We start from the raw sequence: 55661 nt of genomic DNA on the forward strand, positions 1-55661 counted from the left end.
TGACCTCGTCTGGCACTTCGTACTGAGCACCACAATTCGGACAAGTAAGACGCATGCTGCCTCCCGGTCGGGGGCCCGACCTGATAATAGTTTTTTCAGGGATGTTATTCCGTTAAGACCTGACCGCAAAGGGTGTTTTCGGTTTCACACGGCAAGTGTCACCAATTCGACCCGGTGCAGGCATTGAAACCACAACCGCGCTCGGGCAAGAAGGGCGGCAACAATAATTGGGGGCCCTTGTGATCGAGCTGGAAAACGTCAGCTACACCTATGGTGATGGTGAGTTGCTAAGCGACGTGTCGCTTCAGTTGCAGCCGGGGTCGTTCCATTTTCTGACCGGTCCGTCGGGTGCGGGCAAGACGACCTTGCTCAAGCTATGTTATGGCGCGTTGCTGGCCACATCAGGACGGATGACCGCATTTGAGCAGGACATTGCACGCCTGGACCGAGATCAGATGGCGCTGCTGCGTCGCCGGATCGGGGTCGTGCATCAGGATTGCCGATTTCTGGACCATATGACCTTGGCTGAAAACGTCGCTTTACCTTTGATGGTGTCCGGCAAAGGCGAGAATGCGCAGAAAGAAGACCTGCTGGAATTGCTGAACTGGGTCGGGCTGGGCACACGGCTCGATGCGCTTCCGCCGGAGCTTTCCGGGGGTGAGCGTCAGCGCGCAGCTTTGGCGCGGGCGGTTATCTTGTCGCCGGACGTTGTGCTGGCCGATGAGCCGACCGGCAATGTGGATTGGGAAATGTCCCAGCGATTGCTGCGCCTGCTGGTCGAGTTGAACAAGATGGGCAAGACCGTGCTGATCGCGACCCATGACCTGAGCCTGATCCGCGCGGCCAAAAGCCAGGTTCAGGCCCGTGTCCTTCGGATATCGCAGCGCCAGATTCAATTGGCGGGGGCGGATCTATGAACAAGGGCACCATCCGCAGCATGCTGGTGCGCGACAAACGCGCAGATCGGGTTGTTCCACCATCCGGCTACACGGCGCAGCTGACACTGTTCGTTTCTGGCGCGATGGCCTTTCTGGCCGTTTTCGCGCTTGCCTTGTCGCTGGCATCAGGCCGGCTGGCCGACCGTTGGGCATCGGAACTAGCAGGGGCTGCCACTTTGCGTATAAACGCGCCCGCCGAACAGCTTTCCGCCCAGACCGAGGCCGCGCTGACCGTGCTGGCCCAAACCCCAGGCGTTGCGTCGGCACGCGCCCTGACCGCAGAGGAACAGGTCGCGCTTTTGTCCCCGTGGTTCGGTCCTGATTTGCCGCTGGATACGCTGCCTATTCCGCAACTGATAGAAATCATCGAGGGCGAACCGGGTCTAGATACCGCTGGCTTGCGCTTGCGACTTGGCGCCGAAGTGCCCGGCGCCGTGCTGGACGACCATTCACGCTGGCGCGAGCCGCTGGTCGAGGCGGCAAACTCGCTGCGGCGATTGGGCTGGGTGTCTATCCTGCTGATTGGCGGCGCAACGGCGGCGATGATCACGCTGGCGGCCAATGCCTCACTGGCGGCCAATGCCCAAATCATCGAAGTCCTGCGCCTTGTCGGTGCCCGTGATCGTTTTATCGCCAGCGCATTTGTACGGCGGTTCACATATCGCGCTTTCTTCGGTGCCCTCGTTGGCGTGCTGTTCGGCATGACCGGTGTTCTGCTGTTGCCCGAAGCCTCAGTTGAAGGCGGGTTTCTGACCGGATTGGGTTTTCAGGGGGTTGGCTGGCTGTTGCCTGCGCTGATACCTCTGCTGGGGGCTGCGGTGGCGTTCTTGGCCACCTGGACAGCGGCCGTGCGCAAATTGAAGGAGCTTTCGTGATGGTTACAGCGATCCAATGGGTGCGCTCTTTGATCTTCATGATCGTGATTTATGCGTGGATGCTGATCCTTGGTATCGTTTTCGCGCCCTACGCGCTGTTTACCAAACGCGGGGCATTGCAAGCCTGTAAAACCTACGCGCGATCGACGATCTGGTTGGCCAGCTGGATGGTTGGCATCCGTTGTGAGGTTCGCGGAAACGTTCCCGTGGACGAGGTCGTGATCGGAGCCAAACACCAGTCCTTTCTCGACATCATCATGATTTTCAGCGCCATTCCGCACGGCAAGTTCATTATGAAAAGGGAACTGCTGTATACCCCGGTTATCGGTCTCTATGCCCGCCGCCTTGGGTGTATACCGGTTGATCGCGGCAGAAAGGGTGCTGCCGTCGCCAAGATGGTCAAAGACGTGGCTAAAGAGTTCTCTGAGCCCGGGCAGCTTGTGATTTACCCGCAGGGCACGCGCGTCGCACCGGGGGCGAAGAAACCCTACAAGGTCGGGACAGCGGTTCTGTATGAAGGACTGGGCTTTCCTTGTGTGCCGGTTGCGACGAATGCCGGTGTCTTCTGGCCGCGTACCGGGGTTATGCGCAAACCTGGTCTTGCAATCGTCGACTTTCTTGACCCGATCGAACCGGGTGTGGGGCGGGATCAATTTCTTGAACGTCTGGAAGACGTGATCGAAACACGATCCAATGCATTGATGCGAGAAGTGGGGTTTGAACCGGATGGAGCTCATTAAGAACATCGAAACGCTTGAGGCGCTCTACGGCACACCGGGCGCGCCTTCACTGCGCAAAGTGGCCAGACAGCTCACTCCGCTTTATCGCAAATGGATCATGGCGTCGCGCCTGTGCATCCTCAGCACCGTCGGGCCCGAGGGTGTCGATGGCAGCCCGCGAGGTGACGACGGCCCGGTTGTACTGGAACTTGATCCGCACACACTGGCGATGCCTGACTGGCGCGGAAATAACCGGCTGGACAGTCTGCGCAATATCGTGCGCGACCCGCGAGTGTCGTTGATGTTCATGGTGCCGGGGTCCAACAGTGTCGTACGATTGAATGGCACGGCGCATGTGACGGCTGATGAAAATTTGCGCGCGCAGTTCGAAAAGCAGGGCAAAAAACCAGCAACAGTAATCGTTATAGAAATCACTGAGATTTACACCCAATGCGCCCGCGCTTTGATGCGCGCCCGTACTTGGGTCAGTGGCGACGAGACCGCGCATGTGCCGACCGTCGGTGAAATCCTCGCCGAGGCGTCGGACGGCGAGGAAGGCGGCACGCAATATGATCAGGAGTGGGGTGTGCGCGCCGCGAAGACGATGTGGTAGGCGCGGGATCAGGCTGCCGCGGCACCGATCCGGGCTACCTTTGATATCCAACGATCCACGCTGCCGGGTTTGGGATAGCTGGCGCCCGAAAAGTAAGTGAACCGGGTCGGTTTGAAGCCGACAAATCCCAGAATCTGATCGCGGATCTGGCGGATCAGTGCTTGCCTGTAGATGAAACGCATGAACCAACCCGGCGTGTCAGATGTAAGGATGACCCGCGCCGTGCGCCCTGTCAGCATAGGTGCTGGAAAGCCGATCCTTGTAGTATTCCGCGTGTCGAAGGTGCGTCCGGGGATGAATGCCCTGTCAATCAAACCTTTCAGCTTGGCCGGTAAGCCGCCCCACCACATCGGCGCCGTCAGGACAAGGTGTTCGCTCCATTCAAAATCCTGCAGCACTTGTTCCAATGCGGGTTCTAACGGTTTGAAGTCCTCATAGTTTCCCTGACCGAAATCTTGGTCAAATTGCAGGTCGCTTAGGTGAATCATGCGAACGTCGTGCCCCTGTTGTTTGGCCGCGTCGGCATAGGTTTCTGCAAATGTTCGGGACAGGCTGGTTTCGCCTGGGTGTCCGTCGAGGATCAGGATTTTCTTAGGGTGCATCGCGAATCTCCAAAAATGACCGTGGTCAGTTTATTATTGGAAAAAATGACCACGGTCAATTACAAATTTGACCACGGTCAAAAAACATGCGAATAGAGCATATGCAAAAGACAGTTCAAAAGAGAACCCTCAAAACGCGCGCCCGATTAATCGAGGCCGCAGAGGACGTTACCGAAAGAAATGGCTATCAGGCTTTGCGAGTGGAAGACGTGGTTCAGGCAGCCGGGGTCGCAAAGGGAACCTTTTTTTCGCATTTCCGGGACAAAGACGCGCTAATGGAAATGCTGATTGGTGAGAGGCTGGTTGCCTGTTTCGATCAGGTCGAACAAGGTCCTGTCCCTCGCACGGCTCCCGAAATCGCCGATGCCCTGCAACCGATCCACGCCTTCATGACGTCCGAGCGTTATGTGTTCGATCTGATCATCCGGTACTCAGGCGCTACCGCAATCACCGAGATCGGGCCCATAGCGCGCTGCTTCGAACGCTATGTCCGACTGGTCGCTGTTTGGTTGGAAACCGCGAAAGTGCGCAAGGACATTTCCCCCGATTTGTTGGCCGAGGGGGTTCAGGCCTTTGCTATTCAGTCCATGTCGCTGAAGTTTTGCGCGCTGCATGAGGCAGAGAGCTTTTCAGATAGGTTAGAAATCTATCTGGACGCGTGGTTAACCCCGGCAGCCTGACGGCGGCCGGGGTTTCATATTAACTGTGAATCGGTCCGTCGCCACAGGCCAACGCAGCCTCACGCACGGCTTCCGAATAAGTTGGGTGGGCGTGGCAGGTCAGGGCCAGATCCTCGGCCGAGGCGCCGAACTCCATCGCCACACAGACTTCATGAATCAGATCGCCGGCACCGGGGCCGATGATGTGGCAGCCCAGAATGCGGTCGGTTTCCTTGTCGGCCAGGATTTTGACAAACCCATCGGTCATTAAATTCGCCTTGGCGCGGCCGTTGCCCATGAACATAAACTTGCCGACCTTATAGGCGCGGCCCTGTTCTTTCAGGGTCTCTTCGGTTTCGCCAACATTGGCGACCTCGGGCCATGTGTAGATCACACCCGGGATGACGCCGTAGTTCACGTGCCCATGCTTGCCCGCAACCTGCTCGGCTGCGGCCATACCTTCATCTTCGGCTTTGTGCGCCAGCATGGGGCCTTCTGTTACGTCACCGATGGCGTAAATGCCCGGCACGTTTGTCTGCCAATCGGCCCCCACTTTGATCTGACCACGCGGTGTCATTTCAACACCCAACGCTTCCAGACCCAAACCATCCGAGTACGGTTTGCGTCCGGTGGCGACCAGTACTGTATCAGCCTCGATCACATGTTCGCTGTCATCCTTGCGCAGTTTGTAGGTCACCTTTGCCTTGGTCTTGGTGGCTTCGGTCTTTTGGACCGCCGCGCCCATGACAAATTTTAGGCCTTGTTTCTTGAGGATGCGCTGGAAGGTTTTCTGAACTTCGGGGTCCATGCCAGGGGTGATCGCGTCGAGGAATTCAACCACAGTCACCTCCGCGCCTAGACGCTGATAGACCGAGCCCAGTTCCAGCCCGATCACGCCCGCGCCGATCACCACCAACTTCTTTGGCACCTTGTTCAGCGACAGAGCGCCGGTCGAAGTCACCACAACCTTTTCGTCAACGTCGACACCGGGCAGTGAGGACGGTTCGGACCCAGATGCGATAATTATGTTCTTGGCGGTGTGAACCTCGTCGCCCACTTTGACCTGACCCGCGGCAGGGATCGAGCCCCAACCTTTCAACCAGTCGATCTTGTTTTTCTTGAACAGGAACTCGATACCCTTGGTATTGCCGTCGATCGTTTCCTGCTTGTAGCCCTGCATTTGTTTCCAATCGACCGAGGGGCTTTTGCCCTTCAGGCCCATCTTGGCAAAGTTATGCTCGGCCTCGTGAAGCTGATGGCTGGCATGCAGCAGCGCCTTCGAGGGGATACAGCCCACGTTCAGGCACGTGCCGCCCAGAGTTTCACGCCCTTCGACGCAGGCAGTCTTCAGACCCAGCTGAGCGCAACGGATGGCGCAAACATAGCCGCCGGGGCCTGATCCGATTACGATAACGTCATAATTTGCCATGTGTCAGGTCCTTATCGTTTACGGGGATGGCGGCAATTTTCTGCACGCCGGGGCGTTTCCCCATTACATTATCCATGCCAGCGACTGAATCAAAAGACAGCCGCCAGCAACATTACGGTGTTGGCCGCCAAGCCAACGATCCAGATCACGGTTCGCCAAGGCGTCCAACCCAATGCGTAGGCGGGGACGTAGAGGATGCGGACGATCAAATAGATCCAGCTACAGGCCGCAGTGAGCCCGTTCGACTGGCCCGAAACCGTCACGACAAGCGCCGCAATTGCGAACAGAACCAACCCTTCGGTGTGGTTGCTGAGGGCACGGTGCAGACGCCCCGAAACCCCCGGTTTGTCAAAAGGGATATCTCGCGGGCCAACCGCAAGACCAAGGTCAATCTTACCGTGCCCGGCAGCCAGGTAGACTACGAATTGTGCGACCCAAAGTAATGCGGCAAGGGTCAGGACGGTTAGTTCCGTGGTCATCCAGTGGTTCCCTTTGAGCAGTCGAAAGTCATCGCGTTACCCGTTCGTGCCGCGCCCCCAATGGGCAGGCGCAGCTTCATGCTTTCAGACAGGGTCCAGAACCTTGGTCTGGATATGTGCCACGCCACCACGTTCGTGGTGCATGGCCAGCTCTTCGGATTCGATGAAGCTCTGGGCCCGGTCGAGATCGGTGATCTCGAACAACGCGACCGCGTGGTCCTTGCGATCAGGGTCTTTCCAGATATGGAGGTCGCGGATGCCCGCGGCCTCTCTCATCGGTTTGTCTTCTTCAAACACCTTCAGCCAGACATCAAAGTCGGCCACGTCGGCTTGCCAGAGTACATGTGTCGCCATGATTACAGATCCATCAGCAGACGGCGCGGGTCTTCCAGCGCCTCTTTCACACGTACAAGGAACGTCACCGCGCCCTTGCCGTCAACAATCCGGTGGTCATAGGACAGTGCCAGATACATCATCGGGCGGATCTTGATCTCACCATTGATGACCATCGGACGGTCCTGGATCTTGTGCATGCCAAGGATACCCGACTGCGGTGGGTTCAGGATCGGCGAAGACATCAGCGAGCCATAGACACCACCATTCGAGATGGTGAAGGTGCCGCCCTGCATCTCTGCCATGGACAACTTGCCGTCGCGGGCGCGCTTGCCCTTTTCGGCGATAGCCTTTTCGATATCCGCGAAGGACATGCTGTCGGCGTCGCGGATGACAGGAACAACCAGACCTTGCGGCGTACCGGCGGCAACGCCCATGTGCACGAAATTCTTGTAGACGATGTCCGTGCCATCGATCTCGGCGTTGACTTCCGGAACCTCTTTCAGCGCGTGACAGCATGCCTTGGTGAAGAAGGACATAAAGCCCAGTTTCACGCCGTGCTTTTTCAGGAACAGGTCTTTGTATTCATTGCGCAGGCCCATCACCTCGGTCATGTCCACCTCGTTGAAGGTGGTCAGGATTGCCGCAGTGTTCTGCGCATCCTTCAAACGCTTGGCGATGGTTTGGCGCAGGCGGGTCATGCGCACACGCTCTTCGCGGGCGGCATCCTGTGCTGCGACCGGTGCCCGAGGCGCTTGCGCCGGTGCCGGTGCTGCCGCCGTAGGTGCCGGGGCCGCAGCCGTAGCCGCTGCGCGGGCAACATCCTCTTTCATGATCCGCCCATCACGACCGGTGCCTGTGACCTGATCCGCGGACAAACCGGCCTCTGCCATAGCTTTTTCGGCGGATGGCGCGTTGGCGATGTCCTTGCCGGTGCTTGCTGCTGCAGCCGGGGTTGCCGCCGCAGCTGCCGGAGCAGCGACGGACCCTGCCGCTGCGCCGGAAATCACCGCCAGTTTGGCCGACGCCTCAACTGTTGCGCCTTCGGGGGCAACGATTTCTGCCAGAACACCCGCAGCCGGGGCCGGAACCTCGACCGAGACCTTGTCGGTTTCCAGCTCACACAGCATCTCGTCCTGTGCGACGCTGTCGCCGACCTGTTTGAACCATGTCGAAACGGTCGCTTCAGTCACGGATTCACCCAAGGTCGGCACCATGACGTCAACACTGCCGCCAGACGCCGCCTGAGCAGCCGCAGCCGCCGGGGCCGGTACGGCTACCGGGGCAGGAGCTGCGCCTTCACCTGCAGCGATGGTGGCCAGCAGAGCGTCAACGCCAACGGTTTCACCTTCTGCGGCGACGATTTCGCCCATCACGCCAGCGGCAGGAGAAGGGACTTCGACGGTGACCTTGTCAGTCTCCAACTCACACAACATTTCATCAACCGCGACGGCGTCGCCGGGTTTCTTGAACCATGTCGCAACCGTGGCTTCGGTAACCGACTCGCCAAGCGTGGGAACTCGAACTTCAATGGACATCGATTATTTTCCTTCAATGCTCAGCGCTTCGTCGACCAGCGCTTCTTGTTGGGCTTTGTGTTGGCTGGCCAGACCCGTCGCGGGAGAAGCCGATGTGGAGCGGCCGACATAACGCGGCCGTGTGTGCTTGGCGCCGATGCGGGTCAGAACCCATTCGATATTCGGTTCGATAAAGGTCCATGCACCCTGGTTCTTGGGTTCTTCCTGACACCAGATCATTTCGGCACCCTTAAAGCGCTCCAACTCATTAATCAGCGAATGCGCCGGGAAGGGATAGAACTGCTCAATCCGCATCAGGTAGACATCATCGATGCCGCGCGCATCGCGTTCTTCCAGCAGATCGTAGTAGACCTTGCCGGAACACATCACCACGCGTTTGACCTTGTCGTCCTTGACCAATTTGGTTTCCGAGTTTCCGTGCTGTGCATCGTCCCACAACACGCGATGGAAGCTTGAACCAGTGGTGAACTCTTCTGCTGTGCTGACCGCCAGCTTGTGGCGCAGTAACGATTTGGGCGTCACCAGGATCAGCGGCTTGCGGAAGGTCCGGTGCAGCTGACGGCGCAGGATGTGAAAGTAATTCGCAGGGGTCGTGCAGTTGGCCACGATCCAGTTGTCCTGACCACACATCTGCAGGAACCGTTCCAGACGCGCTGACGAGTGTTCAGGCCCCTGACCTTCGAAGCCGTGTGGCAACAGGCAAACCAGACCGGACATGCGCAGCCATTTGCTTTCGCCCGAGCTGATGAACTGGTCGAACATAATTTGCGCGCCGTTGGCAAAATCGCCAAACTGCGCTTCCCACAGGGTCAGTGCATTTGGTTCCGCCAGTGAGAATCCATATTCAAAGCCCAGCACCGCATATTCGCTGAGCATCGAGTCGATTACATCGTATTTCGACTGGCCCTCACGAATGTTGTTCAGTGGGTAGTACCGTTCTTCAGTTTCCTGATGTATGAAACCCGAGTGACGCTGACTGAACGTCCCGCGCGTCGCATCTTGCCCTGACAGGCGCACCGGATAGCCTTCGGTCAGCAGAGAGCCAAAGGCCAGGGCCTCACCAGTCGCCCAGTCAAACCCTTTGCCGCTTTCGAACATCTGTTTCTTTTGATCCAAAAGACGTGAGACGGTACGGTGCACTGCGATATCTGCTGGTGTGTGGCTCAGCGCGTTGCCAATCTGCGCCAGCGTTTCCGGTTTAATTGCTGTGTCACCGCGGACATATTCATCTTTGTTCTTGTCCAGATGCGACCAGCGCCCGTCCAGCCAGTCAGCCTTGTTGGGCTTATAGTCTTTGCCCGCCTCGAACTCATCATTCAGATGCGCCTGGAAGGCGGCCTTCATATCCTCGATTTCGCCTTCGGGGATAAGGCCGTCTTTCACGAGACGCTCGGTGTACAGCGACAGCGTGGTCTTATGCGTCTTGATCTTCTTGTACATGATCGGGTTGGTGAACATGGGCTCATCGCCCTCGTTATGCCCGAACCGGCGATAGCAGAAGATGTCGATAACCACGTCCTTGTGGAACTTCTGCCGGAATTCGGTCGCAACCTTGGCGGCATGTGTTACAGCCTCGGGATCGTCGCCATTCACGTGGAAGATCGGTGCCTCAACCATCAGGGCGATATCGGTGGGGTAGGGGCTGGAGCGGCTGAAATGCGGCGCGGTGGTAAAGCCAATCTGGTTGTTCACCACGATATGCATCGTGCCGCCGGTCTTATGACCCTTAAGGCCGGACAGGCCAAAGCCTTCGGCGACAACACCTTGACCCGCAAAGGCCGCATCGCCGTGCAGCAGGATGCCCATCACCTTGGTCCGGTCTTCGTCACCCAACTGATCCTGTTTTGCGCGAACCTTGCCCAGAACAACCGGGTTCACAGCCTCAAGGTGGGAGGGGTTTGCAGTCAGCGACAGATGGACACTGTTGCCATTGAATTCACGGTCGCTGGACGCGCCGAGGTGGTATTTCACATCGCCGGAACCATCCACATCTTCGGGTTTGAAGCTGCCGCCCTGGAACTCGTTGAAGATCGCGCGATAAGGCTTGCGCATAACATTGGCCAGAATGTTCAGGCGGCCCCGGTGCGGCATGCCGATGACGATGTCGCTGACACCCAGCGCACCGCCGCGCTTGATGATCTGCTCCATCGCGGGGATCAAGGCTTCGCCGCCGTCCAGGCCGAAACGCTTGGTGCCCATGTATTTAACGTGCAGGAACTTCTCGAAGCCTTCGGCCTCGACCATCTTGTTCAGGATCGCCTTGCGGCCTTCCTTGGTGAACTGAATTTCCTTGCCGTACCCCTCGATCCGTTCCTTCAGCCACGCGGCTTCTTCCGGATTTGAGATATGCATGTACTGCAGCGCGAATGTGCCGCAATAGGTCCGTTTCACGATCTCGACAATCTGGCGCATGCTGGCCATCTGCAAACCCAGCACGTTGTCGATAAAGATCGGGCGGTCCATGTCGGCTTCGGTGAAGCCATACGTCCTGGGGTCCAATTCCGGGTGGGTGCTGGCGGCGCGCATGCCCAACGGGTCCAGATTAGCAGCAAGATGGCCCCGGATACGATAAGCCCGGATCAGCATCAGTGCCCGCAGACTGTCCAGAACCGCCCGTTTGATCTGGTCTTCGCTGACCTGAACGCCCTTGGCCTCGGCCTTGTCCTTAATCTTGTCGCCTGCCGCCTTGGCGTCGATTTCGGCCCATTCGCCCGTCAACGCGCCAGTCAGGTCATCCGTCGGCATCGGAGGCCAGTCGGTCCGAGCCCAGGATGGCCCTTCGGCCTCGCGCTGGACGTCCGGCGTGGCGTCGCCCATCGCCCGGAAAAAATCGACCCAGGCCGCATCTACAGCGTTCGGGTCCTTGGCGTACTGGGCATAAAGCTGCTCCAGATATTCAGCATTATGCCCCTGCATAAAGCTAGAAGCATGAAAGGCAGAATTGGGCGTATGTTCGGTCATTGGGCTACCTCATGTGGGTTGGGACCGTATTGATTGGTGCCTGGTTGGCTGGGGCGGGTCAGCCACCACAGAACCAGGAGGGGCGACACAAACAAAACAAGCAGTGTCGGGATCACGACCAGCAACGTGGCGCGGGTGAATAGGATGTCCAGATTACCGCCATGCTGGAAACTGGAGGCAAGGCCGATGCCGAAGAACAGAACCGCCCCGGCACCGAGGATCAGCAGGATCGGTAGCAAGGCAAAAAGCCCACTGCGCCCGGTGTCATGCATCCGTCGCCACGCGACGGCCAGATGCGGGATGAACACGATCAAGCCCACGATGCTTTGCACCGGCTGGTTGGACGTTGCAGTGACTTGTTTGATTTCATCGGTCTGTGTCGTGGCGACCTGTGTGAAGAACTGCCAGTCGATGATCCCGGCGATGACGTTCCAGATCACGATGAACAGGAAAAAGAACCAGTACTCGGGCCGCGAGGCACGACCTGAGAAGGTGAAAAACTTGGAGAAACAAGTGCGCATGGCGTCGGAGAAGGTCATGGGGTCACTCCTAACTCGGGCGCTCCGAAACGATTGCTTTGCGGATCTGATGCTACAAGCATCATGCCAATAACGTTGGCGGCAATTAGCGCGCTTGAGATAAATCCAACAAGGAGCACAATTGCTACTAGCACCAAAGCGAATAACCCCAGAAAAAGGATTCCGAAACCGCTACTGGTTAGCAGCACCAACCCGAGCCAGTACATCATCTGATAACCGAGCCAGAGAGTAATCAGAGGCATGAAAGGATAGAATGCCTGACGACCCTCCTCCCCAGTGTCTTGTAACCGGCGGCTCATGGCCGATAGCAGAGGAACAGATGCTACCATTACTACAAACAGTTGCCAGATGCCCAAAATCTCGGCGTTCTGCCAGTTAAGTTGTGTAATCGCTAACATCGGAAAGACCAGCGCGACCGGCGCAAACCACCAGAATTCTGAGCGTGTGGCTCTGCCGGAATAAACCAAGGTTTTCCGCAGTCCGGTCGATATAGCCTGCACTGGTCCCATCAATATTGACCCAACCGGTGAGCATTGCCGGGCAGCGCCCGACCCGCCTCGTTTTGCCGAAGGCAAACCAATGTTTTGGTGGGCGGGCGCATTGCACCCACCCTCGGGCCGGGCGCTGCCCTCAGAACATATACCCGGCCCTCGGTCACTTACCCAATCGCTTCCAGAACAGCCTCACCCAGCTGGGCAGGGCTTTCGGCCACGACGATACCGGCCGAGCGCATGGCTTCGATCTTGTCTTCGGCACCGCCTTTGCCACCGGCGACGATCGCGCCTGCGTGGCCCATGCGGCGGCCCGGAGGAGCCGTGCGACCCGCAATAAAACCAGCGGTGGGTTTCGAGCGGCCCTTCTTGGCCTCATCTGCCAGGAACTGCGCGGCTTCTTCTTCGGCCGAGCCACCGATCTCACCGATCATGATGATCGAGTGGGTTTCGTCATCGGCCAGGAACCATTCCAGCACGTCGATATGCTCAGTCCCTTTGATCGGGTCGCCGCCGATGCCCACGCAGGTGGACTGACCCAGGCCTACGTCTGTTGTCTGTTTCACAGCTTCATAAGTAAGCGTACCCGAGCGGGAAACGACACCCACACTCCCGCGTTTGTGAATGTGGCCGGGCATGATGCCGATCTTGCAGGCATCGGGCGTGATCACACCGGGGCAGTTCGGGCCGATCAGGCGTGACTTGCTGCCCTCTAGAGCGCGCTTCACCTTCATCATGTCCAGAACCGGGATGCCTTCGGTGATGCAGACGATCACTTCCATCTCGGCATCAATCGCTTCGAGGATCGAGTCTGCCGCAAAGGGCGGGGGCACATAGATCACGCTGGCGTTGGCTTCGGTCACATGCTTGGCCTCGTGGACCGAGTTGAATACGGGCAGGTCAAGATGGGTCATCCCGCCTTTGCCGGGGGTCACGCCGCCGACCATCTTGGTGCCATAGGCGATGGCCTGTTCAGAGTGGAATGTGCCCTGCGAGCCGGTAAAGCCCTGACAGATCACTTTGGTATTTTCGTCGATGAGGACTGCCATTTGGCATTCTCCTGTTTTAAGCGGGCCTGAGCCTGCCTGAATTCGTCGGAAAGGTGGGCAAATCCCACCCCACTGAATTGGGATTAGCCTTTGACGGCCTTCACGATCTTCTCGGCACCGTCTTTCAGGTTGTCCGCCGCGATCACGTCCAGGCCAGAGGTGTTGATGATCTCTTTGCCCTTCTCGACATTGGTGCCTTCCAGACGCACGACCAGCGGAACCTGCAGGCCGACCTCTTTCACTGCGGCGACGACGCCCTCGGCGATGACGTCACAGCGCATGATGCCACCGAAGATGTTGACCAGGATGCCTTTGACCTGCGGGTCAGAGGTGATGATCTTGAACGCCTCGGTCACTTTCTCTTTGGTGGCACCGCCACCCACGTCGAGGAAGTTTGCAGGCTCAGCCCCATACAGCTTGATGATGTCCATGGTCGCCATCGCCAGGCCGGCACCGTTGACCATGCAGCCGATCTCACCATCCAACGCGATGTAGTTCAGGTCGTATTTAGAGGCTTCCAATTCCTTGGGGTCTTCCTCGGTCGTGTCGCGCAGCTCAGCGATGTCGGGGTGGCGGTAGACCGCGTTACCGTCAAAGCCGACCTTGGCGTCCAGCACCTTGAGGTCGCCCTTGTCGGACACGATCAGCGGGTTGATCTCCAGCATCTCCATGTCCTTCTCGACGAAGGCGGCATACAGCTGGCTCATCAGTTTGACGCACTGCTTGACTTGCGCACCTTCCAGGCCCAGCGAGAAGGCGATGCGACGGCCATGATAGGGCTGATAGCCTGTTGCCGGATCGACCGAGAAGGACAGGATTTTCTCGGGCGTTGCCGCGGCAACCTCTTCGATGTCCATGCCACCTTCGGTCGAACACACGAATGAGATGCGGCTGGTCTGGCGATCCACCAGCAGGGCAAGGTACAGTTCACGCTCGATGCCGGAACCGGCTTCGATGTAGATGCGGTTGACTTGCTTGCCCGCGGGGCCGGTTTGATGCGTGACCAGAGTACGGCCCAGCATCTTCTTGGCTTCCTCGGATGCTTCTTCCACCGACTTGGTCAGACGAACACCGCCTTTTTCACCGGCGTCAGCCTCTTTGAAGGAGCCCTTTCCGCGGCCACCCGCGTGGATCTGTGCTTTGACAACCCAGAGCGGGCCATCCAGTTCACCGGCTGCGGTTTTGGCTTCCTCAGCGCGCAGAACCGCGCGACCTTCGGAGACCGGAGCGCCATAGCTGCGAAGAAGCGCTTTGGCCTGATATTCGTGAATGTTCATCGAAACTGTCCTGTCTGACTGCGTTACACCGTTATAGGGGTGTCTAGGGGGCAAGTTTAAAGGGTTTTTTGACAGGGAAGCAGTTTTTCACGAAGATTTTCATTATTTGTGATCACGGTTTTTTTGGGTGTGATCACAAAATGCAATGAAGGTCACCCGTTTGATTCGTCGTCGTTGACGGCCTTTAGAATAAAGAGAGAATTCAGCTAGCGCTAAACCTAGCCGGTCCGCCGAGATGGCGGATTCAAACGATTACATGGCAGCTGTGCCGGGGAAATGTCGATTCAATGGCGCCGCAATCGTCCAAAGAAAAACCCGGCTCACCAATGGTAAACCGGGTTCTGAATTACAGCTGAAGAGGGATCAGGCCAGCGAGCTGTCGATGCCCTTGCAAGCTTCGATCAGACCTTTGACGGCATTGACCGAATTGTCGAACCCGGCTTGTTCGTCTTCGTTCAGCTTGATGTCGACGATCCGTTCGACGCCACCGGCGCCGATCACGGTCGGAACGCCGACATAGAGACCGTCAACTCCCAGCTCGCCGCTGCAGTATGCGGCGCAAGGCAGTACGCGCTTTTGGTCTTTCAGATAGGCTTCGGCCATTTCGATCGCCGAAGTGGCAGGCGCGTAGTAAGCCGAGCCAGTTTTCAGCAGGCCAACGATTTCGGCACCGCCATCACGGGTACGCTGAACGATGGCGTCCAACTTATCCTGCGTGGTCCAGCCCATCTCGACCAGATCGGGCAGGGGGATACCGGCAACGGTCGAATAACGCACCGACGGCACCATTGTGTCGCCGTGGCCGCCCAGAACAAACGCGGTGACGTCGCGCATCGAGACGTTGAACTCTTCCGACAGGAAGTGCGCGAAACGGGCCGAGTCCAGAACGCCAGCCATGCCGCAGACTTTGTTGTGCGGCAGGCCCGAGAACTCACGCAGAGCCCAGACCATCGCGTCCAGCGGGTTGGTGATGCAGATCACGAACGCGTCGGGCGCGTGGGCTGCAATGCCTTCGCCAACCGACTTCATGACTTTCAGGTTAATGCCCAACAAGTCATCGCGGCTCATGCCGGGTTTGCGGGCGACGCCAGCGGTGACGATGCAGACGTCTGCGCCTGCGATATCGGCATAATCGCTGGTGCCGGACATGGCTGCGTCGAACCCTTCCGAAGGGCCGGATTCAGCGATGTCGAGCGCTTTGCCTTGCGGCAGCCCGTCTGCGATGTCGAACAGGACTACGTCACCCAGTTCTTTGACAGCTGCGAGGTGCGCAAGCGTGCCGCCGATGTTCCCAGCGCCGATAAGCGCAATCTTGGGTCTGGCCATTTGGAAAATCTCCGGTCGGAATTGAAATCGCGGCTGTGCTAGTCGCTAAATGGCTTTCGCGCAAGTGTTCAGCGGCGCGGCATGCAACCGCATACCGTTTGCACTGCCTGTGCTGATTGCGCTAAACGGCCAAGGATACAGGCCGAAACCGGGGCGCTGCATGTTCGAATTGAACCTGATGTTTTTTGTTGTAGCGATCCCGGCTGTGATCTTTGCGGGTATTTCGAAGGGTGGCTTTGGCTCGGGCGTGGCCTTTGCGTCCTCATCGATTCTGGCGTTGATATTGGAGCCGGGGCAGGCACTGGCGCTGATGCTGCCGATTTTGATGGTGATCGATGTTGCAACTCTTGGGCCCTATTGGAAACGCTGGAGCTGGCCGGATTCGCGCCTGTTGATCCTTGGGGCCGTGCCTGGCGTGGCGTTGGGCGCATGGCTTTATCGCGCCACCGATGATGATCTGCTGCGCCTACTGATCGGGGGGATTTCCATTGGTTTTGTCGTTTGGCACGTCAGTCAATCCAAAGGCTGGGTGCGCGGCTTCACAAACAGACTGCCTGCCCCCGCCGGACTGTTCGCTGGACTGGTTGCCGGCTTCACCAGCTTTGTCAGCCATGCGGGCGGCCCGCCAGCCGCCGTTTACCTGCTGTCGCAACGCCTGTCGAAGACCGAGTTTCAGGCCAGCACTGTATTGGCCTTCTGGGTCATCAACATCACGAAATTTGTGCCTTACGCCTATCTTGGCCTTTTCACTTGGCACACCGCGTGGGCCGATCTGCTTTTGACACCATTTGCGATTCTTGGTGCCTGGCTGGGCGTCCGGGCGCATTTCATGCTGTCCGAGCGCCTGTTCTTTGGCATCGCCTATGTGCTGCTGACGCTCACGGGCAGTAAACTGATCTGGGACGCTTTGACCTGATCAGACGTTGGGCGGCAGGGCATCGGCGATCATTTCATAAGCCTGACCCGAGGCAACAAGGCAGGTCATTCCATCCGGCAATGTCACGGTGATCGTCCAGCTGCCGCTTTGGTCCGACGCATAGAGCTCCATCACCGCGCCTTGACGCGCGATGCCGATCCCCTGGCGCGTTTCGCCGTAAGTTTCGGTCAGCCGTTTTATCACCTCGTCACGTGGTGCGCAGTTGCGGGCGTGGGCCTGTTGCGCAGCCAGAACCATGATTCCGAGGCCCATCGTCATCTTCAGCAGTGTCTTGTGCATCTTTGACCCTTTTCGATTTCTTTTGCCGGTCAGGGTGCCGCCGTTGGACCGAAATCCGGTTAAAGGAACGCACGTTGCGTCGCAAATGCTGCGATGCGGCGATTTTGCGCTTGAACTTTCCGACAAAAAATGCCCAATTCCGCGCAACTTTATTTCTTCGGGAGAAGCCAATGGACTCGCGCCAGCGCCCCTATCGTTCTGTTCTTTATATCCCCGGTTCGAAAGACCGGGCGTTGGACAAGGCACGCACTTTGCCTGTGGACGCGATCATTTTTGATCTTGAGGACGCGGTTTCTGCTGATGAGAAGGGCAATGCACGCGAAACGCTTAAGGCGGCTCTGGCCGCGGGCGGTTATGGGGAACGGGTCAAGATCGTGCGCATCAACGGTCTGGATACCGAATGGGGCCGTGCTGACGCTGAGGCCGTGCGCGAGATGGATGCCGATGTGGTCCTGCTGCCCAAGGTGAATTCAGCTGCGGACGTGGACGCATTGGCCGCGATTACCGGTGACCTGCCAATCTGGGCGATGATGGAAACCCCGCGCGGGATGCTCAATGCGGCCGAGATTGCCGCCCATCCGCTGATGGCGGGGTTTGTCATGGGGACAAATGATTTGGCGAAGGAGTTGCAAACCCGCTTCCGTCCAGATCGCCTGCCCCTGATGACTTCGCTGGGCCTGTGCCTGCTAGCCGCCAAGGCCGAGGGGCTGATCGTTGTCGATGGTGTCTACAACGCATTCAAGGACGCCGAAGGTCTGGCCGCTGAATGTGCGCAAGGCCGCGACATGGGTTTTGACGGTAAAACCCTGATCCATCCCGCACAGGTCGATGTCACCAATGCAGCCTATGCCCCGTCGGAGACCGAGATCGATCTGGCCCGTCGCCAGATTGCCGCTTTCGAAGAGGTTGAGGCGCAAGGACAGGGCGTTGCCGTGGTCGACGGCAAGATCGTTGAAAATCTGCACGTTGTAACTGCCCGCGAAATTCTGGCAAAAGCGGAGGCAATTACAGCTTTGCAAGCGGGGTAAGCCAGCATGGGCTTTGTTCTTCTCATTCTCGGTGTGGCACTTTGGTGGGCCGCGCATCTGTTCAAACGTGTGATGCCAGAGCGTCGCGCTGCGATGGGCGACGCCGGCAAGGGCGCGGTCGCGCTGGCCTTGGTGGCATCGATCCTGCTGATGATCTTCGGCTATCGCATGACCGACTTCATCCATGTCTGGGCCCCGCCGAGTTTTATGATCCATATCAATAACCTGCTGGTGTTGATTGCGATCTACATGATGAGCCCCGCCGGAACCAAGGGCCGCGTACTGAACAAGCTGCGCCATCCGATGCTGGGCGGGTTTAAACTGTGGGCTTTTGCGCATTTGCTGGTCAATGGCGATCTGGCCTCGATCATCCTGTTCGGCGGGTTGTTGGCTTGGGCCGTTGTCGAAGTGATCGTGATCAACAAGTCGCAGCCTGACTGGACCCCCGGTGAACCCGGAACCTATGGGAAGGACGCGATGTTCTTTGTGGCCTCGATCGTGCTGCTGGGTGTCATCGGCTACGTTCACGGGCTGGTCGGCCCGTCGCCGTTCCCCTCGTAAGGATCTGACATCATGGCAAAACTCTACCGTTTGTTGACCGAAGAAGACACCTCGGCCTTCTGCCACAAAGTAACAGACGCATTGGCAAAAGGGTGGGAGCTCTATGGCGACCCGTCCTATGCCTATGACGAAAACAGCCGCATGATGCGCTGCGCGCAAGCCGTGACTAAAGAGGTCGAGGCCAACTATTCACCTGACATGAAACTGGGACAGCAATAATGGCAAAAACCAATTCGGGCCGCTTTTTCGAGGATTACTCCATTGGTCAGGTGTTGCACCATGCCGTGCCGCGCACGGTGACCAATGGCGAGCGGGCGCTGTACCACGCGCTCTATCCGGCGCGGCATGCGCTGTATTCCTCGGACGAGTTCGCCCGGAATTGTGGTCTGCCGCAAAGCCCGATTGATGATCTTGCTGCATTCCACGTCGTGTTTGGCAAGACTGTCCCTGATGTGTCGCTGAATGCGGTCGCCAATCTGGGGTATGCTGAAGGGCGCTGGCTTAAGCCGGTCTATCCCGACGATACCTTGCGTTCGGAATCCGAGGTGATCGGCCTCAAACAGAACTCGAACGGCAAGACCGGTGTTGTCTGGGTGCGCACGCGCGGTCTGAACCAGCGCGATGAGGTTGTCATCGAATACGTGCGTTGGGTCATGGTGCGGAAATCGGATATGGATGCGCCCGCGCCCGAGACTGTGGTGCCTGAACTGAAGAAGTCGCTGGATGCGAAGGATCTGATCGCGCCCGAGGGCCTTGATTTCTCTCAGTACGATTTCGCTCAGGCTGGTGAGGCGCATCGCTGGGGCGACTATGAGATTGGCGAGAAAATCGATCACGTCGATGGCGTCACGGTCGAAGAGGCCGAACATATGCTGGCGACCCGCCTGTGGCAGAACACCGCCAAGGTGCATTTCGATCTGACCTTCCGCCCCGAAGGGCGGCTGATCTATGGCGGTCACGTGATTTCCATGGCGCGGACCCTGTCGTTCAACGGGCTGGCTAATGCACAGATGATCGTTGGCCTGAACGGTGGCGCGCACGCTAACCCCTGTTTTGCGGGCGACACGATCAAGGCCTGGTCCGAAGTTCTGGACAAGGCGGAAACTGCCATTCCGGGCGTCGGCGCCGTGCGCCTACGGTTGGTCGCAACCAAGGGCGGCGCGCCGTTTGAGTTGAAAAACGAAGACGGTCGTTATCTGCCCAATGTCCTGCTTGATCTGGATTACTGGGCTTTGATGCCGATCTGATACTCGTGGTGACATTCATTTGATCGCAGCCAGCGCCAATCGTGTTAGGCTGTGGTCATGACCTTGCTTCGCACAATAGCTGCCTGCGTCTGTCTGACGCCACCTGCATATGCTTGCGATTTGGCATTGGCACTCGCTGTAGACGTCTCGGGGTCGGTCGATTCGACTGAGTATCGAATACAAATGGATGGCCTAGCAGCCGGTTTGCGTGACCCGATCGTGTCCGAGGCATTGGTGCGCGGGAAAGCCCGCGTGATGCTGGTGCAGTGGACAGGGTCCTCTCGTCAGATGGTCACTGTTCCGTGGACACATATCGACAGTTTCGAGGCAATTGATCAGTTTGCTGTAAAAGTGGCCAACGATCCCAGGGTCTGGCGCAACTTTTCCACCGCAATTGGCGAGGCGCTGGAATCGACCATGTCCTATTTCGATACGGTGTCGGATTGCAAGCGCCACCTGATCGATATCTCTGGCGATGGGGTGTCGAACGAGGGGGTTGAACCATCGGACGTACACAGAATTCTGCAGACACGCGGTGTGACGGTGAACGCGATTGCAATCGAAGAAAGCGAACCGGATCTGACCGCGTATTTCTTTGAAAATGTGATCGTGGGCGAGGGGGCGTTTGTCGTCTCAGCCTCAGGGTTTGCAGACTATCCCGAGCGGATTCGTAAGAAACTGCTGCGCGAGGTGACCCAGCAAACCGCTGATTTGAAATAGCCGCACAACAGAATCGAATCTGCAGGCGCTAACATCGTGATGGATGGAAAACAATTTGTGATCACGAGCTTATTTTGTGTGATCACATAATGCAAATATCCGTCATTTTGCGTCAATTGTGAACTTTTTTGCATCTGCAGCACGTGACAGAACCGCAAAAAACAGTAAAACCTTCGGAAGCCAACCGTAAAGGAGCCAACATGGCCGATGTAAATCGGGGCAACCGCCCTCTTTCACCTCACCTCACGATCTACCGCCCCCAACTGACTTCGATGACATCGATCCTTGTGCGCATCACGGGTATTGCGTCACTTGCGATCGCATTCTTTGTCGTCTGGTGGTTTCTGGCGGCGGCAACGTCCGAAACGGCATTCAACTTCATCGATGGGCTGATGAGAAGCTGGCTGGGTGATCTGGTGATGTTCGCTGCGACCTGGGCGATCTTCTATCACATGCTGGGTCGTCTGCGTCACGTGATCTGGGATCTGGGGTATTGCGTAGATGTCGGTATCTCCGAAAAGATGGGGATCGGCATGCTGGTGTTGGCCACCATCCTCGCCTTCATCACGGCAATTGCGGTTTAAGGAGATTGGCCATGAATTACCTCACTGACCGCAAACGCGCGCAGGGTGCCGGTGCCGGAGGCGAAGGTACGCATCATCACTGGCAGATGATGGTAAGCTCGGCGGCACTTGTCTTTCTTGTACCGCTGTTTGTCTTCGTCTTCGCAAACGGATTGGGCAGGTCATACGAAGAAGTCCTGGTTTATTATGGCCGTCCCTTCCCGGCGATTGTGACCGGGCTGACAATGGTTGTCGTCATCATCCATCTGGTCCACGAAACTCAGGTCGCAATTGAAGACTATGTCCATGGTGTCGCAGAAAAGCTGAGCCTCATGGCCGTCGCGGCGTTTGGCTACACATTGATAGCTGCCGGGCTGTTTGCCCTGATCAAGCTGGCTCTGTGAAACGCGCGGTAAGGAAATAATCAAATGACAGCTGCATACGAATACGAAACACACGAATATGACGTGGTTGTTGTCGGCGCTGGCGGCGCTGGTCTGCGCGCCACGCTGGGCATGGCAGAACAAGGTCTGCGCACGGCATGTGTCACGAAGGTGTTTCCGACACGCTCGCACACGGTTGCCGCGCAGGGCGGAATCGCCGCATCTCTGTCCAACATGGGCCCGGACCACTGGCAGTGGCACATGTACGACACCGTCAAAGGCTCGGACTGGCTGGGTGACACCGACGCGATGGAATACCTTGCGCGTGAAGCCCCCAAGGCTGTGTACGAACTGGAACACTATGGCGTGCCGTTCAGCCGGACTGAGGAAGGCAAGATCTACCAGCGTCCCTTCGGCGGTCACACCACCGAGTTTGGTGAAGGCCCGGCCGTGCAGCGGACCTGTGCGGCTGCTGACCGGACCGGTCACGCAATCCTGCACACGCTGTATGGTCAGTCGCTGAAGAACAACGCTGAATTTTATATCGAATACTTCGCCATCGACCTAATCATGTCCGAAGACGGGCAGTGTCAGGGCGTTGTCTGCTGGAAGCTGGACGACGGAACGATGCATGTCTTCAACGCCAAGATGGTAGTGCTGGCAACCGGCGGTTACGGCCGCGCCTACTTCAGCGCAACATCGGCCCATACCTGCACCGGCGATGGTGGCGGCATGGTGGCCCGCGCGGGTCTGGCCCTGCAGGATATGGAGTTCGTTCAGTTCCACCCGACCGGCATCTACGGCTCTGGCTGCCTGATCACCGAAGGCGCGCGTGGTGAGGGCGGTTACCTAACCAACTCCGAAGGCGAACGGTTCATGGAGCGTTATGCGCCCCAGTACAAGGACCTCGCGCCGCGTGACTACGTCTCGCGGTCGATGACAATGGAGATCCGCGAAGGCCGTGGCCATGGTGATGGTGGCGACCACATTCACCTGAACCTCAGCCACCTGCCGGCCGAGGCGCTGGCCGAACGTCTGCCGGGGATTTCCGAGTCTGCACGTGTCTTTGCGGGCGTAGACGTCACCAAGGAACCGATACCGGTTCTGCCGACCGTGCACTACAACATGGGCGGCATTCCAACCAACTATTGGGGTGAGGTTCTGAACCCGACCGCTGACAACCCGACGGGCGTTGTCCCCGGATTGATGGCTGTGGGTGAAGCAGGCTGTGCCTCGGTTCACGGGGCGAACCGTTTGGGCTCGAACTCACTGATCGACCTCGTAGTGTTTGGCCGCGCTGCTGCAATCAAAGCGGGCAAGGTTGTGGATGCCGAGGCACCGAACCCGGTGCTGAATCGGGCGTCCGTCGATAAGGCGTTCGATCGCTTTGACGCGGTACGCAATGCCAGCGGTGCAATCGCTACCGCCGATCTGCGTCTTGAGATGCAGAAGACCATGCAGGAAGACGCAGCGGTCTTCCGGACAGCAAAAACCATGGCCGAGGGCGTCGACAAGATGACGGCGATCGCCGCCAAGATGGACGACCTGAAAGTCAGCGACCGCTCGCTGGTCTGGAACAGCGATCTGATGGAGACGCTGGAGCTGACCAACCTAATGCCAAGCGCGTTGGCCACGATTGTCGGCGCCGAGGCGCGTAAGGAATCCCGCGGCGCGCACGCGCATGAGGATTTCACCGAGCGTGATGATGAGAACTGGCGCGTTCATACTGTGTCGCGTGTTGATGGCAACCAGGTTGATCTCAGCTATCGCCCGGTCATTGCCGATCCGCTGACAACCGAAGACGAAGGCGGCATCAGCCTGAAGAAAATCGCGCCCAAAGCGCGGACGTTCTGATGTTGTAAAACCTAAAGACGCGACAGAGACCGAGGGGCGACGCGGTGATTACTATCGTTGAGAGAAAAGGACCATACGCACCCAAAGACCGTGGAACCCGTTTCTGCGGCCCCGCTAGTGTCGATGTGCGAGCATGAGTAATTTTTCCTCAAACGAATACTGGACCAATCGTTACGCGCAGGGCAGAAACTCTGGCGCTGGGTCTTATGGCCGGTTGGCGGTTTACAAGGCCAATTTCATCAACACCCTAGTCGAAGTTGAAGACGTACAATCGGTTGTCGAATTGGGCAGTGGCGATGGCAATCAGGCAAGCCTTTTTGATATCCCTCAATTCACAGGTCTGGATATCTCGGAAGAATGCGTGCGCAAGTGTAATGCCCAATTCAGCGAGCGTTCAGGCTGGACGTTTCTTCCGGCAGATGCGGAGGTCGAGCCGCACGACGCTGCATTGTCCCTGGACGTCATTTATCATCTGGTCGAAGACGAAGTTTTTGAGGCCTATATGAATCGGCTGTTTTCTTTGGCAAAACGGTTTGTGGTGATTTATTCGTCCGATTTCGTCTTTGACCCAAACAACGCTCATGTGCGCCATCGTGAGTATTCGAACTGGGTCGCAGACCGGTTCTCAAATTGGAAGATGTATTGCGGTGAGACAAACCCGTTCAATCGGGACGGCCACGGCAATTCCCGCAGATACAGTTTCGCTTCGTTTAAAGTTTTCGAAAGGTTGAGTGATGGCGGTTAGAGCACATATGGCCTCCTACCCTTTACGGGAAAAAATGTTACCCCTTGCCGTGCAGTCGATCATCGATCAGGTGGACGCGCTGTACCTGTGCCTGAACGAATGGGGTGAAGTTCCGACGGAGTTTAGAGACAACCCCAAGATAAACGCCTTTGTACCGGAAGAGGATCAGAAGGATGTCGGTAAGTTCTTCACGACACCCGACCCCGACGACATCGTTTTCTTCGTCGATGATGATCTGATCTATAGCGAAATTTTCGTAAAGCACATGGTTCAGCGGCTCGAGGAAAAGGGGCCGGAGAAAGTGGTTTTTGGAACACACGCGTCGACCTACACTGACAAGGCTCCGACCAGCCATCGGCAACGAGATGTGGTCAAGGGCGGCCAACCATTGCGCCGGATGCAGCGCGTTGATCAACTTGCAACATGTGGCATGGTCGCGATGGGTAAGAACGTCGCTCCGTATGAATTCATGAAAGACAGCCAGAAATTCGTGGATGTCCGCTATGCGCGTTGGCTGTACGAAAATGGAATCGAAAGCTGGGCAATTGACCGGCAGGAATGGGGATTTGTCCGGCGTGTGCCCACCGAAGGTGAGCACGAAACAATCTTCAAGACTTTTACCAGAAGGACGCCCCAAGCAGTTTTGGATGAAATCGCGGTTTTTGCCGCGCGAACGACGGGTATTGTGTAACAGGTGATCGCATCTAGGTCAGTTCAATCAACGCGCGTTTTAGGTCGCCGGATATTCGGTGCGGGCTGCGTTCAACCGCAAAGTCGAGACAGGCCTGACGTTTTTCGGCCAGTTCCTCATCGGACATGCTGAGCACACGCATCATCATGCGGATCAGGCCTCTTGGGTTCCGCGCGGGATAGAGCAGATCATGACAGGCCTCCGGTGTAGTATGCTTGTGCGCATCAATGTCGGGGCCGATAATCGGCAAGCCATAGGTCTGCGCCAGCATTGCCGTTCCCGAGGTAAAAGTGGTCGTCGACGGCAGCATGTATGCATGCGCATTTGAGAACACTTGGGCTATTTCGGAATCAGGAATTCGATCTGGAATAACCGTAGTATTTCGGTTTGATCGCATGCGGCGCATCAGGCGGCGGCCGGACGGATACACCCGCCCGACGACTGATACCTGAAAGTCGTGACCACGATTGGTCATTTTTTTTGCGGCATCTTCCAACCGTTCCAATTCACGGCTGCCCCGCATTGTTCCAAAGCTTAAGAAATGGGTGCGCTCGCGTAGGGGAAGGGGGCGTTTCAACGTTTGCTCTGACGGTTCGTAAACACCAAGATAGCTCGGATGCGGAATGAGGCGCAGTTTATCTGGGTCAGTGCCATATTCATCAATCATATGTTGCCGGGCATGGGGCGTGTGAACGTGAATCAGGTCGACAATTTCCGCTAATTCCCGGCGGTTATTGCGGAAGTAATCTGTCTTGACTCCTTCGGAATGCGCGAACTGATTGTGAATGGTCCAGATCACGCGCCCGCCATTGGCCTGGTATTGTCTCATGCCGTCACAGGTAGACCGAAAATCAGAAGCCTGCGCTTCCGTTTCCGGCTTGGGGAACAACCGGTCGTCCCAATGAATATGAATGATGCTTTGATCGGGTTGAAAATCAGCCTTTGCAAACGCGGACAAAGGAGCGCTTCTGGAAGCAATCAAGCAGAACTCTGGCTTACAGGCCGAATACAGCATGTTCTGGTAGGGGTTCTTATTGCCGTAAGGTATGTTGACGACATTAATCGACATGCGCTGTCCTGAACTCAACTCGTTTCTTCAGCGGCACGATCCTTGTGCGCCGCGGGAATTTTGTGGTGAACTTGCCCAATTTTCTTGGGTGTTTTCAAGGTTAAAAGGTTGGCTTTCCGGCCCGCCGAGTATATCTATACGCAGGATTTTAGCGAGGTCGGAAATGGTACAACTCACCCTGCCAAAGAACTCTCGGATTACTACAGGTAAAACTTGGCCAAAGCCTGAAGGCGCGGCCAATGTTCGTAAATTCCAGATCTATCGCTGGAACCCGGATGACGGTCAAAATCCACGTGTAGACACCTATTTTGTCGATATGGACAACTGCGGCCCGATGGTTCTGGACGCGCTGATCAAGATCAAGAATGAAATCGACCCGACGCTGACCTTCCGCCGGTCCTGCCGCGAAGGTATCTGCGGTTCCTGCGCGATGAATATCGACGGGATCAACACGCTGGCCTGTATTTACGGCATGGATGAAATCAAGGGTGACGTTAAGATTTATCCGCTGCCGCATATGCCGGTCGTCAAGGACCTGATCCCTGACCTAACGCATTTCTACGCGCAGCATGCAAGCATCATGCCGTGGCTGGAAACCAAGACCAACCGTCCTGCGAAAGAGTGGAAGCAATCCATCGAAGACCGCAAAAAACTTGATGGGTTGTATGAATGCGTGATGTGCGCCAGCTGCTCGACCTCGTGCCCCAGCTATTGGTGGAACGGGGATCGCTACCTTGGGCCCGCTGCGCTTTTGCATGCGTATCGCTGGATCATCGACAGCCGTGACGAAGCCACTGGTGAACGTTTGGATGAGTTGGAAGACCCGTTCAAACTGTATCGCTGCCACACGATCATGAATTGCGCCAAGACCTGTCCGAAGGGTCTGAACCCGGCCAAGGCGATTGCCGAAATCAAAAAGATGATGGTTGACCGCGCAGTTTGAACACAGCCGAAAGAAATTATGACACCCGGGATGGTAACTTTCCGGGTTTTTTCGTGTTCTGCGAGTATTGAAAATTCGGAGAACATCAATGACTCAAACACTTACTAAGGTTTTGTCTGTCGCCGCGATCACGGCTCTTTCGGCCTGTGGTGGATCGAGCAGCAATCGGGCGGATTTTGTATTCAAGCAAGTGGAATGCGCCGGGCAGGCGGGGATTAGTGGTTCGTTTACGACGCAATACGAACTGCAGGGTGGCAAGCAGGCTGAAGTATTTGTTCCAGGTGATGGCGTAAGCGAGGCTCAGGCCGCCAAAGCGAATGCCTGCATGGCGGCGTAACCGGCATCAAGCCCAGGGTTGGCAGATGCAAATGCCAGCCTTAGTTGCGTTCAGGGCATACCGAAACTGCAAAAAAATGCGGTGAATCTGTCGGCGCGTCTGTCTATTTTTCAATCAGGGAGGAGTGCTGAATTAGAACAGGATCTCTCCGATGGAAGAAAAACAGAACACAAAATCAGAGGCTCTAAAAACGTTGGAACAAGCGTGGTCCTATTACACTACGGAACCTGTGAATCCCGTAAATGACCGCATCCCAGATTTGTTCGAATACGCTAACGCCGCCTGAACCGACAACTGTGGGCTTGCCACCAGTGGGAAAAATGGGCCATGCATTGGCATGCCCATTTTGCTTCTTATTCTGGCAGGCGGAGTATTTGCCTATTTCCTGTGGCGATCGCGCACCTCATCCTTGAGCCGGGACTGCCGCTGGCGGCAGCACCGCAAAGAAGGCGTTTGGGTGTGTGCATTTTGTGGCGCTCAGCAGCAGGGAGGCGACGCTCCAACTCAATGCCTGAAGGGGCAATAGCGGCATAAGCAGGGCGGTTTCCCACCCTGCATGTTTGCATTTACGCCGCCGGAAATGCCGCCTGTAGTGCGATTTCAACCATATCGCCAAAACTGCTTTCGCGATCAGCTGAGGGCAAAGCTTCGCCGGTCAGCAAGTGGTCGGAAACGGTTAGAACAGCCAATGCCCGGCATTTGTGGCGCGCGGCCAGAATGTACAGCTCAGCAGCTTCCATCTCGACCCCGAGAATACCGTGCCGCACCATCTGTTCGTTCAGATCTGGGCGTTCGTCATAGAAAACGTCCGACGAGTAGATGCCACCAACATGGGTTGGCGTGCCTTTGGCCGCTGCCGCCTGAGCCGCCGCCTGAAGCAGCCCCCAATCAGCGCAGGGTGCAAAGTTCAGCTCTTTCATGATGCCGCGTGACGGTGAGCTAAGCGTGGTCGAGGTCATCGCAAGGATCACATCACGGACATTCACGCTGTCCTGCATTCCCCCGCAGGAGCCGATGCGGATCAGCGTTTTGGCCCCGTAGTCCCGGATCAATTCGTTGACGTAAATCGACAAGGACGGCATGCCCATACCGCTGCCCTGAATGGTGACAGGGTTGCCTTTCCAGCTTCCGGTAAAGCCCAGCATACCGCGAACGTCATTGACTTGCTTCACATCGTCCAAAAACGTTGCGGCCGCCCATTTTGCGCGATAAGGATCGCCAGGAAGAAGAACCGTTTCTGCGATGTCGCCTTTTTGGGCTCCAATATGAATGGTCATTTTGGGATCAGTTCCAATTAGATATTAGATTTCCAGATCCGAGATATCCGCCCCGGATTTCAATGCGTCATGAAGCCATTGCGGTTTTCGGCCGCGACCCGACCATGTTTGTTTTGGATCTGCAGGATTTCTGTATTTTGCTTTTGCAATTTTTCCGGAAGTCGGGTTGTCTTTTGCCAATTCTGACAATGAAAATCCAAATTCTGCAGCGGCTTTTTCAGCGGCTTTTAACGCCTCTTTCCGTTCGCGCTTTTCCGCGTCGATTAGTGCTTTTTCGACCTTTTCGCGCAATTCGAGTAGTTCTTTACGCGACATTTTTTCCAGATTTGTCCCCGACATTCACCCTCTCCCAGGAGTTAGTCATTACCGCTGTCCCCGATGGCACACCGTAATTCCAAAGAAATAAATTATCTATCCCCTTTTGTTCAGGGGATAGAAGAGGAATTGGCGAAATTGGCAGATATTACTCAGCAGCGAGGGTTTGCGGATCTACCAGGGTGACGATATCGCCCATGATTGCATTCAGCTCAAAATTCTTGGGCGTATAGATCTTTGCGACGCCCATCGCAGTGAGCTTTGCGGCATCGTCATCGGGGATGATGCCACCAACAATCACCGGAATATGATCCAGCCCGGCCTCGCGCAGTCGGTTCATGACGTCCTGCACAAGCGGAATGTGGCTGCCGGAAAGAATTGACAGACCGATGACATGTGCGTCGTCATCCACTGCGGCAGTTACGATTTCCTCTGGCGTCAGGCGGATACCTTCGTAACTGATTTCCATACCGCAATCACGTGCGCGGAATGCGATCTGTTCCGCACCGTTCGAATGACCGTCCAGGCCGGGTTTTCCGACCAGGAATTTCAGGCGACGGCCAAGCTTGTCGCTGACCGCATCCACTGCGGCCCGCAGATCTTCCAAGCCCTCTGTTTTGTTCGAGACCGAGCCCGAAACGCCCGTGGGCCCACGATAGGTACCGTAGACTTTGCGCATTTCTTCGGCCCACTCACCGGTGGTTACACCAGCCTTGGCAGCTGCGATTGAGGGCTCCATGACGTTGGTGCCGTTTTGCGCCGCTTCGCGTAGCGCGGCCAGAGCCGCCGCGACAGCTGTGTCATCGCGATCTTGCCGCCATTCATTCAGGCGCGCGATTTGTTCTTGTTCGACTGCGGGATCAACGACCATGATGCCGCCATCTTTGGTCTGCAGGGGCGAGGGTTCGCCTTCGATCCACTTGTTCACACCGACAACGACAGTTTCGTTCCGTTCAATGCGGTTCAGGCGTTCAGCGTTTGAATCAACAAGCCGTGACTTCATGTATTCGATCGACGCAACCGCACCGCCCATCGAATCCAGATTGGCCAGTTCGGCGCGTGCGCCCTGTTTCAATTCTTCAACCTTCGCGTCCACGGCGGGGTTGCCATCGAACAGGTCACCATATTCCAGAAGGTCGGTCTCATAGGCCAGAATCTGTTGCATCCGCATGGACCACTGCTGATCCCAGGGGCGGGGCAGGCCCAGTGCCTCGTTCCAAGCAGGCAGCTGAACTGCGCGGGCGCGGGCTTTTTTCGAAAGAGTCACGGCCAGCATCTCGATCAGGATGCGGTAGACGTTGTTTTCAGGCTGCTGCTCGGTCAAACCGAGCGAGTTGACCTGAACGCCATACCGGAATCGGCGGAATTTCGGGTTCTCTACGCCGTAGCGGTCGCGCAGGATTTCGTCCCAAAGATCGACGAAAGCGCGCATTTTGCACATTTCAGTGACAAAGCGGATACCTGCGTTAACAAAGAACGAAATCCGTCCGCAAAGTGCCGGGAAATCCTCGGCGGGAACACGAGGGCGCAGTTCGTCCAGAACGGCGATGGCGGTGGCCAGCGCATAAGACAGCTCTTGCTCCGGTGTCGCGCCGGCTTCTTGCAGGTGATAGGAACACACGTTCATCGGGTTCCATTTCGGCACGTTGGTATAACAATACTCGGCCACGTCAGCGATCATCTTGAGCGACGGTTTGGGCGGGCAGACATAGGTGCCGCGGCTCAGGTATTCCTTGATCAGGTCGTTTTGTACCGTGCCCTGAAGTTTGGAGATATCTGCGCCTTGTTCCTCGGCCACAGCGATGTAAAGCGCAAGCAGCCAAGGCGCTGTCGCGTTGATCGTCATCGAAGTGTTCATCTGTTCCAGCGGAATCTGGTCGAACAGAACCCGCATATCTCCCAAGTGGCCGACGGGTACGCCAACCTTGCCCACTTCGCCGCGCGCGAGCGTATGATCGCTGTCATATCCGGTCTGCGTGGGCAGATCGAAGGCCACCGACAGGCCCGTCTGGCCTTTTGCCAGGTTCCCGCGATACAACGCATTCGACGCTTTGGCGGTGGAATGACCGGCATAGGTTCGGATGAGCCAGGGGCGATCTTTCTGCGTCTGCGTCATAGCTGGACCTCGCGTATCGGTTGGGCAAGAAAATTACGTTCCTGGCCTCTAAAGCGCAATTTTCGGGACATGTCAATTCGCTGCGTCGCGGCATAATAGGTTCTTCAGATTGTAGGACGCAGCGTTTGGTGGCAGGGTGCACGCATGACTCAGACCGTGGAACTTCCGCTTTGGCTTTTTTTGCTGATCCTGGTGTTTGCCGTGGTCACTTTGGCATCACATTTTCTGTTCCCGTCGGTGCGGTGGTTTTTCAGGCGTCGACTCGAACGAGCGGTGAAACGATTGAACACGCGCCTGAAGCGGCCGATCCAGCCGTTCAAGTTGGCACACCGTCACGATATGATTCAGCGCCTGATCTATGACCCGCAGGTTGGTCAGGCCGTTCAGGATCACGCACGCGAAACGGGTGTCCCCGATGCTGTGGCGTTCGAGCAAGCGCAGCGATACGCGCGTGAGATCGTTCCCTCGTTTTCAGCCGTTGCCTATTTCAGCATTGCGATTCGTCTGGCTCGTTTGCTGAGCAATGCGTTTTATCATGTGCAGCTTAGCTATCAGGACGAAGACGCTGTCGAAAACATCGACCCCGACGCCACGGTGGTTTTCGTCATGAATCATCGCAGCAATATGGACTATGTGCTCGTTACCTACCTCGCAGCGCAACATTCGGCCCTTTCTTATGCGGTGGGTGAATGGGCCCGTGTCTGGCCCCTTAGCCGTCTGATCCGTGCGATGGGGGCTTATTTTATCCGGCGAAAGTCCGGCAATGATCTCTATCGTCAGGTGCTGTCCTGTTATGTGCGCCACGCGACCGCGGCAGGAGTGACGCAGGCCATGTTCCCCGAAGGTGGGTTAAGTCTGACTGGTGCCCTGGGTCGTCCAAAGCTGGGTTTGCTCAAATATATTATTGACGGGACCTCGGAAGAGGGCCGCGATGTTGTATTCGTCCCCGTGGCGCTGAACTATGATCGTGTGCTCGAAGATACTGTTCTGACGCGTGCCGCATTAGGCAATGAACGACGGTTTCGCGCGCGGATCGGTGTAATCACCAGATGGATCCTCAAACAACTCTGGCGGCGCGTGATCGGGCGCTACAAACGATTTGGCCTAGCCTCGGTCCGATATGGTCAGCCCGTTTCCTTGCGGGCGTTTCGGGCAGATCATCAGCGCGATCTGATGACCGATTTGGCGCGTGACCTGATGACGCGACTCCGCGCTGCCATCCCGCTGGTCCCGGTACCCGCCGCGTGTTGGCTAATGCAAAAGCATAAAGAGATGTCGGAGGCCGATGCCGTTCAGGTGATTGTCGAGCTCATGCGTCGCAATGGAATGACGGACCAAGAGAACCAGACATCGGTTGAAGCCGCGATTGATCAGTTGGTCGAACGGCGAATTCTCAGGCGCAGTGACGGAAAAATATGCCTGTCCGGTCAAAGGGTTGATCTTCTGGAGTATTATGCAGCCTCGGTTCCGATGGGACCAGACGAGGGAAATGCTGCAGATGCGAAAGAAATTTCTGCATCCGCTGGGTCATAAAGTTACAAAATGGCACCGATTTCGGTTGCATTATTTCCTAAAGGCCAATATTCCATCGGTTAATGCACGCGATTCTGCATCGCGGCAAAGGTTTAGAACTGAAGGAGGCCAACATGGCTCTGGACACCGACAGCGGCATCGCGTCGTACGAGGCACCGGAAAAAGACCTCTATGAGATGGGTGAAATCCCTCCGATGGGTTTTGTGCCCAAGAAAATGTATGCATGGGCGATCCGCAAGGAGCGCCACGGCGACCCGGACACCGCGATGATTCAGGAAGTCGTAGACGTCCCCGTGCTGGACAGTCACGAAGTGCTGGTTCTGGTCATGGCTGCAGGCGTCAACTACAACGGCGTCTGGGCCTCGCTGGGCAAGCCGATCTCGCCTTTTGACGGCCATAAGGCACCTTATCACATTGCTGGTTCGGATGCGTCTGGCATCGTTTGGGCAGTTGGTTCAAAAGTCACCCGCTGGAAAGTCGGTGATGAAGTTGTCATCCACTGCAATCAGGATGACGGCGACGACGAGCATTGTAATGGTGGCGACCCGATGTATTCGGATAGCCAGCGGATTTGGGGCTATGAAACTCCGGACGGTTCGTTCGCGCAGTTCACAAATGTTCAGGCTCAACAGTTGATGCCGCGTCCCAAGCACCTGACTTGGGAAGAAAGCGCCTGCTATACGCTGACACTGGCAACCGCCTACCGGATGCTGTTCGGTCACGAGCCGCATGACTTGAAGCCGGGTCAGAACGTTCTGGTTTGGGGTGCGTCGGGTGGCCTGGGGTCTTATGCGATCCAGCTGATCAATACCGCAGGTGCAAACGCCATCGGTGTGATCTCGGACGAAAGCAAGCGCGACTTTGTGATGGGTCTGGGTGCCAAGGGCGTTCTAAACCGCAAGGACTTCAACTGCTGGGGTCAGCTGCCGACGGTCAACACACCCGAATATGCCGAGTGGTTCAAAGAGGCCCGCAAGTTCGGCAAAGCCATTTGGGACATCACCGGTAAAGGCAACAACGTCGACATGGTGTTCGAGCACCCCGGCGAAAGCACCTTCCCGGTTTCGACCTTCGTCGTTAAAAAAGGCGGTATGGTTGTAATCTGTGCCGGTACAACCGGCTATAACCTGACCTTTGACGTGCGCTACATGTGGATGCACCAGAAGCGTCTGCAGGGTTCGCACTTTGCTCACCTGAAACAGGCGGCCGCAGCAAACCAGCTGATGGTCGAGCGTCGATTGGATCCCTGCATGTCCGAAGTGTTCACCTGGAATGATCTGCCCGAGGCGCACATGAAGATGCTGCGGAACGAGCATAAGCCGGGCAACATGTCGGTGCTGGTTCAGGCTCCACAGACCGGGATGCGCACCTTGGAAGAGGTTCTGGCCGCACGCGACTAAGTTCGTCTCAGACAAAATCCAAAACACCCGCGAATCGGTTTTCCGGCTCGCGGGTGTTTCTCTTTTGGGCGGTGGTATCAGCCTTTTCAAAGGCTTAATCGAAAATGCCCCGCTGTTTTTGGGGAGTAGAAATCAGTGAATAGGCTAAAAAAACTTCCTCATGCTATGGTTGTGTTAACCCTTCGTTAACCGTTTCGGAGAGACGCTGATGGCGCAAAATGAGTGGATACTGGACGTACTGTCGGACCTCAGCGCCTTTGCTGTTGAAAACGGTTTGACCGCGCTTGCCGAGCAGTTGGATGACACCAAGCTGATCGCCGCAGCCGAAATCTCGTCCAGAAAGAATGAGGTTCGAGCACCAGCGGATGGCAACAAAACTCGATATGAGCCAGGTTCTGGAGGACTTGGAAAACACCAGCTCGCTTGACGAACTAAGCGAAGTCGCCATTCGCCTGCGGGACAGGCTGCAGATTGAAAACCTGATTTACCATTGGGTCGACGGGGCCGGTGATCAATACGGCTATACCACCTATCCCGACGTCTGGGCCGAACGGTACCGCGAGCGTAACTATCATAGAATCGATCCGGTCATACTGGGCAGTTTCCAACGGTTTCATCCGGTGGACTGGAAGACGCTGGATTGGTCGGGCAAGGTTGCCAAGACATTTTTGAAGGATGCATTAGAGCACGGCGTTGGCAATCAAGGTTATTCCATTCCGATCCGTGGGCCGAATGGTCAATTCGCCTTGTTTACTGTCAACCACACCTGTGATGATGAAACCTGGCAGAGATTCATCGAAACGCATGGGCGTGAGTTGATCCTGATCGCGCATTACTTCAACCGGAAGGCGCTGGAGTTTGAAAGTGACCGTCAGCCCGAATCTTCACGCGGATTGTCGCCGCGTGAAGTGGACGCCATGACCTTGCTCGCCCTGGGTTATAGCAGGGCACAGGTCGCTCATTCCTTGTCGATCTCGGAACACACGCTGAGGGTCTATATCGAAAGCGCACGCGCCAAGTTGGGTGCGCAAAACACAACTCATGCTATCGCAACGGCCTTGAGCCGAGGGTTAATAGTGGTTTAAGGCGCGCGCGCACTAAAAACCGGAAATTAACCACGACTTTGTACCCCCTTCGTTCTTGCACAGGACGACAAGGGGAAAAGAGTCATGTTGCGTTATGTCTATGCTGACGAATTGCACAAATATCCAAAACTGGCCGAGGGGATGTTTCGGGACCGCGCCGATCAATTCAAAACCCGGTTGGGCTGGGATGTTCATGTCAACGAAAAGGGGGAAGAGCGGGATCAGTACGATGATCTGAACCCGATCTATGTTATTTGGGAAGAACCGGATGGCAGCCATGGTGGGTCCATGCGTGTTTTGCCGACGACCGGTTCGGTCATGGTGAACGAGGTGTTCGGACACCTGACGGGCGGCAAACCAATCAACAGCCCCTTGATCTGGGAAGTGACGCGCTTTTGCCTGTCGCGCACGGCAAGCCCGCACACGGCCGGGGCCATCATGCTTAGCGGTGGCGAGATGATGGAGGGGTTTGGTCTAACCCACATTGCGGGTGTTTTTGATGCGCGTATGATTCGCATCTATCGCCTGATCGGATCATCCCCGATCGTGCTGGGCACGGAAGGTAAGGGACGTGATCAAATCTCGGTCGGGATGTGGCCGTATTCGGCGGACGACTGCAACCGCGTGGCCAAGCGCGCAGGCATCCCGCGTGAATTGTCGCGGCTGTGGTTCAAGACGGCTTTCGGCGTTGGCAGGCAACACCCGTTTGCATTGTCAGCGTGACAGGATGAAAACCGAATTCCACATCTGGTGATAGCTGGCGCGGGCTTGTAGGGTCGCGCCATGTCTTTGCCCTCTGTGACCTACTCTGACGACCAGGCCGCCGCGTATGACAGCATCTCTGAGATGCTGAAGTCGGCAGGTGTTGACCTTGACGATGACGCGCTGCTGAAGCTTCCAGGATCGGGTAAGTCCGGTGTGATGGCCGTGATTGGCAAGGCGGGGTCCGGAAAAACCCTGCTGCTGGCCGAGCTTTACAAAGCCATTGCGGACACAGGCGTTCAGATCGTGTCCGGCGATTTCGAGAGCCGCAAAGCCCGTGAAAAACGCAGTCTGGCGATCTTGGCCCCGACGAACAAAGCGGCCAGCGTATTGCGTCTGCGCGGGGTGCCAGCCACCACGATCCACCGTATCCTTTATACGCCTGTCTACGACCCGGAATACGAGCGCATCGCCGAATGGCTGGCAGGCAATGACGAACGCCCCGAAATCGAAGGCCTGACCGACGAGGCGCTGGATCGCGCAGCGGCGTTTTACCAGAACAACAAATCCATTCCCGGAGCGTTGGCCGCGGCAGGGTTACGGGGCTCCGATTTTATAACCGGCTGGAAACGCCGGGACGAGCCGTTGGACATCGGGTTTGTGGACGAAGCCTCGATGCTGGATGACCGGCAATTCGAAGACTTGCAAGAAATCTTCCCAACACTTCTGCTGTTTGGTGACCCGGCACAGTTGGCGCCCGTCAATCAGTCGGGCAGCATGGTGTTCGAGGCATTGCCGGAACCGCGCAAGCAAATCCTTCACCGAGTTCATAGGCAGGATGCGGATAACCCGATATTGGACCTTGCCCATGCGCTGTCGGACCCTCAGATGGGGTTCGAAGATTTTGAGCGCATGGTCGAGCAGACCGCCCGTCAGGACGACCGTGTGGTTTGGGGGCAGCGGGTCGAGGTCGATCTGATGGCCCGCAGTCCCGTTCTGGTCTGGCGCAATGCAACCCGCATTCGGCTAATTCAGGCTTTTCGGAATGTTCACGGCGCGCCGGATACCGAATTGTTGGAAGGTGAACCGCTAATCTGCGACGGTATTGAACTGCCCCTTAAACATCGCAAGAAACGTCTGGATCTTGAGGCGCGTGGCCTGATCAAGGGCGCTCAGGTCATCTATCTGGGCCCCGGCCGCAAACCGGGCTTTTCCAGGTTGCACGTGATGGGTGCCGAAGACCCTCAGGTCAGCGCCGCATCCATCGTCAAGATTGAAAAACCGGACGAGGAAGAGCCGTTTATTCCTTTTGCCGCCCGCATGGGCGCCACCTTTCTTCATGGCGCAGCGGTCACCATTCACAAGGCGCAAGGGTCGCAGTGGAACACTGTTCAAGTGTTTGCTCCGGATATCTATGCCGCTGCCCGTATGGGCCGTACTGAAGCTGGACAGCCGTTGTGGAAACGACTGGCCTATGTGGCTATCACACGCGCGCAGGAAAGGCTGATCTGGGTCGTGCGCAACCGGCTTGCCAAGCCGACCTATCCGCTGCGTGTGGACGACCTGCGCGCTGTCCCGGCGGCCTCGCTGACATTGGAGGCAGAAGAGACATGACTTCCATTATTGTGACCGGCGCAAGTTCGGGCATAGGGCGCGCTACGGCTGAATTATTTCTGACCCAAGGATGGACGGTTGGCCTTTTCGCGCGCAGTGCTGACAGGCTGAACCAAATGGCTGCGGAGCACGCAAACGCAATTCCATTGGTCGCGGATGTCACCGATGCACAAGCGGTCGAGGCCGCCTTTGAAGAGTTTCAGGGTAAGGCGGGCCATTTGGATGTTCTGTTCAACAACGCGGGAATATTCGCGCCGGGGGGAACGATTGACGAGATCGCGTTGGACGATTGGTACCAAAGCGTCGCCGTCAACCTGAACGGCATGTTTCTGTGCGCCCGCGAGGCGTTTCGGATCATGCGCCACCAATCGCCGCAAGGCGGGCGCATCATCAATAACGGCTCAATTGCCGCCCATGTGCCGCGCCCCAACTCGGTGCATTACTCGGCGACGAAACACGCCATTACGGGCCTGACCCGCAGCCTGTCTTTGGATGGGCGGGGCTTCAATATCGCTTGCGGGCAGATCGATATCGGCAATGCGCGAACACAGATGGTGCAGGGTCTGGTCGATGCGGCCATTGCAGACGGGCAGCAGCCCGACCCAACAATGGCCGTCGAAGATGCAGCACAGTCCGTCCTGCACATGGCGAACCTGCCGCTTGAAGCAAACGTTCAGTTCATGACCGTGATGGCCACGACGATGCCCTACATCGGACGTGGGTAACGGTCAGTTACTCACGCAATAGGCGGAACGCGGTTGACGCACCCCAACCCGCCGCAATCGCGATCACCAAAGACATCAAGCCGTACCAGACCGGTTGCTGGCGGGACATGTTGTACAAGAACCGCTCCAAACCCACTTTGCGCACGTCGATAGTGGTCTCAAATTGCGAAACGACCGAACCGCCACGGGTTAAGAAGATGCGTGCCATATAATCGCCTTCGGTCAGATCCGCAGGCATTTCGATCGAGGTACGGAACAGGGTTTGTTCATCAACGGCCACGGTGTCTTCGCGAATGGAATACAGACTTTCGTGCTCGCGAATACGAATAACAGCGTCCGCGAATTCCTGCGCGCCGCGGATGTTCATCGCAGCACCAACAGACCGGATGGCACGTTCGATTGATACGCTGTATCGCAGGTCTTCGGTATCCGACAGTATCTCATTCAAAGGCGCGCTGGTCGCAACCGCATAAAAACTGGGGGCTTCGTCTACGAGGACACTGTCAGTATTGACCCAGATTCCAAGCTTGCGCTCTTTACGCCGAACGGTGACAGGACTGGATGGACCAGACACGGCGACAATCACTTCCAGCGGTGGTCCTGACGGAATGGGAGCTTCGCGTTTGACCGCGCCAAAGACCAGGATCTCAGAGCCGTCGAAATTGGCGGTGATGGCCACGCGATCCTGGCTGAGGCCCAGAACGACCTCTTCATCAACAGCCAGGGCGGGGCTGGCGCAAAGAGCCAGCGCAACAAGCAAGCGTATCAGCATGATCAGTGCCCTCCGCCGGTGCCAAGCGAATAGAGCTCGGATGGTTCAAGCAGCAGATCTAGCGCCAGTTTTCCGCAAACCACAAGAACAAGGGCTGCAAGCAAAACGCGCAACTGCTCGGCAGGCATGCGGGCGCCGATCACCGTGCCGATCTGTGCGCCGATGACGCCGCCAACCAGAAGCAAAACGGCAAGAACGACATCAACTGTAAAGTTGGTGGTAGCATGCAGCATGGTCGTAAAGGCGGTGACAAAGATGATCTGGAACAGGGATGTTCCGACAACAACCTTGGTTGGCATTCCCAACAGATAGATCATCGCAGGCACCATGATGAACCCGCCGCCAACGCCCATAATGGCCGACAGAACGCCAACGAACAGGCCAACCAGCGCGGGCGGAATGACCGAGATATATAGGCCCGAAGTCCGGAACCGCATTTTGAACGGCATCGCATGCACCCAGCCGCGTTGGCGACGCTTGGGGGGTGCGGACACGCCTTTCTTGGATTTACGGAGCGCATTCAGGCTTTCGATGAACATCAATCCGCCCACGACGCCAAGGAACACGACGTAGCACAACGTCACAAGCAGATCGACCTGCCCGAGGCTTTTGAGGTAGTTGAAAATCACCACCCCAAGCGCGGCACCCGTTAAGCCGCCCATCAATAGGACGGTCCCCATTCTCAGGTCGACGGTTTTTCGTCGGAAATGCGCCAGAACCCCAGAGAAGGAAGAGGCAACAATCTGATTGGCTTCAGTTGCAACCGCAACGGCCGGCGGAATGCCGATAAAGAACAGCAGGGGCGTCATCAGGAAGCCGCCGCCGACACCGAACATGCCCGAAAGAATGCCGACCATCCCCCCAAGCCCCAATAGAAGGAAGGCGTTTACAGAAACTTCGGCGATAGGAAGGTAAATTTGCATATCGAGCTACTGGATGAGGGTGGGCAGGTCACAGAGGGTGACCGCGGTCGCCTCAAGGCAAAGTGGTATAGGTTTAATGCAGCGCGCGGCGGCAATGCCCCGTGACCACATGGCGAATGTCGGTTCGCTGGGCGTCATGCCAGCTGCCTGATAAGGCTGGTGATCTGATTTTCCCCAGTGTTGAGGTTTGCAAGCGTTCCCAAATTCACGATCCGGACCGCTTCCGAGTCGCGGGGTATGTTTGGAGACACTTGCATACCCCTTTAGAACGGTTGCGGCATGCAAAATCAACTCTGCATGCCGCTCTGCAGCGAACAGGACTGAACTGAGTCCGAAACTGGACTTATCAGCGCTCTTTCACGTAAGGCTCACCACCGGCGCGGGGCGGGACAGCCTTGCCGACAAAGCCAGCCAGAATGACCACGGTGAGGACGTAGGGCAGGGCATCCATTGCCTGCACAGGGATAACCACGCCGCCCAGATCGATGTTCTGGAAACGCAGTGCGATGGCTTGCAGCAATCCGAACAAAAGGCATGCTCCCATGGCATGCCAAGGCCGCCATTTTGCAAAGATCAGGGCTGCCAGTGCGATGAACCCACGGCCCGCGGTCATGTCCTTGACGAACCCGGCCTGCAACGCAGTAGCCAGATACGCCCCGGCGATGCCACACAGCACGCCACAGATGGCAACAGCGGCGTAGCGTAAGCCAACGACCGAGACACCGGCAGTGTCCACGGCAGCGGGGTTTTCACCCACAGCGCGGAGGCGCAGGCCGAACCGTGTGCGATACAGAATCCACCATGTTGCCGGAACCATCAGGAACGCGACATAGACCAGGATTGAATGACCCGAGAGCAGCTCGGAGTAGATCGGCCCGATGATCGGCACCCCGCTCAGCGACTCGGCAAAGGGAAAATTGATAGGTGTGAAACGGCCGCCGCCAAACAACGATGGCGTGCGCCCGCCCTGTTCGAACCAGCTTTGCGCGACAAGGACCGTCATACCTGCCGCAAGAAAGTTGATTGCGACCCCGGATATCAACTGGTTGCCCCGGAAGGTGATCGAGGCCAAACCGTGAAGTCCGGAAAGAACAAGAGAAGAGGCGATCCCCGCCAGCAGGCCCAACCAGACCGACCCGGTCACAGCCGCGACGGCTGCCGAGAAGAAGGCGGCCATCAGCATCTTGCCTTCCAGACCGATGTCGAAAATGCCTGCACGTTCGGAATAGAGCCCAGCCAGACAAGCCAGCAATAGCGGTGTGGCCAGACGGATGGTCGAATCCAGGACCTGGATGAAGGTAATGAAGAACTCCATCACTGCGCTCCCTTCCGCAGGCTCAGGAACAGCTTTTCAAGCGGCATCCGGACCATGTTGTCCAATGCTCCGGTGAACAGGATCACCAGGGCCTGAATGACAACGATCAGTTCGCGCGGGATCGACGTCCAGAAAGCCAATTCTGCACCGCCCTGATAGAGAAACCCGAACAGGATCGCCGCTAGGAATACACCAAACGGGTGCGACCGGCCCATCAGGGCCACAGCGATGCCGATGAAACCTGCGCCTTCAGTTGCGTTCAAAACCAGGCGTTCGGCCTCGCCCATCACGTTGTTGATGGCCATCAGCCCCGCCAACGCGCCCGAAATCAGCATCGCAATGATCGTGATCCGCACCGGCGAAATGCCTGCATAGACAGCGCCGGTTTCGGTCTTGCCGTAGGACCGGATTTCATAGCCCAACCTTGTCCGCCAGATCAGTGCCCAGACGACAAAACAGGCCAATACCGCGATGAAGAAGGTGATATTAACAGGGGTCCCTTTGAACACCACGTTTTCGGCGGTTGAGAACATCGACTGAAAAGTGGGTAGGTGAACGGCCTCGGGGAAACGCGCAGACGAGGGGTCTTGCGCGCCCGGTGGTCGCATAAGATTGACCAACACGTAGTTCAAGAATGCCGCCGCAATAAAGTTGAACATGATCGTAGTGATCACGATGTGGCTGCCGCGCTTGGCCTGTAGATAGGCCGGAATGGCGGCCCATGCGGCGCCAAACAGCATCGAACCTGCGCAGGCCGCCAACAGCGCGATGCTCCAATGCGGCCATGGGATGTAAAGGCATACCATGGCAACGCCAAGCCCGCCTAGCATGGCCTGGCCTTCGCCCCCGATGTTGAACAGTCTGGCGTGGAAGGCGACAGCCACAGCCAACCCGGTGAACATAAAGTTGGTGGCATAATACAGCGTATACCCCCAACCGTAGGTCGACCCGAGCGCACCGGTCACCATCAGTTTCACCGCTTCGATCGGGTTTTCACCGATGGCCAGAATGACCAAGGCGGACAAGATTGCGGCCAATATCAGACTGATCAGCGGGATCAGCACCACATCGGCCCATTTGGGCATCTTTTCCATGTTACGCGGCCTCTCCCGCAACACCGGCCATCAACAGGCCAAGTTCTTTTTCATCTGTTTCATGGGGCAGTCTTTCGCCCATGACATGTCCGTCAAACATCACAGCGATGCGATCCGATAGCGAGAAGATTTCTTCCAACTCGACCGAGACGAGCAGGATTGCTTTACCTTGATCACGCAGCGCGACGATCTGCTTGTGAATGAACTCGATCGCGCCGATGTCGACGCCGCGGGTTGGTTGCCCCACCAATAGAAGATCCGGGTTCCGTTCAATTTCGCGCGCGACAACAATCTTTTGTTGGTTCCCGCCCGAGAAGCTCTTGGCTGTAAGCCACGCATCAGGTGGCCGGACGTCGAATTTCTCGATCTTGCGCTCGGTATCGGCGCGCAGGGCGGCGTTGTTCATGAAAATCCCGCTCTGATAGGCAGGATCACGGTGATAGCCAAAGGCCACGTTTTCCCAAGCGTGGAAGTCCATCACAAGACCTTCGCGCTGACGGTCTTCCGGAACATGCGCAATATGCTGGGCGCGACGGGCCTGACCGTCCGATCCCGGACCGCTAAGCGCCAGCGGGGCACCGTTCAGTTTGATCGAACCCTGACCCGGACGCATGCCGCCCAGAACTTCCAGAAGCTCCGATTGGCCATTTCCGGCCACGCCAGCGATACCGACGATTTCACCGGCCCGAACGGTCAGGTCGATACCCTTGACCCGTTCGACCCCGGCCGAATCGAAAACGCTGAGCTTTTCAATTTCCAAAACGGGCTTGCCGGGTTGCGCAGGTACTTTGTCGACCTGCAGCAGCACCTTGCGGCCCACCATCAGCTCGGCCAGTTCCTCGGGGCTGGTGTCGGCTGTTTTCACCGTCGCCGTCATCTGACCGCGCCGCATGACCGAAACCGTATCGGTGTTTTCCATGATTTCGCGCAGCTTGTGCGTGATCACGATGATCGTCTTCCCTTCGGCCCGCAGGCGGTCAAGGATGCGGAAAAGCTGGTCAGCCTCCGACGGGGTCAGAACCCCGGTGGGTTCGTCCAGAATTAGAATTTCGGCCTTGCGATACAGGGCTTTCAGGATCTCGACCCTTTGCTGCATTCCGACGCCAATCTCGTCGATGCGCTTGTCGGGATCGACGAACAGCTCGTATTCCTCTTCCAGCGCTTTCAGTTCTTTGCGCGCTTTGGACAGGGACGGGGCCAGCAGCCCGCCGTCCTCGGCACCGAGAACGATGTTTTCCAGAACGGTGAAATTCTCAACCAGTTTGAAATGCTGGAACACCATCCCGATCCCGGCAGCAATGGCCGCCTGGCTGTCAGGGATGTCGGTCTTGTTGCCGTTAATCCAGATTTCACCTTTGTCGGCTTTGTAAAAGCCGTAGAGGATGCTCATCAGCGTGGATTTGCCCGCACCGTTTTCACCGATGATCCCATGGATCGTACCGGGGGCGACGCTGATGGAAATGTCTTTATTGGCCTGAACCGGCCCAAAGGCTTTGGATATCCCTTTGAGCTCAATGGCGGGGACGGTCATGTCTTGTCCTCAATTGCCGAAAGGGCCGCGGTGTCATACGCGGCAGAGTCGAGGGCAAGGCGGAGGTTGTACCCCCGCCTTGCGCGATATCAGAACTGCAGTGCCGGGCAGCTGTCGTTCTCATAATAACTGACAACAGAAACGTTACCGTCGATGATGTCCTGACGCGCTTTGTCGACTGCGCCTTTCATCTCGTCCGAGACCAGAGGTGCGTTGTTGTCATCCATGGCGACGCCAACACCTTCTTCGGCCAGACCCATCTGGAATACGCCGGTTTCCAGGTCTTCGCCCGCAGACATCGCGTCATAAACAGCAACATCAACGCGTTTCAGCATCGAGGTCAGAACCTTACCCGGGTGCAGGTGGTTCTGGTTGCTGTCCACGCCGATCGACAGGATGCCTTCGTCTGCCGCGGTCTGCAATACGCCAACACCGGTGCCGCCAGCGGCCGCATAGATCACATCAGCGCCCTGGCTGATTTGTGCTTTGGTCAGTTCCGAACCCTTCACCGGGTCGTTCCATGCTGCCGGGGTGGTACCGGTCATGTTGGCAACAACAGTGATGTCAGGGTTTACAGCCTTGGCACCCTGCGCATAACCGCAGCCAAAGTGGCGGATCAGCGGGATATCCATGCCACCGATAAAGCCGACGGTGCCGGATTCCGATGCCATCGCGGCCATCATGCCAACCAGATATGACCCTTCATGTTCGGCAAAACCGATTTGGCGGATGTTGGGGATGTCCAGCCAGTTGACGTCAACCGCAACGAATTTGGTGTCTGGGTAATCGGCGGCCACGGCGGACAGCGGATCAGCCATGCCAAAACCCATCGTGATGATCGGGTTCGAGCCGGATTCAGCGAAACGGCGCAGAGCTTGCTCGCGCTGTGCTTCGGACTGGATCTCGATCTCGTTATACGAGCCGCCTGTTTCTTCGGCCCAACGCGATGCGCCATTGTGGGCGGCTTCGTTGAAGGATTTGTCAAACTTGCCACCAAGATCAAAGATCAGGGCAGGATCTGCCAGCGCAGCGCCAGCCGTAAGTGCGACTGCGGCGGTGGCACCCATCAAGGATTTCATCAGGGTCATTTTATACTCCCGTTTGTTATTATCGGTCGGGGCGAAGATAGCCCCGTTCACCCACTGTGAGCGAGCATAACTGTTGTGATGGCGGGAATTAAGGACGTTTGCAACCACCGTGGTCAACAGATTTTTGACCATTTGGTCGAAAAATTTTATCTGTGACGGTCAATCCAGCGCGGATTCCATCACGATAGCGTCGATTTTCTGATTGTTTTCGCGCAGGTAGTACCCCTTGCGCACTCCACAGGCGCGATAACCGCTGTGTTCATACAGCGCGATGGCCGGCAAGTTATCTGCAGCGACGTCCAGAACAGCGCGCGTTGCCCCCAAAGCCTTTGCTTTCGTGTGCCATTCATGCATGCAATTTCGGGCTAAGCCCTGTCGCTGAACGTCCGGATGCGTGGCGATCGTCAGCAATTCCGCCTCATCGCCGATCACCTGGAACAGCGCGAAAGATTGATTATTTCCAACGGTATGGATGAATCGACTGTTCAGAAGATCCGAGAATTCGACCGCAGCCCACGACCGTGACCGGGTAAATGCCGCCGCGTGTGTTCTGGCAAGATCCTCGGGAGTCATCAGTCCAGCAAAACCGGGGGGGTGTCTTTGGAAGGGGCCGCATCCGCAGGCCGAACATAGAGTGGAGCTGGCTGCGCGGTGTTGGTCTGCGACTTTTGCCCGGCGATCCGGGCAATTGCACGGATTTGCGCATCCGGGTCGTCATTCAGGATCAGGGGGCCAAGTGATTCTGCCTCAATTTGAGGCATAAGCATCGGACTTTGGTCCGGCAACGCCACGTAAACCTGATCACGTGGGGCGCGGATCGCGGGCAGGGCGTCCATAGACATTTCGGCCAATGCGTCGAACCCTGACACGCCTACCGCTGGAACGCCAAGCCCTAAGGCTAGGCCCCGCGCCGCAGAAACCGAGATTCGGATGCCGGTAAAGTTTCCGGGTCCAACGCCGACACCGATCGCGGACAGGTCTTTCCACCCATATCCGGCATCTGCCAGAACTTCTTCCAGCAACGGCATCAGACGTTCGGCTTGACCGCGTGACATGGCTTCGATGCGCGAAGTCACGATCCGGTTGCCGCACAACAAAGCGGCCGCGCAATGCGCGGCCGATGTATCAAACGCCAAAATAATGGGGTCAGACGGCAACAGGGCGAACCTCAGTCACTTCGGGGATGTAGTGGCGCAGCAGGTTTTCGATACCCATCTTCAACGTCAGGGTCGAAGACGGGCAACCCGCGCAAGCACCCTGCATGTGCAGGTAGACAACGCCCCGGTCAAACCCGTGGAACGTGATGTCGCCACCATCCTGCGCAACCGCCGGACGGACACGGCTATCAAGTAAGTCTTTGATTTGATTAACAACTTCGGCATCTTCGCCGGTGTGCTCTGCATGGCCCGATGCGGCTGTTTCACCAGCTCCGATGACCGGTTGGCCGGATTGATAATGCTCCATCACCGCACCCAGAATCGCGGGTTTGATGTGATCCCATTGGACGTCATCAGACTTGGTGACGGTCACGAAGTCATTGCCGAGGAATACACCCGTTACTCCGCTAACCGCAAAAATCCGTTTTGCCAAAGGTGATTTTTCACCGGCTTCAGCCGATGGGAAATCCGCAGTGCCCGCTTCTAGCACGGTCTGGCCGGGCAGAAACTTCAAGGTTGCAGGGTTCGGCGTGGATTCGGTCTGGATGAACATGTCACGGCTCCGTTTCAGTTGCCTCTGATATGCGGGTCCGAGCCGGATAAGTCAAGATTTGGAACGATTCTAAATGTTGGCCGCCAACCGGATTGCATCATCCAACCGATCGTCACCCCAGTATAGTTCGTCACCGACCAGAAAACTCGGCGCGCCAAACAGCCCCTTGGCCTGAGCGGTTTTGGTCTGCTCGATCAGATCTGACTTGATCTCGGGGTCTTGGGTTCTGTCCAAAAGGTCGTCAGGCAAACCGGTGGATTTCAGGCAATCAACCAGAACCGCATCGTCCGACACGTTCTGACCCCGTGCAAATTCCGCTGTATAGACCGCCCGAACGAAACGCGCCCTGTGGGACTGATCTTCAATAGACAGCGTGAGGCGCGCAGCCTTCAGGCCGTTTTGCGGAAACGGGTCCGGCTGCCGGAAGGGCAGGCCGCGCTGCGACGTCAAACGCTCCATATCGCGCCACATATAGCGCCCTTTGGCCGGGTAGATGTTGAACGGGGAATTGTTCCAGCCCTGCGTCGCGAAAATGGGCCCCAGAAGAAAGGGATGCCATTCTACGACGACGTCGTGCTGTGCCGCAGCCTGCTCGATTCGCATGGCGCTGAGGTAGGAATAGGTCGATGCGAATTCGAACCAGAACTGGATGCGGCGTTGCATAGGGTAGCCTCAGGTGATGGCTTCCAGCTTTTCCTTGCTAAGGTCGCCGGGCACAATTGTGATCGGAATCGGCAAGCTGCCCGAGTTTTTAGTCAGCTGCGTTACCAAAGGGCCAGGCCCTTTCTTTTCGATGCCAGCCCCCAGGACCAGAACGCCGATGTTCGGGTCTGACTGGACATGTTCGATGATCTGAGGGACAGGGTCGCCTTCGCGAATGGACAGCTCGGGATCGATCCCTTGTTTGTCGCGCATCCATTTGGCGAAAACTTCGTAATGCGCATGAATGCGTTCGCGTGCCTCTTCGCGCATGGTTTCGGCAACACCGATCCAGTGATTGAACTCATCGGGTGGGATGACGGACAGGATCGTTACCCCTCCACCGGTATGGGCTGCACGCATTGCAGCGAAACGCATCGCGTTAAGGCATTCACGGCTGTCATCCAGAATGACTAGAAATTTACGCATGGGTGTCCTCGTGTATTTAGGGGGATCATGCCCGACCAAATGCGGGCTGGCAACACGGCGTATGACTACCGAGTGCTTGCCGCCCAGTCCCAATAAAGCTCGCGCGCGCGACGTGCAATCGGTCCGACCTGATATTGGGTGTCTTCTAATGCGGTGACCGGCGTTATCTTGTTCATGTTACCGGTCATAAACACCTCATCCGCCTTGTGAAAATCTTCAAAGCTGAGAACAGATTCGTGGACCGTCACGCCGTCAGCGCGCAGGTTTTTGATATGTCGCGCTCGGGTGATTCCGGCCAGAAAAGTTCCATTGGGCGTAGGTGTGAATACCTCGCCGTCCCGGACCATGAAGATGTTTGCGGTGGCGGTTTCCGCCACATGACCCAAGGCATCCGCTACCAGCGCGTTCGAGAACCCCTTGGACTTGGCCTCTTTCAGCATTCGGGCGTTGTTGGGATACAGGCATCCGGCTTTGGCATTCACAACGGCTGATTCCAGAACCGGTCGGCGGAACCGCGTGGTGGTCAGCGTGACCGAAGCTGTTTCCGGTGCCATTGGTATTTCTTCCAGACAGATGGCAAATCCGGTGCTGTCCTGCTGAGGCACAATGGCCGTGGCGTCCCCGTCGATGCCCCAATACATCGGCCGAATATAGACGGCGGAACCTTTGGCATAGCCATCCAGCCCTTCGCGGACGATTTCGACCATCTGTTCGGTCGTCACTGTTGGGGTCAGCAAAAGCGCCTCGGCTGAGCGGTTGACCCGTTCGCAATGGGCCACCAGATCCGGGGTCAGCCCGTCGAAGAAACGCGCGCCGTCAAAGACCGAAGACCCCAGCCAAGCGCCATGGTCTGCCGCACGCATGATCGGGGCGTCCCCGTTGTGCCACTGACCATCAAAATAGGTGCGGATATTTTTGCCGACTGCCATGACGCCCTCCTTTGCCCTTGGGGCAACCTAGGAAGGCGTCACAGGAAGGTCCAGCGCAATCAGCCTTGTTTTGCGCCAACCATACCCACGATGTCGTAGGTCTGTTGCAGGATCGGGGCCGCTATCGCCCGCGCCTTTTCCGCGCCGCGTGCGAGAATCCGGTCAATCTCGGCCTCTTCACCCATAAGACGGGCCATCTCGGTTGAGATCGGCGACAGTTTGGCGACCGCCAGCTCGGCCAGCATCGGCTTGAATTCACCAAATTGCTTGCCGCCGACTTCGGCCAGAACCTGTTCCGCCGTTTGATCGCTGAGCGCGGCGTAGATGTTGACCAGATTGCGGGCCTCGGGGCGTTCGGACAGACCGTCGGCTTCTGAAGGCAGGGCATCCGGGTCGGTCTTGGCCTTGCGGATCTTCTTGGCGATCTCGTCGGCATCGTCCGTCATGTTGATCCGGGTCATATCGGACGGGTCCGAAGACGACATCTTCCGCGAGCCATCACGCAGGTTCATCACGCGCGGCGCGGGTCCACCGATTACAGGCTCGGTCACCGGAAAGAAATCCACGCCATAATCATGGTTGAACTTGATCGCGATGTCGCGAGTCAGCTCCAGATGCTGTTTCTGGTCCTCGCCCACCGGCACATGTGTCGCATGGTAGGTCAGGATGTCCGCTGCCATCAGTGCCGGGTAAGCAAACAAACCCAGCGAGGCGTTCTGAGCATTCTTGCCCGCCTTGTCCTTGAACTGCGTCATCCGCTGCATCCAGCCCATCCGGGCGATACAATTGAAGATCCACGCCAGCTGCGTGTGCTCGGCCACCTGGCTTTGGTTGAACAGGATGGACTTTTCAGGGTCCAGACCGGCGGCGATGAAACCGGCGCAAACCTCGCGGGTCTTTTCGCGCAGACGGGCAGGGTCTTGCCAGACGGTGATCGCGTGCAGGTCGACCATGCAATAAATGGTCTCGAAATCTTCGCCCTGCATATCCACAAAACGCTTGAGCGCACCCAGGTAGTTGCCAAGGTGCAGGTTTCCCGAAGGCTGGATGCCGGAAAACACGCGCGGCGTGAACTTGGTTTCGGTCATCGAAGGGAACTCCCGTCTGGAAAAATCAGCCCCCGTCGCTTACCCATGAGGTCAAGGGACGTCAACAGCCGCGAAAGGCCAGCCCAATGAGCAGTGAGCATTATACACCCGCCGTAAACCCTCTGCCGCCCGTTGTGGTGGCGTTGGTCCTGTTCATCATGGGGATCGAATTGGCGTTTACACTGGGTGCACGCGGTCTTGTGGGTGGGCCATCAGCGGTAGGTTGGCGGTTGGATGCCCTGCAGAGTTACACCTTTTCCCCGGATATCTTTCACTGGATGATCGAGAATGGCCGTTGGCCGTTTGAACATGTGATCCGTTTCGTGACCTATCCGTTCGTATCGGGCAGTTTTACCCAGGCGGTTTTTGTCAGCGTCTTCGTTCTGGCCATGGGCAAAATGGTGGCCGAAGTTTTCGGCGGTTTTCAGATGCTGATCATTTTCGTTTTATCCGGTATCGGTGGCGCGTTGGCCTATGGTTTGTTGCTGAATCCCGCCTATCCGCTGGTCGGAGGGTTCCCACCGGTTTACGGTCTGATCGGCGCGTTCACTTGGCTGCTGTGGCGCAAGTTGTCACTGGTCGGTGAAAACCAATCCCGGGCCTTCAGCCTGATCGCGGTTTTGATGGGCATCCAGCTGGTGTTCGGACTTTTGTTTGGCGGCACGTCCGATTGGGTTGCCGATCTGGGCGGATTTGCCACCGGATTTGGTCTATCGTTTTTCCTGGCACCGGGCGGATGGGCGCGGATCGTGGGACGTATTCGCCGCGACTGATCAGGACCGACGCAGCGCTTTTCTGAATTCGGACAGCTCGAACGCTTTGAAGAGGTGACCGAGTAAGAAATAGGCGGCAGCTGCAACTATGATTAGGACAAGCAGCGCCAGATAACGCCATCCGGGTACTTGGAAGGTCCAACCAAAAATATGAAGGGCGGCGAAAAGCACAACGCCCATACCCAGCGATGCCGCGACGACGCGCCAGGCACGTCGTTTGAACCGGTCGTCAAACCGTGCTTCATCGCCGAAACGGCGCGCTCCAATCGCCAACAAGGCAACCATCGCCCAACCGGCAGCCGAAGCCGCGATCGCCGGTGCGATCCACCCCACCAATGGGTAAAGACCAAAGGCCAGCCCGGCATTGATCACCATCGCAACTACGGCATAGCGAAACGGAGAGCGGGTGTCTTCGCGCGCGAAGAACAAGGGCTGCAGCAGCTTTTGCAGCATGAAAGCGGGCAGGCCGACGCCATAGATAGCTACGGCCAAGGCAGTGGCAGCCGAGTCCTCGGGGCTGAATTGGCCGCGTTCGAACAGGACCGACACCAGAGGTATTGGAATGATCAGAAAGGCAACTGTGGACGGCAGGGTCAGCAGCAGTGTGAACTCTCCGGCGCGGGAATAGGCATTGCGCGCCCCGTCCTTGTCCCCGGCCCGTAAGCGGCGCGACAGATCTGGGAGCAGGACGATCCCCACCGCAATACCGACCACGCCCAATGGCAATTGATACAGCCGATCCGCTGCGAACAGCCAACTGACAGCCTTTTCGGTTTTGGACGCGACCAACTGGCCAACCACGAGATTGACCTGCGTGACGCCCATCGCCAAAGCGGCGGGCACTGCAATGCGAACCATGCGTCGCATTTCCGGGCTGAGCTTGGGCAGGCCGGGACGGATGCGAATACCTGCTCGTTCTGTCGCCACCCAAACCAGCGCCAGTTGCGCAACCCCTGCCAGCGGAATGACCGTGATCAGCCACCAGATTACGTCGCCGCCAGACAGCGCGCCTGCGATCAAAGCAGTACAGGCAAAGATATTGAGTAAGACAGGCGCGGCAGCGGCAGCGGCGAACCGACCAGTGGCATTCAGAACGCCGGAAAACAGCGCGGCCAGCGACATGAACAGGATATAGGGAAAAACGACGTAACCGTAGTCGACAGCCATGTCGAAGCGTTCATCGCCATAGAACCCTTCGGCGGTCAGCCAAACAAGTCCAGGCATGAATACCATCGCCAATCCAACCAGTGCCAAAACAGCCGCCGCTAGCAGGTTGAAGGCATCCTGAGCAAACCCTTCGGCGTCTTCTTCGCCCTCCAACCGTTTCGAGAACATCGGTACAAAGGCGGCGTTGAAGGCACCTTCGGCAAAGAAACGGCGAAACATGTTGGGCAGGCGGAAAGCGGCAACAAAGGCGTCCATCACCGGACCGGGCCCGATATAGGCGGTTAGCAGAATCTCTCGGAGAAATCCCAAAATTCGACTGGCAAGAGTCCAGAATCCGACCGTGAATAGGCCTGAAAACAACCGGATTTGTTTCATGAGATCGCGCGCTCCGCACCTTCAGTGATGGCTTTGCGCAGCTTGGTCTCAAGACCGCGTTGTTTGCTTTCGGAATGGTATTTCAGGCCGAACATGTCCTTGACGTAAAACGTATCGACAACCTGTTCGCCATAGGTCGCGATCACGGCGTTGGCGATATAGACATTGGCCGCCGCCAGCGTTCTGGTCAGGTCATACAACAGGCCCGGGCGGTCGCGGGTATCAACCTCGATGATGGTGTAGATCTCGGACCCGTCATTATCGAAGATGATATGGGTCGGCACATTGAAGGCGCGTTCGCGTTTCTTGATCTTGTCGCGCGATTTCAGAGCGTCACGCGCCACGACTTCGCCCTTGAGCGTCTTTTGGATCATCTGTGTCAGTCGCGGTAATCGGCTGGCCTCAAAAGGGTGGCCCTCGGCATCCTGAATCCAGAACGCATCGGTGACGTACCCGTCCTTGGTGGTATAGCTACGGGCGTCGACCACGTTGGCCCCAACCAACGCAAGCGCGCCGGCGATGCGGGCGAAAATCCCTGGATGGTCTGCCATGGCAAAACACGCGCGGGTAGCGTCGCGATCGTCATCCGGGTGCAGGTGAATTTCCATTGCGCCGGGGTCGCCGCTGTGTTCCAGAGCGCGTAGCATTTTCGCGAACTCAATATGTGTAGACAGGTTCAGGCCCTGCCAATAGGGCGCATAGTGTCGTCCTGTTTCGGCCTTCAGGTCAGCCTTCGACCAATCGTCAAGCGCCGAACGCAGCGCCTTTTTGGCTTCTGCGCCACGGTTGGCCCGGTTCAGGTCTTCCATACCGGTTTCAAGCGCCCGTTTGGTTTCAGCGTGCAAGGCGCGCAGCAGGGTGGCCTTCCAGTTGTTCCAGGTGTTGGGCCCAACGCCGCGAATGTCACACACGGTCAGAACCGTGAGCAGATCCAACCGTTTGACCGTCTTAACCGCCTTGGCAAAATCGCGCACTGTGCGCGGGTCCGAGATGTCGCGTTTCTGCGCCATGTCCGACATCAAAAGGTGATATCGTACCAACCATTCCACGGTTTCAGAGTCTGATTTGTTCAGACCCAACCGTGGAGCAACCTTGCGCGCGATCTGAGCGCCCAGAATGGAATGGTCCTCGGGTCGCCCTTTGGCGATATCGTGCAGCAGCAAGGCCACATAGAGGACCTTGCGATTAACCCCGCGTTTCAGGATCGATGAGGCCAGCGGTAGTGACTCGACCAATTCACCGCGTTCAATCTGGGCCAGGTTGACGATGGTCTGGATCGTGTGCTCGTCCACTGTATAGCTGTGATACATGTTGAACTGCATCATCGCCACGATGTGTTCGAACTCTGGCAAAAACGCCGACAATACTCCCAATTCGTTCATACGGCGCAGGGCGCGTTCCGGGTTGCCGTGCTTCAGCATCAGGTCCAGAAAAATGCGCTGCGCCTCTTTGTTTTGGCGCATGTCGTCGTCGATGAGGTTTAGGTTGGCTGTCACCAGCCGCATCGCATCCGGGTGGATCAGCATGCCAGTGCGAAGACCTTCCTCGAACAGACGCAGAAGGTTCAGCTTGTCGGAAAGAAACTTCTTGGCGTCCGCTACATCCAAGCGACCGTGAACGACCTTGTACCCTGCTTTGACACGCGGTCGACGCCTAAAGATGCGTTCCAGTAGGGCGGCGCCTTTCACGTGTGACGCTTCGAGTTTGGTCAGGAAGATCCGGGTCAGTTCTCCGACGCGCGTTGCCTCGCGGAAATAGCGTTGCATGAACACTTCAACAGCCCGTCGCCCGGCGCGATCTTCATAGCCCATCCGGTCTGCCACCTCGACCTGCAGGTCGAAGGTCAGCTGTTCCGTCGCACGACCGGTCAGCAGATGCAGATGAGAGCGTACAGCCCACAGAAACTCTTCGGCCTCTACAAAGGTGCTGAATTCCTCGGGTTCAAACAGGCCCAGAGGGACCAGTTCAGCCACGTCCTGAACGCCATAGATGTACTTTGCAATCCAGTAGAGTGATTGAAGATCGCGCAGCCCACCCTTGCCCTCTTTTACGTTGGGCTCGACCATGTAACGCTCGCCCTGCTTGTGGTGGCGCTCGTCACGTTCCTGCAGCTTAGCCTCGATGAATTGACGCTCGCTGCCCTTGAACAGCTCGGTTTTCAGGCGGTTATCAAGTTCTTCGGCAAGGGCTGCGTCCCCAGCCAGATAGCGTTGCTCGAGCATCGCGGTACGGATGGTGAAATCCTCGGTGCCCAGTCGCAGGCAATCCTTGATCGTTCGGGATGAATGGCCAACCTTCAGGCGTAGATCCCAAAGCATGTAGAGCATGGACTCGATGACGCTCTCGGCCCAGGCGGTGATCTTGTAGGGCGTCAAAAAAAGCAGATCGACGTCCGAAGCCGGGGCCATTTCGCCGCGGCCATATCCACCAACAGCAAGAACCGCAATCTTTTCGCCCTGCGTCGGGGTTGCCAGCGGATGTAGATAGGTGCTGGCCACTTGCATCGCTGTGCAGACCAACCCGTCGGTCAAATAGGTGTAGGACCGGGTCAAAGGTCTGGCGTCAAAGGGGCGTTTAGCGAAGGCATCCGCAATGGTCTTGCGCCCAGCCTTTTGGGCATCGCGCAGGATGCGCACGGTTTCATTCCGCCGCGCGGCATTGTCTTGAATATTTTCAAAGGCTTCCGACAGTTGCACCAGGATGGCGGTACTGTCGAAAATTTCATCGGCCGGGCAGATCAGCTCACCCTTGGGGGTGAGCGTCAGCATCGGCTGATCAGAAACCGGCGCCAGAGAAGCTTTGAGGGGCGGAGTCAATCACTACTACCTGTTTGTTCTGGATCGTGGCAACGGCCAGACCGCGTTCATTCGTGCCGTCTGATCGCAGGCGGAAGATGCCGCCAACGCCCTGGAAACCGGCATTTTGTGTCAGGGCAGATGCGGTCAGCGCGTCGGATTTTCCCTGGCTCACCAAAGCCGCAATCGCTGCAATGCCATCATAGGCCAGACCGCTGATCGGGTGCGGAGCCTCACCATAGGTGCTGTTATACCGCTGACGGTACGCCTGCGCCTTTGCCGGGTCGGGCAGGGCGAACCAGCCCCCTTGAACACCCGGCAGTTCCAGCGTCTGTGCCGGTATGTCCCAGCGCGTCAGGCCGAGGAACTGGGTGGTGGCCGACGACACACCAGCTTCTGGCAACAGCTGCGAATACAGCGGCAGTGCGCCAGCTGTCGTTGCCGTCAGAAACACCGAATCCGCACCAGCAGCATCCACGGTTGCCTTGATCGTTGGAACCGAATTGATGACGCCTTGCTGGGACCGGTCATAGCCAACCGTACCCGCGTTCGCTACACGGCTGCTGGCAAGCGCAGTTGCAATCGCTGATTGACCAAGCTGCCCGGCTGCATCGTTGCTGTGGACGATGACCATGCTGGTTTTGCCTTGTGAACCGGCAAAGTTGACCAAACGGTTGGCCGTGTTCTGAAAGGTCGGGCCCAGAACAAAGACGTTGCCGCCTGCAATGCTGGTATTGTTCGAGAAGGACAGCACGTTGACCTTGTTATTCAGTACGGAGAGACCTGCCGAGTTTGCCGCCTGCGCGTAAACCGGGCCAATGATGATCTTCGCCCCATCCGCGACGGCTTGTTGCGCCACTGTCGCAGCCGTGTTCGAGCTGCCCCGCGTGTCATAAACGCGCAGATCAATCTTAACATTCTGCAGATCAGCCATGGCCAGACGCGCCGCGTTCTCAAGGCTCCGCGCCAGTTCGGCGTCGCCGGAATTTCCCGATCCCGCCGGAACCAAAAGTGCGACCGG

General features: G+C 57.1%; 59 protein-coding genes (2 of these 59 cut by a window edge). 26 read left to right on the top strand and 33 right to left on the bottom strand.

The features are described from left to right. Positions 1 to 55, bottom strand: the start of a protein-coding gene (locus AC2FIO_RS15550) for a zinc-ribbon domain-containing protein (protein WP_496698748.1). It extends 677 nt beyond the left edge of the window; the window shows 55 of its 732 coding nt (coding positions 1–55); it begins with the start codon at positions 53 to 55; its stop codon lies beyond the left edge, outside the window. 184 nt (positions 56 to 239) lie between these two features. On the opposite strand from AC2FIO_RS15550, the gene AC2FIO_RS15555 reads away from it, so the two are divergent. From AC2FIO_RS15555 to AC2FIO_RS15570, 4 genes are read left to right on the top strand one after another with little or no spacing between them, the layout of a single operon-like run. Then, positions 240 to 917 (top strand): cell division ATP-binding protein FtsE, encoded by a 678-nt coding sequence (locus AC2FIO_RS15555; RefSeq protein ID WP_058273548.1) that lies wholly within the window; start codon positions 240 to 242, stop codon positions 915 to 917. Then, positions 914 to 1813, top strand: a complete 900-nt coding sequence (locus AC2FIO_RS15560; protein WP_282120101.1) for a cell division protein FtsX — start codon at positions 914 to 916, stop codon at positions 1811 to 1813. The genes AC2FIO_RS15555 and AC2FIO_RS15560 overlap by 4 nt, the downstream gene beginning before the upstream one ends. Next, positions 1813 to 2553 carry a lysophospholipid acyltransferase family protein gene (locus tag AC2FIO_RS15565; RefSeq protein ID WP_496698751.1) on the top strand — a complete coding sequence of 247 codons (741 nt, stop codon included), beginning with the start codon at positions 1813 to 1815 and terminating at the stop codon, positions 2551 to 2553. The genes AC2FIO_RS15560 and AC2FIO_RS15565 overlap by 1 nt, the downstream gene beginning before the upstream one ends. Next, a complete protein-coding gene (locus AC2FIO_RS15570) occupies positions 2540 to 3145 on the top strand; it encodes a pyridoxamine 5'-phosphate oxidase family protein (protein WP_282169813.1) in 606 nt (201 codons plus the stop codon). Before AC2FIO_RS15565 ends, AC2FIO_RS15570 begins: the two co-directional genes overlap by 14 nt. 8 nt (positions 3146 to 3153) lie before the next feature. On the opposite strand, the gene AC2FIO_RS15575 is transcribed toward AC2FIO_RS15570, so the two are convergent. Then, the gene (locus tag AC2FIO_RS15575; protein WP_496698753.1) at positions 3154 to 3747 is read right to left on the bottom strand and encodes an NAD(P)H-dependent oxidoreductase; all 594 of its coding nucleotides are present in this window, start codon (positions 3745 to 3747) and stop codon (positions 3154 to 3156) included. Between the two features lie 101 nt (positions 3748 to 3848). Here AC2FIO_RS15575 and AC2FIO_RS15580 point away from each other — a divergent pair, with 101 nt between their 5' ends. Beyond that, positions 3849 to 4427: a TetR/AcrR family transcriptional regulator gene (locus tag AC2FIO_RS15580; protein WP_496698755.1), complete on the top strand. Its 579-nt coding sequence runs from the start codon at positions 3849 to 3851 to the stop codon at positions 4425 to 4427. Between the two features lie 19 nt (positions 4428 to 4446). Here AC2FIO_RS15580 and lpdA read toward each other — a convergent pair whose 3' ends face one another. The 10 genes from lpdA to mdh all read right to left on the bottom strand — a co-directional run bounded on the left by lpdA (position 4447) and on the right by mdh (position 15828). Further along, positions 4447 to 5835 carry a dihydrolipoyl dehydrogenase gene (lpdA, locus tag AC2FIO_RS15585; protein ID WP_496698757.1) on the bottom strand — a complete coding sequence of 463 codons (1389 nt, stop codon included), beginning with the start codon at positions 5833 to 5835 and terminating at the stop codon, positions 4447 to 4449. Positions 5836 to 5924: 89 nt separating this feature from the next. Then, a complete protein-coding gene (locus tag AC2FIO_RS15590) occupies positions 5925 to 6314 on the bottom strand; it encodes an MAPEG family protein (protein ID WP_472722843.1) in 390 nt (129 codons plus the stop codon). 84 nt (positions 6315 to 6398) lie between these two features. Continuing rightward, complete coding sequence (locus tag AC2FIO_RS15595) at positions 6399 to 6668, bottom strand: hypothetical protein (RefSeq protein WP_058273540.1); 270 nt, start codon at positions 6666 to 6668, stop codon at positions 6399 to 6401. 2 nt (positions 6669 to 6670) lie between these two features. After that, positions 6671 to 8185, bottom strand: coding sequence for a 2-oxoglutarate dehydrogenase complex dihydrolipoyllysine-residue succinyltransferase (gene odhB, locus AC2FIO_RS15600; protein ID WP_496698760.1), 1515 nt, complete (start codon positions 8183 to 8185; stop codon positions 6671 to 6673). Between the two features lie 3 nt (positions 8186 to 8188). After that, the gene (locus AC2FIO_RS15605; protein ID WP_058278793.1) at positions 8189 to 11146 is read right to left on the bottom strand and encodes a 2-oxoglutarate dehydrogenase E1 component; all 2958 of its coding nucleotides are present in this window, start codon (positions 11144 to 11146) and stop codon (positions 8189 to 8191) included. Next, on the bottom strand, positions 11143 to 11685 hold the full coding sequence (locus AC2FIO_RS15610; protein WP_282120106.1) for a DUF805 domain-containing protein: 543 nt from the start codon (positions 11683 to 11685) through the stop codon (positions 11143 to 11145). The genes AC2FIO_RS15605 and AC2FIO_RS15610 overlap by 4 nt, the downstream gene beginning before the upstream one ends. After that, positions 11682 to 12194: a DUF805 domain-containing protein gene (locus AC2FIO_RS15615; RefSeq protein WP_282120107.1), complete on the bottom strand. Its 513-nt coding sequence runs from the start codon at positions 12192 to 12194 to the stop codon at positions 11682 to 11684. The genes AC2FIO_RS15610 and AC2FIO_RS15615 overlap by 4 nt, the downstream gene beginning before the upstream one ends. Before the next feature lie 149 nt (positions 12195 to 12343). Then, positions 12344 to 13225, bottom strand: coding sequence for a succinate--CoA ligase subunit alpha (gene sucD / locus AC2FIO_RS15620; RefSeq protein WP_058273535.1), 882 nt, complete (start codon positions 13223 to 13225; stop codon positions 12344 to 12346). An 83-nt stretch (positions 13226 to 13308) separates the two neighbouring features. Next, positions 13309 to 14502, bottom strand: a complete 1194-nt coding sequence (gene sucC / locus AC2FIO_RS15625) for an ADP-forming succinate--CoA ligase subunit beta (RefSeq protein ID WP_058273533.1) — start codon at positions 14500 to 14502, stop codon at positions 13309 to 13311. 363 nt (positions 14503 to 14865) lie between these two features. Next, the gene (gene mdh / locus AC2FIO_RS15630; protein WP_058273532.1) at positions 14866 to 15828 is read right to left on the bottom strand and encodes a malate dehydrogenase; all 963 of its coding nucleotides are present in this window, start codon (positions 15826 to 15828) and stop codon (positions 14866 to 14868) included. A gap of 160 nt (positions 15829 to 15988) precedes the next feature. Here mdh and AC2FIO_RS15635 point away from each other — a divergent pair, with 160 nt between their 5' ends. Next, a complete protein-coding gene (locus tag AC2FIO_RS15635; protein ID WP_058273684.1) occupies positions 15989 to 16744 on the top strand; it encodes a sulfite exporter TauE/SafE family protein in 756 nt (251 codons plus the stop codon). Here AC2FIO_RS15635 and AC2FIO_RS15640 read toward each other — a convergent pair whose 3' ends face one another. Next, a complete protein-coding gene (locus AC2FIO_RS15640) occupies positions 16745 to 17044 on the bottom strand; it encodes a hypothetical protein (protein WP_282120109.1) in 300 nt (99 codons plus the stop codon). Between the two features lie 170 nt (positions 17045 to 17214). On the opposite strand from AC2FIO_RS15640, the gene AC2FIO_RS15645 reads away from it, so the two are divergent. The 10 genes from AC2FIO_RS15645 (at position 17215) to AC2FIO_RS15690 (ending at position 24836) form a co-directional block, all read left to right on the top strand. Continuing rightward, positions 17215 to 18072, top strand: a complete 858-nt coding sequence (locus AC2FIO_RS15645) for an HpcH/HpaI aldolase/citrate lyase family protein (protein WP_058278787.1) — start codon at positions 17215 to 17217, stop codon at positions 18070 to 18072. A 6-nt stretch (positions 18073 to 18078) separates the two neighbouring features. After that, entirely contained in the window at positions 18079 to 18633 is a 555-nt protein-coding gene (locus tag AC2FIO_RS15650) for an NnrU family protein (protein WP_058273530.1), read from the top strand. Between the two features lie 12 nt (positions 18634 to 18645). Further along, positions 18646 to 18852 carry a DUF1737 domain-containing protein gene (locus tag AC2FIO_RS15655; RefSeq protein WP_496698764.1) on the top strand — a complete coding sequence of 69 codons (207 nt, stop codon included), beginning with the start codon at positions 18646 to 18648 and terminating at the stop codon, positions 18850 to 18852. Further along, complete coding sequence (locus tag AC2FIO_RS15660; protein WP_496698766.1) at positions 18852 to 19880, top strand: MaoC family dehydratase; 1029 nt, start codon at positions 18852 to 18854, stop codon at positions 19878 to 19880. Before AC2FIO_RS15655 ends, AC2FIO_RS15660 begins: the two co-directional genes overlap by 1 nt. A gap of 57 nt (positions 19881 to 19937) precedes the next feature. Continuing rightward, positions 19938 to 20600: a DUF1194 domain-containing protein gene (locus AC2FIO_RS15665; RefSeq protein WP_496698768.1), complete on the top strand. Its 663-nt coding sequence runs from the start codon at positions 19938 to 19940 to the stop codon at positions 20598 to 20600. Positions 20601 to 20800: 200 nt separating this feature from the next. Beyond that, entirely contained in the window at positions 20801 to 21184 is a 384-nt protein-coding gene (gene sdhC, locus AC2FIO_RS15670; protein ID WP_058278905.1) for a succinate dehydrogenase, cytochrome b556 subunit, read from the top strand. A gap of 11 nt (positions 21185 to 21195) precedes the next feature. After that, on the top strand, positions 21196 to 21567 hold the full coding sequence (gene sdhD, locus AC2FIO_RS15675) for a succinate dehydrogenase, hydrophobic membrane anchor protein (protein WP_496698770.1): 372 nt from the start codon (positions 21196 to 21198) through the stop codon (positions 21565 to 21567). A gap of 24 nt (positions 21568 to 21591) precedes the next feature. Further along, positions 21592 to 23400, top strand: a complete 1809-nt coding sequence (sdhA, locus tag AC2FIO_RS15680) for a succinate dehydrogenase flavoprotein subunit (protein ID WP_496698772.1) — start codon at positions 21592 to 21594, stop codon at positions 23398 to 23400. A gap of 133 nt (positions 23401 to 23533) precedes the next feature. After that, on the top strand, positions 23534 to 24145 hold the full coding sequence (locus tag AC2FIO_RS15685) for a class I SAM-dependent methyltransferase (protein WP_282169801.1): 612 nt from the start codon (positions 23534 to 23536) through the stop codon (positions 24143 to 24145). A 34-nt stretch (positions 24146 to 24179) separates the two neighbouring features. Next, positions 24180 to 24836, top strand: a complete 657-nt coding sequence (locus tag AC2FIO_RS15690) for a hypothetical protein (protein WP_496698774.1) — start codon at positions 24180 to 24182, stop codon at positions 24834 to 24836. A gap of 13 nt (positions 24837 to 24849) precedes the next feature. On the opposite strand, the gene AC2FIO_RS15695 is transcribed toward AC2FIO_RS15690, so the two are convergent. Continuing rightward, positions 24850 to 25905, bottom strand: a complete 1056-nt coding sequence (locus AC2FIO_RS15695) for a glycosyltransferase family 4 protein (protein ID WP_496698776.1) — start codon at positions 25903 to 25905, stop codon at positions 24850 to 24852. Positions 25906 to 26068: 163 nt separating this feature from the next. On the opposite strand from AC2FIO_RS15695, the gene AC2FIO_RS15700 reads away from it, so the two are divergent. Then, a complete protein-coding gene (locus tag AC2FIO_RS15700) occupies positions 26069 to 26848 on the top strand; it encodes a succinate dehydrogenase iron-sulfur subunit (protein ID WP_496698778.1) in 780 nt (259 codons plus the stop codon). A gap of 88 nt (positions 26849 to 26936) precedes the next feature. Next, complete coding sequence (locus AC2FIO_RS15705) at positions 26937 to 27185, top strand: hypothetical protein (RefSeq protein ID WP_496698779.1); 249 nt, start codon at positions 26937 to 26939, stop codon at positions 27183 to 27185. 566 nt (positions 27186 to 27751) lie between these two features. Here the strand turns inward: AC2FIO_RS15705 and deoD are convergent. From deoD to AC2FIO_RS15720, 3 genes are all read right to left on the bottom strand, one after another. Next, entirely contained in the window at positions 27752 to 28462 is a 711-nt protein-coding gene (deoD, locus tag AC2FIO_RS15710; protein WP_496698781.1) for a purine-nucleoside phosphorylase, read from the bottom strand. Positions 28463 to 28486: 24 nt separating this feature from the next. Further along, complete coding sequence (locus AC2FIO_RS15715; protein WP_058278776.1) at positions 28487 to 28801, bottom strand: H-NS histone family protein; 315 nt, start codon at positions 28799 to 28801, stop codon at positions 28487 to 28489. 124 nt (positions 28802 to 28925) lie between these two features. Then, entirely contained in the window at positions 28926 to 30893 is a 1968-nt protein-coding gene (locus AC2FIO_RS15720) for a methylmalonyl-CoA mutase family protein (RefSeq protein WP_496698783.1), read from the bottom strand. Between the two features lie 144 nt (positions 30894 to 31037). Here AC2FIO_RS15720 and AC2FIO_RS15725 point away from each other — a divergent pair, with 144 nt between their 5' ends. From AC2FIO_RS15725 to AC2FIO_RS15755, 7 genes are all read left to right on the top strand, one after another. Continuing rightward, complete coding sequence (locus AC2FIO_RS15725) at positions 31038 to 32426, top strand: 1-acyl-sn-glycerol-3-phosphate acyltransferase (RefSeq protein WP_496698784.1); 1389 nt, start codon at positions 31038 to 31040, stop codon at positions 32424 to 32426. 113 nt (positions 32427 to 32539) lie between these two features. Further along, positions 32540 to 33826, top strand: a complete 1287-nt coding sequence (gene ccrA, locus AC2FIO_RS15730; protein ID WP_058273680.1) for a crotonyl-CoA carboxylase/reductase — start codon at positions 32540 to 32542, stop codon at positions 33824 to 33826. A gap of 208 nt (positions 33827 to 34034) precedes the next feature. Then, positions 34035 to 34253 (top strand): hypothetical protein, encoded by a 219-nt coding sequence (locus AC2FIO_RS15735; protein ID WP_058278773.1) that lies wholly within the window; start codon positions 34035 to 34037, stop codon positions 34251 to 34253. Continuing rightward, the gene (locus AC2FIO_RS15740; RefSeq protein WP_282169795.1) at positions 34192 to 34911 is read left to right on the top strand and encodes a helix-turn-helix transcriptional regulator; all 720 of its coding nucleotides are present in this window, start codon (positions 34192 to 34194) and stop codon (positions 34909 to 34911) included. Before AC2FIO_RS15735 ends, AC2FIO_RS15740 begins: the two co-directional genes overlap by 62 nt. A gap of 84 nt (positions 34912 to 34995) precedes the next feature. Continuing rightward, on the top strand, positions 34996 to 35634 hold the full coding sequence (locus tag AC2FIO_RS15745) for an acyl-homoserine-lactone synthase (protein ID WP_496698787.1): 639 nt from the start codon (positions 34996 to 34998) through the stop codon (positions 35632 to 35634). Between the two features lie 60 nt (positions 35635 to 35694). Continuing rightward, complete coding sequence (locus AC2FIO_RS15750) at positions 35695 to 37227, top strand: ATP-dependent DNA helicase (protein WP_058278772.1); 1533 nt, start codon at positions 35695 to 35697, stop codon at positions 37225 to 37227. After that, positions 37224 to 37952, top strand: coding sequence for an SDR family oxidoreductase (locus AC2FIO_RS15755; RefSeq protein ID WP_496698789.1), 729 nt, complete (start codon positions 37224 to 37226; stop codon positions 37950 to 37952). The genes AC2FIO_RS15750 and AC2FIO_RS15755 overlap by 4 nt, the downstream gene beginning before the upstream one ends. Positions 37953 to 37959: 7 nt before the next feature. Here AC2FIO_RS15755 and AC2FIO_RS15760 read toward each other — a convergent pair whose 3' ends face one another. The 13 genes from AC2FIO_RS15760 to trpS all read right to left on the bottom strand — a co-directional run bounded on the left by AC2FIO_RS15760 (position 37960) and on the right by trpS (position 49530). Beyond that, positions 37960 to 38724 (bottom strand): TIGR02186 family protein, encoded by a 765-nt coding sequence (locus AC2FIO_RS15760; RefSeq protein ID WP_282169792.1) that lies wholly within the window; start codon positions 38722 to 38724, stop codon positions 37960 to 37962. Between the two features lie 2 nt (positions 38725 to 38726). Continuing rightward, positions 38727 to 39647 carry a sulfite exporter TauE/SafE family protein gene (locus AC2FIO_RS15765; protein WP_058273512.1) on the bottom strand — a complete coding sequence of 307 codons (921 nt, stop codon included), beginning with the start codon at positions 39645 to 39647 and terminating at the stop codon, positions 38727 to 38729. A 346-nt stretch (positions 39648 to 39993) separates the two neighbouring features. Further along, positions 39994 to 40962 (bottom strand): ABC transporter permease, encoded by a 969-nt coding sequence (locus AC2FIO_RS15770; RefSeq protein ID WP_058278769.1) that lies wholly within the window; start codon positions 40960 to 40962, stop codon positions 39994 to 39996. After that, positions 40962 to 42056, bottom strand: coding sequence for an ABC transporter permease (locus AC2FIO_RS15775; protein ID WP_108860780.1), 1095 nt, complete (start codon positions 42054 to 42056; stop codon positions 40962 to 40964). Before AC2FIO_RS15775 ends, AC2FIO_RS15770 begins: the two co-directional genes overlap by 1 nt. A gap of 1 nt (position 42057) precedes the next feature. Then, positions 42058 to 43587, bottom strand: a complete 1530-nt coding sequence (locus AC2FIO_RS15780) for an ABC transporter ATP-binding protein (RefSeq protein WP_058273509.1) — start codon at positions 43585 to 43587, stop codon at positions 42058 to 42060. 89 nt (positions 43588 to 43676) lie between these two features. Then, a complete protein-coding gene (locus tag AC2FIO_RS15785) occupies positions 43677 to 44675 on the bottom strand; it encodes a BMP family lipoprotein (RefSeq protein ID WP_496698793.1) in 999 nt (332 codons plus the stop codon). A 159-nt stretch (positions 44676 to 44834) separates the two neighbouring features. Continuing rightward, positions 44835 to 45248 carry a GNAT family N-acetyltransferase gene (locus AC2FIO_RS15790; protein ID WP_496698795.1) on the bottom strand — a complete coding sequence of 138 codons (414 nt, stop codon included), beginning with the start codon at positions 45246 to 45248 and terminating at the stop codon, positions 44835 to 44837. Beyond that, positions 45248 to 45832, bottom strand: coding sequence for a tRNA (adenosine(37)-N6)-threonylcarbamoyltransferase complex dimerization subunit type 1 TsaB (gene tsaB, locus AC2FIO_RS15795; protein WP_496698797.1), 585 nt, complete (start codon positions 45830 to 45832; stop codon positions 45248 to 45250). Before tsaB ends, AC2FIO_RS15790 begins: the two co-directional genes overlap by 1 nt. Further along, complete coding sequence (locus AC2FIO_RS15800; protein ID WP_058273506.1) at positions 45822 to 46385, bottom strand: NifU family protein; 564 nt, start codon at positions 46383 to 46385, stop codon at positions 45822 to 45824. Before AC2FIO_RS15800 ends, tsaB begins: the two co-directional genes overlap by 11 nt. A gap of 69 nt (positions 46386 to 46454) precedes the next feature. Beyond that, entirely contained in the window at positions 46455 to 47048 is a 594-nt protein-coding gene (locus tag AC2FIO_RS15805) for a 2-hydroxychromene-2-carboxylate isomerase (protein ID WP_496698798.1), read from the bottom strand. Between the two features lie 9 nt (positions 47049 to 47057). After that, entirely contained in the window at positions 47058 to 47513 is a 456-nt protein-coding gene (locus AC2FIO_RS15810) for a universal stress protein (RefSeq protein WP_109312876.1), read from the bottom strand. Positions 47514 to 47578: 65 nt separating this feature from the next. After that, positions 47579 to 48442: a branched-chain amino acid aminotransferase gene (locus tag AC2FIO_RS15815; protein WP_282120134.1), complete on the bottom strand. Its 864-nt coding sequence runs from the start codon at positions 48440 to 48442 to the stop codon at positions 47579 to 47581. A 59-nt stretch (positions 48443 to 48501) separates the two neighbouring features. Then, positions 48502 to 49530: a tryptophan--tRNA ligase gene (gene trpS / locus AC2FIO_RS15820; RefSeq protein WP_282169786.1), complete on the bottom strand. Its 1029-nt coding sequence runs from the start codon at positions 49528 to 49530 to the stop codon at positions 48502 to 48504. An 86-nt stretch (positions 49531 to 49616) separates the two neighbouring features. Between trpS and AC2FIO_RS15825 the strand changes: the two genes are divergently transcribed. Beyond that, the gene (locus tag AC2FIO_RS15825) at positions 49617 to 50303 is read left to right on the top strand and encodes a rhomboid family intramembrane serine protease (protein ID WP_109312873.1); all 687 of its coding nucleotides are present in this window, start codon (positions 49617 to 49619) and stop codon (positions 50301 to 50303) included. On the opposite strand, the gene murJ is transcribed toward AC2FIO_RS15825, so the two are convergent. The 3 genes in view from murJ to AC2FIO_RS15840 are tightly spaced (at most 7 nt apart) and all read right to left on the bottom strand, a layout consistent with a single transcriptional unit that may run on beyond the window. Beyond that, on the bottom strand, positions 50304 to 51845 hold the full coding sequence (murJ, locus tag AC2FIO_RS15830; protein WP_496698801.1) for a murein biosynthesis integral membrane protein MurJ: 1542 nt from the start codon (positions 51843 to 51845) through the stop codon (positions 50304 to 50306). Then, the gene (locus AC2FIO_RS15835; protein WP_496698803.1) at positions 51842 to 54613 is read right to left on the bottom strand and encodes a [protein-PII] uridylyltransferase; all 2772 of its coding nucleotides are present in this window, start codon (positions 54611 to 54613) and stop codon (positions 51842 to 51844) included. The genes murJ and AC2FIO_RS15835 overlap by 4 nt, the downstream gene beginning before the upstream one ends. Positions 54614 to 54620: 7 nt before the next feature. Further along, positions 54621 to 55661 carry the 3' portion of a penicillin-binding protein activator gene (locus tag AC2FIO_RS15840; RefSeq protein ID WP_282120139.1) on the bottom strand. The gene runs 132 nt beyond the window's last position, so 1041 of the gene's 1173 nt are visible here — the last part of the coding sequence; its start codon lies off the right edge, out of view; its stop codon occupies positions 54621 to 54623.

This window comes from Ruegeria sp. CDSB086, assembly GCF_059611065.1.

Bases quoted from the DNA above. Each gene is read 5' to 3' on its own strand.
- trpS (WP_282169786.1), bottom strand. From the start codon at position 49,530: ATGACCGAAACCAAGTTCACGCCGCGCGTGTTTTCCGGCATCCAGCCT.
- AC2FIO_RS15770 (WP_058278769.1), bottom strand. From the start codon at position 40,962: ATGGAGTTCTTCATTACCTTCATCCAGGTCCTGGATTCGACCATCCGT.
- murJ (WP_496698801.1), bottom strand. From the start codon at position 51,845: ATGAAACAAATCCGGTTGTTTTCAGGCCTATTCACGGTCGGATTCTGG.
- AC2FIO_RS15755 (WP_496698789.1), top strand. From the start codon at position 37,224: ATGACTTCCATTATTGTGACCGGCGCAAGTTCGGGCATAGGGCGCGCT.
- AC2FIO_RS15565 (WP_496698751.1), top strand. From the start codon at position 1,813: ATGGTTACAGCGATCCAATGGGTGCGCTCTTTGATCTTCATGATCGTG.
- AC2FIO_RS15780 (WP_058273509.1), bottom strand. From the start codon at position 43,587: ATGACCGTCCCCGCCATTGAGCTCAAAGGGATATCCAAAGCCTTTGGG.
- AC2FIO_RS15815 (WP_282120134.1), bottom strand. From the start codon at position 48,442: ATGGCAGTCGGCAAAAATATCCGCACCTATTTTGATGGTCAGTGGCAC.
- AC2FIO_RS15635 (WP_058273684.1), top strand. From the start codon at position 15,989: ATGTTCGAATTGAACCTGATGTTTTTTGTTGTAGCGATCCCGGCTGTG.
- AC2FIO_RS15640 (WP_282120109.1), bottom strand. From the start codon at position 17,044: ATGCACAAGACACTGCTGAAGATGACGATGGGCCTCGGAATCATGGTT.
- AC2FIO_RS15615 (WP_282120107.1), bottom strand. From the start codon at position 12,194: ATGGGACCAGTGCAGGCTATATCGACCGGACTGCGGAAAACCTTGGTT.
- AC2FIO_RS15805 (WP_496698798.1), bottom strand. From the start codon at position 47,048: ATGCAACGCCGCATCCAGTTCTGGTTCGAATTCGCATCGACCTATTCC.
- sucC (WP_058273533.1), bottom strand. From the start codon at position 14,502: ATGAACATTCACGAATATCAGGCCAAAGCGCTTCTTCGCAGCTATGGC.
- sdhA (WP_496698772.1), top strand. From the start codon at position 21,592: ATGACAGCTGCATACGAATACGAAACACACGAATATGACGTGGTTGTT.
- AC2FIO_RS15700 (WP_496698778.1), top strand. From the start codon at position 26,069: ATGGTACAACTCACCCTGCCAAAGAACTCTCGGATTACTACAGGTAAA.
- AC2FIO_RS15715 (WP_058278776.1), bottom strand. From the start codon at position 28,801: ATGTCGGGGACAAATCTGGAAAAAATGTCGCGTAAAGAACTACTCGAA.
- AC2FIO_RS15560 (WP_282120101.1), top strand. From the start codon at position 914: ATGAACAAGGGCACCATCCGCAGCATGCTGGTGCGCGACAAACGCGCA.
- AC2FIO_RS15740 (WP_282169795.1), top strand. From the start codon at position 34,192: ATGGCAACAAAACTCGATATGAGCCAGGTTCTGGAGGACTTGGAAAAC.
- AC2FIO_RS15790 (WP_496698795.1), bottom strand. From the start codon at position 45,248: ATGACTCCCGAGGATCTTGCCAGAACACACGCGGCGGCATTTACCCGG.
- sucD (WP_058273535.1), bottom strand. From the start codon at position 13,225: ATGGCAGTCCTCATCGACGAAAATACCAAAGTGATCTGTCAGGGCTTT.
- deoD (WP_496698781.1), bottom strand. From the start codon at position 28,462: ATGACCATTCATATTGGAGCCCAAAAAGGCGACATCGCAGAAACGGTT.
- sdhC (WP_058278905.1), top strand. From the start codon at position 20,801: ATGGCCGATGTAAATCGGGGCAACCGCCCTCTTTCACCTCACCTCACG.
- AC2FIO_RS15685 (WP_282169801.1), top strand. From the start codon at position 23,534: ATGAGTAATTTTTCCTCAAACGAATACTGGACCAATCGTTACGCGCAG.
- lpdA (WP_496698757.1), bottom strand. From the start codon at position 5,835: ATGGCAAATTATGACGTTATCGTAATCGGATCAGGCCCCGGCGGCTAT.
- AC2FIO_RS15825 (WP_109312873.1), top strand. From the start codon at position 49,617: ATGAGCAGTGAGCATTATACACCCGCCGTAAACCCTCTGCCGCCCGTT.
- AC2FIO_RS15735 (WP_058278773.1), top strand. From the start codon at position 34,035: ATGGCGCAAAATGAGTGGATACTGGACGTACTGTCGGACCTCAGCGCC.
- AC2FIO_RS15745 (WP_496698787.1), top strand. From the start codon at position 34,996: ATGTTGCGTTATGTCTATGCTGACGAATTGCACAAATATCCAAAACTG.
- AC2FIO_RS15750 (WP_058278772.1), top strand. From the start codon at position 35,695: ATGTCTTTGCCCTCTGTGACCTACTCTGACGACCAGGCCGCCGCGTAT.
- AC2FIO_RS15665 (WP_496698768.1), top strand. From the start codon at position 19,938: ATGACCTTGCTTCGCACAATAGCTGCCTGCGTCTGTCTGACGCCACCT.
- AC2FIO_RS15695 (WP_496698776.1), bottom strand. From the start codon at position 25,905: ATGTCGATTAATGTCGTCAACATACCTTACGGCAATAAGAACCCCTAC.
- AC2FIO_RS15690 (WP_496698774.1), top strand. From the start codon at position 24,180: ATGTTACCCCTTGCCGTGCAGTCGATCATCGATCAGGTGGACGCGCTG.
- AC2FIO_RS15775 (WP_108860780.1), bottom strand. From the start codon at position 42,056: ATGGAAAAGATGCCCAAATGGGCCGATGTGGTGCTGATCCCGCTGATC.
- odhB (WP_496698760.1), bottom strand. From the start codon at position 8,185: ATGTCCATTGAAGTTCGAGTTCCCACGCTTGGCGAGTCGGTTACCGAA.
- AC2FIO_RS15765 (WP_058273512.1), bottom strand. From the start codon at position 39,647: ATGCAAATTTACCTTCCTATCGCCGAAGTTTCTGTAAACGCCTTCCTT.
- AC2FIO_RS15605 (WP_058278793.1), bottom strand. From the start codon at position 11,146: ATGACCGAACATACGCCCAATTCTGCCTTTCATGCTTCTAGCTTTATG.
- AC2FIO_RS15645 (WP_058278787.1), top strand. From the start codon at position 17,215: ATGGACTCGCGCCAGCGCCCCTATCGTTCTGTTCTTTATATCCCCGGT.
- sdhD (WP_496698770.1), top strand. From the start codon at position 21,196: ATGAATTACCTCACTGACCGCAAACGCGCGCAGGGTGCCGGTGCCGGA.
- AC2FIO_RS15760 (WP_282169792.1), bottom strand. From the start codon at position 38,724: ATGCTGATACGCTTGCTTGTTGCGCTGGCTCTTTGCGCCAGCCCCGCC.
- AC2FIO_RS15590 (WP_472722843.1), bottom strand. From the start codon at position 6,314: ATGACCACGGAACTAACCGTCCTGACCCTTGCCGCATTACTTTGGGTC.
- AC2FIO_RS15610 (WP_282120106.1), bottom strand. From the start codon at position 11,685: ATGACCTTCTCCGACGCCATGCGCACTTGTTTCTCCAAGTTTTTCACC.
- AC2FIO_RS15725 (WP_496698784.1), top strand. From the start codon at position 31,038: ATGACTCAGACCGTGGAACTTCCGCTTTGGCTTTTTTTGCTGATCCTG.
- ccrA (WP_058273680.1), top strand. From the start codon at position 32,540: ATGGCTCTGGACACCGACAGCGGCATCGCGTCGTACGAGGCACCGGAA.
- AC2FIO_RS15660 (WP_496698766.1), top strand. From the start codon at position 18,852: ATGGCAAAAACCAATTCGGGCCGCTTTTTCGAGGATTACTCCATTGGT.
- AC2FIO_RS15570 (WP_282169813.1), top strand. From the start codon at position 2,540: ATGGAGCTCATTAAGAACATCGAAACGCTTGAGGCGCTCTACGGCACA.
- AC2FIO_RS15835 (WP_496698803.1), bottom strand. From the start codon at position 54,613: ATGCTGACGCTCACCCCCAAGGGTGAGCTGATCTGCCCGGCCGATGAA.
- AC2FIO_RS15595 (WP_058273540.1), bottom strand. From the start codon at position 6,668: ATGGCGACACATGTACTCTGGCAAGCCGACGTGGCCGACTTTGATGTC.
- AC2FIO_RS15705 (WP_496698779.1), top strand. From the start codon at position 26,937: ATGACTCAAACACTTACTAAGGTTTTGTCTGTCGCCGCGATCACGGCT.
- AC2FIO_RS15720 (WP_496698783.1), bottom strand. From the start codon at position 30,893: ATGACGCAGACGCAGAAAGATCGCCCCTGGCTCATCCGAACCTATGCC.
- AC2FIO_RS15575 (WP_496698753.1), bottom strand. From the start codon at position 3,747: ATGCACCCTAAGAAAATCCTGATCCTCGACGGACACCCAGGCGAAACC.
- AC2FIO_RS15800 (WP_058273506.1), bottom strand. From the start codon at position 46,385: ATGTTCATCCAGACCGAATCCACGCCGAACCCTGCAACCTTGAAGTTT.
- AC2FIO_RS15655 (WP_496698764.1), top strand. From the start codon at position 18,646: ATGGCAAAACTCTACCGTTTGTTGACCGAAGAAGACACCTCGGCCTTC.
- AC2FIO_RS15810 (WP_109312876.1), bottom strand. From the start codon at position 47,513: ATGCGTAAATTTCTAGTCATTCTGGATGACAGCCGTGAATGCCTTAAC.
- AC2FIO_RS15580 (WP_496698755.1), top strand. From the start codon at position 3,849: ATGCAAAAGACAGTTCAAAAGAGAACCCTCAAAACGCGCGCCCGATTA.
- mdh (WP_058273532.1), bottom strand. From the start codon at position 15,828: ATGGCCAGACCCAAGATTGCGCTTATCGGCGCTGGGAACATCGGCGGC.
- AC2FIO_RS15650 (WP_058273530.1), top strand. From the start codon at position 18,079: ATGGGCTTTGTTCTTCTCATTCTCGGTGTGGCACTTTGGTGGGCCGCG.
- AC2FIO_RS15785 (WP_496698793.1), bottom strand. From the start codon at position 44,675: ATGACCCTGATGAAATCCTTGATGGGTGCCACCGCCGCAGTCGCACTT.